The sequence below is a fragment of the Paucidesulfovibrio gracilis DSM 16080 genome, from assembly GCF_900167125.1.
In the GTDB taxonomy this organism is placed as follows: domain Bacteria; phylum Desulfobacterota; class Desulfovibrionia; order Desulfovibrionales; family Desulfovibrionaceae; genus Paucidesulfovibrio; species Paucidesulfovibrio gracilis.
This window is the reverse complement of the sequence record NZ_FUYC01000001.1, coordinates 286142-343812: the sequence shown is the minus strand read 5'-3', so window position 1 is coordinate 343812 and position 57671 is coordinate 286142. Positions and strand designations below refer to the sequence as shown.

The window sequence follows — 57671 nt, the reverse complement described above, 5'->3', positions numbered from 1 at the left end:
AGCGCCTTTACGGCCTTGGATTCCTGAAAAAAGCCCACCAGCGCGTTGACGATGACCACGCCCAGGATCACTCCCGCGTCCACCCATTCCTGGAGGAACGCGGTGATGATGCCGGCGGCCAGCAGAATGTAGATCAGCGGTTGATGGAATTGCAGCAGAAAGCGTTCCAAAGGCGTTTTGGAGCGCTTGCCGGAAATCTCGTTTCGGCCGAAGTGTTCCAGCCGTTTTTCGACTTCAAAGCGATCCAGCCCTTTTTCCTCATTCACGCTGAACAATTCCGCGGTCTGATCGGATGAAAGGTGGTGCCAATGTTTTTCAAGAAGGGTTTCCATGCTTCCTCCTGTTGGTTCGAGGGGGGCGGATGGTGCCCACGGTACTCCGATGGGAACAGGGGGTATCTAACGGTACGGCACTATAACAAATGTACGAAAAAGATCGACAGGTCAAGATGGGAACGCGGTTAATCAGATAGGAATGTCGGTATGATATAAATTGACATCGGCAAAGAAAAAGGGAAAATAATAGCTGTAATCCCCAGCTGACGGTTTGGCCGAGACCGAAACCGTCGGCGCGCACGGCAAGCCCGCTGCACCCGCAGCGGTCAAATCAGGGAGCTGCATGCCCAACCCTCATACCGATCCACTCATTCGCCGCCTGTGGGACGTGGTCCGCATTTCCGTAAAAATGCTGGCCGTGCTCATGACCCTGGTGATCATCTGGGGCATTTTTGACGTTGTTTGGGTGCTCTACCAACGCATGACCACGCCGCCTTTTTTTCTCCTGAATATCAATGATATCCTGGCAACATTCGGGGCGTTCATGGCCGTGCTCATCGCCATTGAAATATTCGCGAATATTGTCATCTATCTGGAATCGGAAATGATCCATTTAAAGCTGGTCATTTCCACGGCGCTCATGGCGGCGGCGCGAAAGGTCATTGTGCTGGATTTTTCGGTCAACGATTATCAGGAGGTCTTGGCCCTGGGCGCGGTGATCCTGGCCTTGAGCCTGGGGTATGGGCTGGTCTGCCGGACCAGCAAGTCGTCCTTTTCCCCATGGCAGGAAGGCAAACACACCGCGTCGCAGGACAACGACCAGTGCGGTCCGCCTTCCTGACGGGCGGGGTCAGTCTTTATTCAACTTCAGGTTTCCGTATCCGCCCCAGGCCTGTTGCACAACGCCGACAATGACCAGGGCGTCGGGATCAATCTGGGAAACCATGAAACGCAGGTCATTGACTCGCGAACGGCTCACCGTGCAGTACAGCATGGTGCGCGTTTCCCGCGAGTAGCCGCCGGTCACGTCCCACATGGACACGCCGCGCCGCATCTCGTTGACCAGGGCGAACCGGATCTGGTCCGCTTTCTTGGTGATGATCACGGCCGTGCGCAACTGGCTGACGCCTTCCATAATGAAGTCCGAAAAAATGCCGGACAGTACCAGGGTGAACAGGGCGAGCATGGCCATTTCCCAGTTGAAGACCACTCCGCCCACAAAGACCACTGCCAGATCCGTGAACAGATACACCTGGCTCATGGGGTAGCCGGTATAATTGTGGATGATGCGCGCCGGTATGGACGTACCCCCGATGGTGGAGCCGAAGCGGTAGATCAGGCCATTGCCCAGGCCAAAGGTGACGCCCGCATACAGGCTGGCCAGAAACTTGTCATGGGTGATGGGGTACGGCTCCAGCATTCCCGGAAGAATGCCAAGAAACAGTTCCACGAACAGGGAAAAAGCAGCAACGCAGACTACCGTGGCCGCCAGAAAACGCCACCGTCCCAGCTTGAAAAATCCCAATACCAAAAGCGGAACATTGAACAGCCAGATCAACAGACCCTCGGAAATGCCGCTGAATTTATTGACGATGATGGCCAGGCCGCTGACCCCGCCTGCCGTGATGTTGTAGGGTACCTGGAAGAGCACGAATCCCAAGGCGGCCATGGCCGCGCCGAAAAGGATCATGAAGTGCCGCGTGATGAACCGACGCAGTCGCGTTGCCGGGGGCATGTGAAGTTTTTTCTGTACCTTGGCGGCAAGACGGCGACGACGGCTTTCTCTGCTGATCTGCATTCGATATAAATTCCGAGGTTTGCCGCGAGGGGAGGCTCGGGCCGCAGCCCACCCATACGGACGTTCAAAACCCCTTGGCTATCACAGCCCCGGGGTGCTGACAAACATTCCGGATTTGCGGCAAGGTTTCCTGTGCTGCATACATAAAAATGCATCAAAAAAAACCCCGGGACGATCCGTACCGGGGTCAATGACGGAGGGGAAAATCGTCTACCGACCGGCCGATTCCGCCTGTAGCGCTTCGAGGGCCGCAATGCCGATGGCCAGGGCCGCATCCGTATTCTCACTGTGAAACAGGTCACTTTCCTTAGAGAACATGGCCTTCCACAACGTGCTGTGCGGATCCTTGGGCCGGGCGTCCAGCAAACGAAATTCAAAGCCGCGTTGTTCCAGAATGCCTGCCAGCCGCAAGGCTTCATTCACATGCCGGGTGGCCTGGTCGGGCAATTCCTGTCCCAGAACAGCGAACAACGCCGCGTGCAATTCCTCATGGGTGATCATTCGTCGGAGCCTCCGGCAGCACAGGAACACGCCTCGGAAAGACGGGATTCCACATAGCCGAGGTGGCCGTCGTCCCAGGATTCCACGTCGAAACAAAGCGCGTCCTGGCCGAGCAGTCCCTCGGGAACATAATCACCCGCTTCGTCGGGATCGCTGACCATGTCGTTGTAAAAACAAACCGACAGCCAACGGTCGCTGGGGTCGTCGTCGATGATATCGATCATGGCGAAAAGATTCCGGTCCGAGTCGGCCTGCTGCGAATGGGTCGCACGCAAAGAATACGTGATCCCCGGGCGGGCGATCCACTCCAGGCGGATGCCGTCCATGCCTTCGCAATGTTGCTTCAACCGCAGAAAGCAGTCTTTGCAGCGATTGCCGTTGTCGTTCCACTGTGTCACAAATTCGTTGATTTCATTGAATGTTGATTCGGTCATGATGATTCCTTGCCATGCCTGAAGCGTGTTGACGGAAACAGTACGGAAAAACCCTACCGGAATTGTAGAAAAATATATAATAATTTTAAAGAATTAAAAAGTCAAACCAGGGTCGAGCAAGAGGGCATGGCGTTGAAGAAATGAAAGGCATGCCTTCGGCGACCAGGAGGCCCGCGGCCCCCTGGACCCCCGTTTACCGGTCTCGCGCTGCGCGCGGCCGGGGGCGTGGGGTGAAAGGGCGTCGGAGGAGTGGCAAGGCGGAGCAATGCGGCGGCGTGATCTCATGTTGCCGCGATTTCCGGGATGGCTTCGCCCTCCCGAAACTCGCGGCAACGGTGCGCCCCCAAAAGCAAAGGAACGGCTTCGGCCGTTCCTTTGCTTTTGGGGAGGGGGAGGAAATAAAAATCAGGTAAACAAACGATACCCGCGACAGGCCGCAGGCCTGGAGCTAATGAAAGTCTTTGGAAGGGGGGTCCAGGGGGGAGAACCTTTCTCCAGAAAGGTTTCCCCTCTGGTCGCCGAAGGCTATGCCCTTCTATGCTATTTCCCGCAGCATTTTTTGTACTTTTTGCCGGACCCGCAGGGGCAGGGTTCATTTCGGCCCACTTTGGGGGTGGCCCGGCGCTGGGGTTCGCCGCGTACTTCACCGTCCACGTAGAGCCACTGTCCCTCCTGTTTGCGGAAGGAGCCGAGTTCCCGGTGTGCCTGGCGCACGCCGGACTGGGAGTACCGAGCGACAAAATCCACTATGCCGGTCTCGTCGTCGGGTCCGCCGTCTTCGGTATGCAGGATATCCAGGCCGTCCCACTGGGCGGTTTCGGACCACTTGCGTGCGGCTTCGATGTCGAATTCGTCTCGTTCTTCAGGCAGAAGTGTATCGCGCAGATATTCCAGGTTTTTGATTGCATAGGCCGTGTAGCGCGAGCGCATCAGGGCTTCGGCGGTGGGCGCGTGTTCCCGGCCCTGGATGTAGGGTTCACAGCATTGGTCGATGGTCTTGCCGGACCCGCAGGGGCAGTTATTCATGGTCGGTTTCCTCCGTAGCCTTGCGGCAGGTGTTATTCTGAGCGGTTTGTAGCCGATAATGGTGGGAAAGAAAAGTGTGTGCGTGGGGCCGTGGGTGGGGCTTATCTTTCGGTGAGGGATTTGGTAGGCTTTTGGAATGTTATACATCGCAGAAGACGTATCCATTCCGCTAAAGGAAATTCGGATTCGGGCGGTACGTTCGTCCGGTCCGGGCGGGCAGCATGTGAACACGGCGTCCACCAAGGCGGTGTTGCGCTTCAATCTCGGTCGTTCACGGCGGCTAACCCAATTGCAAAAGATGCTTTTGCGCGGCAAGTTGCGCCGCAGGATCGGCAAGGACGGCGTGTTGACGCTGGCGTGCCAGACGCATCGGAGTTTTGAGCGCAACCGGGAGGAGGTTTTGCGACGTTTTGCGGACCTGCTGGCCGAGGCGCTGGCTCCGGTGATGGAGCGTGTGCGCTCCGGGGTTCCGGCCGGGGAGCGGCGTCGCCGTTTGGAATCGAAAAAGCGCCGGGCTTCGGTGAAGCGCTGCCGCGGGCCGGTGCGCCGGGAGGATTGGTAACGTGCTCCGGGTGAACATCGACAAGATCGCGAAAAAATATTCGGAGCTTGGGGATGAGGAGCTGTTGGAGCTGGGGCGCGGCGGTCAATTGACGCCTGAAGCTCGGCTGGCGCTCAAAACAGAGCTGCTCAAGCGCGGGCATAAGGAGCTGGGCTGGATCGACGAAGCCCGGGCTGCTGCGACGAGTGCGGGCCGATACGCGCTGGGCGGCTGGCTTTGGGGACTTTTTGCCTTTGTGGGCGGCGTGTATCCCGCCTTGTCCGCCTGGATAGCCCTGGGAGCGTGGAATGCGCTAGAGCCGTCCCTGACCGGGGCGGGCGTGGGGCATCCCCCGTTGGTCACCATTCTGCTCTGGCTCACCTTGTTTACGGGGGCGGCCGTGTTTGTTCTGGGTCCGCTGTCCGTCGTGTTGTTTCGGCGGGAGGATCCGCGCGCTCCGGCCTTGACCCGCGGAGTGTTGTATCTGGTGCTATTGAGCGCGTTGACCCAATTGTTGACGTTGGGTCCAACTCTTGGTGTGGCGCATGCCCGGCGTTTTCTGGAGGCGGCGGGCTGGTTTTATTCCGTGCATGCGGTTTTGGCGGGATTTTGGTTGTTGTACCTCAACCATTCGCGGCGCGTTCGCCGTGCATTGTATAGGGATGAAGCATGAGCAAGCAATTTGATTTGTCCGTCATGGACGGCATGGACCGGCGCGAGGTGCGTGAATACGTATCATCCTTGCTCTGGCAGTTGCGGCTTTGCGACGGCTTTTGGTTCCTGAATGTGGAAAAGCGCCATGGCCGGGCCGAGGCCGAGGCGGTCAACGGTCTGGTTTGGGATAAGATGGGCGACTTGGCGGCCCGGGACGTGCTGGAGCGGTTCGGGCCATTTGCGGACACGCCGTGCGGGTTTTGGAAGGCGTATGAATATTTGCCCTGGATACCCACTGTGGAGTGCGCGGTGGAGCATGACGCGCCCGACGCCGAGGGCGTGATCCGGGGCATCACAGTGACGGTCCGCCGCTGCCCGGCCCAGGCCGGACGGGAAAAGCATGGCCTGGAGCCGTATGAATGCCGGGAGATGCACGAGACCGAATTCCGCCGGTTTGCCGCGCGCGTGTCCCCGTCCGTGCAGGTGGAATGCGTCCAGGCACCGCCGGATCCCACCCCACCGGAGTATGATTGTCGGTGGCGGTTTGTCCTGCCCGTTGGAGCGGGCGGCGATCGATAGCCTTCCGTCAGCCCCAGGGCCAGACAGGAGCCAGGGCGCGCAAGCTCGGTTCCACGCCGGTTTGGTAGGGGACTTCGAGCGTGACCACGGGCGGGGTGTGCACCGGCCCGGTCTCGGCGAGAGTGCCGAGTACCTGATGAAATTCGATGCTTCCCTGCCCCACGGCCAGATGTTCGTCAGCACCGCCGTGATTGTCGTGCAAGTGCAGTTGCTCCAACCGGGAACCGAGAATTTTTGCCCAGCGGGAGATAGGCTCCCGGCCGAAAACGTGCCAGTGTCCCACATCCAGGCACCAGCCCGCCAGTCCGTCCAGTTTTTCCAATAGGGGAGCGAGCTGTTCCGGCCTAGTGTGGCAGATGTTTTCCAGCACCACACGTGTTCCCTGGTCCTGGGCCTGCTGTGCCGTGGTTTGCAGCAGGGGCAGGGCGCGTTCGTTCCACCGTTCATATTCCGCGCTGGACTGAAACCGTGGCTGACCGCCATGCACCACCACGGTGACCGGGGCAAGTTCGCGGCAAAGCAGCAAGGTTCTGTCCAGGCTCTGGCGGGTCCAGGCCATTCGGTCCGCGTCCAGCGCGCCGAAGTCCAGTCCGTTGAAGGGCGCGTGCACCGTGCAACGCAGGTTCGCGTTGCGTAGTGTCTGGGCCAGGGGGACCATTTGCTCCGTTCCCATCCGGTTGACCTGGTCCGCCTCAAAGCAAATCTCGGGTTGCAGCCCGTGCTCCACGAAATATTCCAGCCCACCGGCCAGCAAACTGGCAAAAGGCAGCTTTACAAAGAGCCGATCCTCTTGGGGACCGGTCAGGATCTTTTGTGATGTTTGGTCCGTCATATCGGTACGGTAGACCAGCCGGCGGTTCGGGGCAAGGTCGCGTGGGGCATGATTGTCTTCCGTCTACATGGGAAATTATAATTTATAGAGCATAAATATATGCTATCCGAAAAGAGCGAATGTGCAACGTTCAACACGGAGGCGGTATGCGCAAGGTTTGTATCGGGGTCGCCATGGCGGCCGTGACGCTGCTTTTGGCGGTGTCCAGCGGGCTGGCCTACAAGGTGCCGGACGAGATCGTGATCAAACGGCCCAAGGGAAACACACCGCTGTCGGCGTGGGTCACGGAAGTGAAGTTTCCGCACGGCATGCATGCGGTGAAGAATGCGTGTGAGAGCTGTCACCATAAGGAATCCGACAAAACACTGGGGGAGTTCGTGCCGTGCAGTCAGTGTCATAAGAGTGATGATCCGGATGACCCGACCGGATTTTTCCGCGCCTGGCACACCGAGGCCGCGCCCAGTTGCCTGGGGTGCCACACCACGCGCCGCACCCAGGGGAAGGATAACCCGGTGGGCTGCACCACGGCCTGCCACAAGCCGTGATAACCGCCAAAGGAGAAAGCTATGCAGGACATTTCGCGTTTTGAACAGATGCGGCTCCTTGGCGAAGGCAGAGGAACGAGTCGCAGAGAATTCATGCAATATTGCAGTGCGCTTGCCGTGCTCATGGGTATGGGACCGGCTTTTGCGCCCCAGGTGGCCCATGCCCTGACCAAGAAGAAACGCCCCTCCGTGATATATCTGCATTGCGCGGAATGCACAGGCTGCACCGAGGCGCTGCTGCGCAACGTGGGACCGTTCTTCGATGAATTGATCATGGAGACCATTTCCCTGGACTATTGCGAAACCGTCATGGCCGCGGCAGGCGATGCCTCCCATGATGCCCTGCTCAAGGCCATGAATAATCCCGAAGGATACATCTGCGTCATTGAGGGAGGCATTCCCACCAAACACGGTGGCGAGTTCGGCAAGGTGGGCGGGCAGACCATGCTCCAACTTTGCTCGGAAGTGGCGTCCAAGGCCATGGCAACCATTGCCATGGGTTCGTGCGCGTCGTTCGGCGGCGTGCAGGCGGCAGCGCCCAATCCGTCGGGTGCCAAGGGTACCAACGAAGCCCTGGCCCATGTGGGCGTCAAGGCCATCAATATTGCAGGATGCCCGCCCAACCCGGCCAACTTCGTGGGAACTGTGGTCCACCTGCTCACCAAGGGCATGCCCAAGCTGGACCAGTGGAGCCGTCCGCTGATGTTCTTTGCCCAGACCGTGCACGACAAGTGTCCACGGCAAAAGCATTTCAACAAAGGCGAGTTCGCCCCCAGCTTTACGAGCAAGGAGGCCAAGCAGGGTTGGTGCCTCTATAAACTGGGCTGCAAGGGACCGTATACATATAATAACTGCCCTACGCAGCTGTTCAATCAGGTCACGTGGCCTGTGCAATCCGGTTCACCCTGCATCGGGTGCAGCGAGCCGGGCTTCTGGGACCAGTATTCGCCATTCTTCTCGGCCATTGAAGACGGGCCGGACGAAAAATAACGCGCGCCAACCGGAACAAGGAGAGGCCAGAACATGCAGAAGCACGCGAAAGCCAACGGCAACCGGCTGATCATCGACCCGGTGACGCGCCTTGAGGGACATCTCAAGGTGGAGGTGGAGATAGAGAACGACCGGGTGAAAAACGCCTGGTCCAGTACCCAGCTCTTCCGGGGTATCGAAATGATCCTCAAAGGACGTCCCCCCGAGGATGCGCCTTTATTCACCCAGCGGGCCTGCGGGGTCTGTACCAACACCCACGCCCTGACAAGTATTCGAGCCATTGAGGACGCCCTGGGCGTGACGCCGCCCCCGGCCGCGCAATTGATGCGTAATCTGATCCTCTCGGCCCTGCTGGTCCACGACCACCTTGTGCATTATTACCATTTGCACGGGCTGGACTGGATCGACATGGCTTCAGCCATTGAGGCGGATGCAGCCGCTGCCGCCAAAATCGTCGGGGAAACCAGCGGCCGCGAGGCCGATCCCGGCGAATTGTACATCGTGCAAAAGCGGCTTAAGGACTTCGTGGCCTCGGGCCAGCTCGGATTCCTGGAAAACGCCTACTTCTTGGGCGGCAATCCCGCCTACCGGTGTTCGCCCGAGGAAAATTTGATCCTTTCGGCCCACTACATCGAAGGGCTTCGTATTCAGCTCAAATTGGCCCGGGCCATGGCCATCTTTGCGGGCAAGAATCCCCATGCCCAGACCATGATCGTAGGCGGCATGACCTGCTACAACGCCATGAACACCGACGCCGTGGCGCACTTCCGCACGTTGTGGGAAGAAACGCTGGAATTTGTGGAAAATGCCATGATGCCGGACATCACTCTCATGGCTAGACGTTTCCCCGAAGCATCCAATTATGGGCGAACTTCCAACTTCTTCGATTTTTCGGATTTTTACGACACGGACGGGAACAATCCCTATTTCCGTTCCGGTGTGCTCTGGCAAAACGATTTCGGCAAGACCGAGAAGTTGGAGGTGGACAAGATCGAAGAACACGTGGCCCGGAGTTGGTACGTGGGCGACGATGCCCGCAAGCCCTATGACGGCGTCACTGACCCGAAATACACCAGCTATACGGATGAGGACAAATACTCCTGGTCCAAGGCGCCCCGGTACAAGGGCGAACCCATGGAAACCGGACCCCTGGCGCGACGGGCCATTGCCTATGCGCGAGGCGAGGAAGAAACCAAAAAGCTGTTGGATCAGGTCTTTGCAGCAGCCGGACTGAAACCAAAACAGCTTTTCTCCACCATGGGGCGGACCATCAGCCGTGTGGTGGAAACCACCATGCTGACCCGGCGCATGAAGGGCTGGATCGACGAACTGGACGAGCGAGCCAAAGCGGGCGACGACGAGCTTTGCGTGGACTGGAAGATGAAGGATTCCGCCAAAGGGGTGGGATACTGCTGTGTGACGCGTGGCGGGCTTTCGCATTGGATCCGCATAGAGGACAAGAAGATCGGCAACTTTCAGATGGTGGTGCCGTCCACCTGGAACTTCGGTCCCCGCTGCAAGGAAGGCAAGATCGGTCCGTGCGAGGAATCCCTGATCGGCTGTCCGGTCCCTGACCCGGAACGGCCCGTGGAGATTCTGCGGACCGTGCATTCCTTTGATCCGTGTATTGCCTGCTCTGTGCATCTCGTGGATGCGCGAGGCAAAAAGATTCAATCTGTTCGCGCACTTTAGCGCGAGAGTCCTTTGTCCCGGCGGCCCGTCAGCTCCCTCCTCGGGCGGGCCGCCTCACTTTCTTCTTTTCCCCGAGCTATTTCGCCACATCCAACCGGCGTTTGGTGGCGTATAAAAAGCGGAGGAATTCATATTCAAAGGGTGTCCCGGCCGTGTGGTAGCGAAAAGGGATGCGGGCGCGTTTGTCCACGCCGCGAATCAAAGTATTGGCCTGCCGCACGGGATTGCGGTGCTCCACATCCAGCATGTCGTACACGGCTTCCATCTCATAGTATGTGATGACCATGTCCACGCCCGATCCCAGAGTGTCGCGCAGATTGGACGGACCCAGCACGGGCAGGACCAGGTATGGACCCTGGTCGACACCCCAGACGCCCAGGGTCTGGCCGAAATCTTCTTCCTGGCGATCCAGCCCCGCGCCCGTGGCCGTATCCACCAACCCGGCCATGCCCAGGGTGGAGTTGAGCACGAACCGCAGCAGGGTGGTGCCGCTTTTGCCTAGGTCGCCTTGCAGCAGGCAGTTGGCCAGGGTGGGAATCTCATTGAGATTGTCGATGATGTTGCTCACGCCCGTGCGTAGGGGCGCGGGCAGCACTTTTTGATAGACGTCCACCGCAGGGAGCAGCACGTAGCGGTCGATCTCCGCGTTCAGGGCGTACATGGTCCTGTTGAACCCTTCCATGGGGTCGGACACGTACAAAGGGGAGTCGGTGGAAAGCGGGGCATCCGAAGCCGGGGCATGAGAGACCGGAGTGCGAAATGCCCCGGGTTGCAGTCCGTTGTTTGGCTTTGGAACGTTTGTCGTGGCGCAGCCCGACAGACCGAAAACAAGAACGGCCAGGATCAGCATGGTGTGCAGGAGCGGGGTGCATCGGCGGGCAATGCTGGTCATGCGTCACCCCCTGCATCAGGTTTTCTCTGGAACGTTGCGGCCTGGTCGGACAGGTCAAGCTGCTCCAGAATGCGTGCGGCAAAGGGTGGATGCTGAAAACTGCCGCAGTGTCCTCCATGCGGAAAAAGATGGATGCGCGGTCCAAAGGTCTGAAGCAGGAAGTCGCGTTCAGCAGTGTTCAGAATGGGGTCGTCCATGGTGCCGAGTACGGCCACGTTGTCGGCCTGGCCCAGGTAGCGGGCAATGCTCTTGAGGCTGCATTCGTGCAGAACACTGGTCCGGGTGGCCGAGGGATCGCGGTATTGGATGTACGGCAAGAGGAATTCCTCGAAATATTGCTCAAAAGTGATCCTGCTGGTCACGTCGAAATACGGCAGCAAGGGCGTGGTGCGCGTCAGTTGCGTTTCCGGGCGAACCACATATCCGGCCCGCAGGCAGACATCCGAGCTGAAGACCATGGAGGCGCAGGTCATGCGAAAGCTTGTGGCAATGAGCGTGCGCAGGTCCGTGTCTGAAAGATCCAGGCTCTGGAAAAACGCGATGATTTGCTCGCCGCTGAGACTGCCCAGGTCGTTGGCTTTATAGAACCGGGTGAACTCGCGGATAAAGGTTCCCAGAATTTTTTCCGCCTTTTCCATCCCTTCCTCTCCGCCGCCGAGCCAGGAGTCGAAAGTCAGGGCTGAATTGAACAGGTCCACCGGCGGATTGAGCACCAATACCCTGTGGAATTGAAATTCTTTGGCCCTGGCGTCGCGTTCCGCGAGAAAGGCGCTGTGCAGTCCGCCAAGGCTGTACCCGGCCAGACGAATGTCCGTGACCTCGCGTTCATCTTGGATCTGGTCGCGGATCACGCGCATGACCCGCCAGAGGTCGTCCACGTCCCAGGGAACATAGCCGGTGATGGCGTGCTGGGCCATGCTCACGATGAATTGAAATTGGGTGGGGGAGCTGAGGCAAACCGTGTGGCAGCCCGCTCCATGCAGGAGCTGCTGCAAAAATTGCATTTTGGATTCGTCGTACCGTCCCCCGGTCCCGGCGATGAGAAAAACCAGGGGCGCGGGACCGTCCTGCAGGGTGACGGAATACTGCATGGCAGCGTTGTAATGGAACACGTCCGGCACGAGGCGGTCCTGGATTTCCAGGGAGCGGATTCGAGGCTCGACACGGCTGGGAAGCGCGACCCGGTGTTCTGGCGGGGTGCCGAGTATGGTCGCTTCGTAGGGATTGGTGAAAGGAAACGGGTCATCTCTGTCGGCCCCCTGGCGCAAGGGGGCGGAAAACGCCGGGATGGTCCCCCATGCAGCTAGCAGCGTGAGCAGGAAAAACAGGCTGAAAAAAAAGACGATTCTTCGCATCGCATTCCTTTGCGGTTCAAGTCGTTGGCAGTCTCCCACTTGCGCCGCTGCTACCTGATTTCCAGGTGGAGCACAAGATGCTGCCGCCCTTGAACGAATGGCATCGCATACAGGCGGAAAGCCTTTTACGTATATTTCGTTCGGCAAAGACAGTTTTTAGTATACGGTTTCTTGGGGTTACCGTTATTCTTGAAAAGTATAAACTCCGTTCTCACCATCGGTTGCACCAATTAAAATTCCGTGTCCTGGTTGACGCAAAAAAGTGACGGCGCTAATTATCTCATGATTTTGAAATTCATTTTCAAGAGAGGCCGCCATGGAGTATGCTGTTGAAGTGGAGCACCTGCGCCACAGGTATGGAAAACATCGCGTGTACGAGGACTTGAACTTTCGGATCCCCGTTGGAAAAGTGTTTGGTTTGTTGGGCAAAAATGGGGTGGGGAAAACCACGCTCATCAAAATTCTGATGGGGTTTTTGCGGCCCACCGGCGGCTGTTGCCGTATCTTGGGCGATCCATCCTATGCCTTGTCCCCGGAAACCCGTCGGAGGGTGGGGCTGCTGTTTGAAGGCCACATGGCCTACGAGTTCATGACCATTGCAAGCGTGGAGCGTTTTTTTGCACCGTTTTATCCCCAGTGGAAGCGGGAATATTATTACAGCCTGACCGACAAATTGAGGCTGCCCCATTCGCACCGAATCGCCAATATGTCCGAGGGGCAACGCTCCCAGGTTGTGCTTGGCCTGATCATGGCCCAGCAGCCGGATCTGATGATTCTGGACGATTACACCATGGGATTGGACGCCGGGTATCGCCGCCTGTTTTTGGAGCATCTGGCCGAGTACCTGCGGGAAACGCAATGCACGGTGCTGGTGACCTCCCACATCGTGCAGGATCTGGAGATGTTCATGGACGAGGTCATTTTTCTGGAGCGGGGCGGAATGGCCACGCAAATTTCAAAAAAGCGTTTTTTGGAAGGATTTCGGCTCTATCGTATGCCATGCCCGGAAAATGGACCCCGCCTTTGCCGCAATGACGTGATCAAGAACGTGGAACAGAGCGGTGACATGTTGGAATTGTACTCATTCGCGGATGTCGGGGAAGTGGCTGGCCGGTTGCGGAGCGAGGGGATTCCCTGCTCGGCTCTGGAACAGATTCCCATGACCTTTGAGGAAGCGTTCATCGGATTCACCGGAAAATACTAATGTGTATGGCGAACCGGCTGAATCTGCCGGGGCTGTCGTCATGAGGACCATATCGTGTTTCGTTCACTCCTTTTGAAGGAATATTCGAAGTTGCGGGCCATGGGCTGCCTGGCGTTGGCGGTTCATCTTGCCGTGCTCGGATACATTTACCTGAGTATGCGGCGGTTGTTTCTGTTGGATCATGCGGAAGTGGTCTGGTATCGCGTCATTCATTTGGGGACCATATATTATGAGCCATTGCAATTGTTGCCGCTGTTGACGGGCGTGTTGCTGGCCGTGGCCCAGTTCCTGCCGGAAATGCGCGGGCAGCGGTTCCGCATTTCCCTGCACCTGCCCGTGCCGCCGCATGTGGTGGTGCTTGGGCATCTGGCCGTGGGCTTGGGAATTGTACTGACCCTGTTGCTGCTTGACGTGGGCGTACTGGCGGTCATGACCCTGGAGCGTTTTCCCGTGGAAGTGGCTTGGCGCGCAGTCTGGACTGTGCTGCCTTGGGCCTTGGCAGGTTTGGCCGGATATCTCGGCACGGCGTTGGTTCTCCTGGAACCGGTCTGGCGGCTGCGGGCGGTGAACCTGCTTGTGGGGTTCGGTGTGGTGGGGCTGCTGCTGCATCGGGCCGCACCCGGGGCGTATGCGCCTTCCCTGGCTTGGAGTGCATTGCTCGTGGCGTTGCTCGTTCCGTCCATCCTGTACCCCGCGTATCGTTTTCGTTTAAGGAGAGCCTAGCATGGTGCGCTTGTCCCGATATTCACTGATTGCGGCAGCTGTGGTGTTGTTGGCCGTTTATGTACCCAAGGTCGTGACCATGGCCTTTGGCGAAAGGGAACCCAAGACGCATCTGTTCTACAGCCCGGTGAGCGAAAAATTTGTGTGGCGGGAAAAATTGCGCCATCCCGAGGGCAACGGCAAGGAAGCGTTGCACCATGCCCAATTCGTGCGCATGGATCAGGATGGAAAACGATTCACCCGCGAGGAATTTGAGCAACTCTTGCCCTTTATCTACTATAAGAACATGGACATTTGGGGATTGCTTCCGCTGCATCTCAAGGGGCAGGTGTTTGGCAAGCAGACTATCCGCCGGGAACGGCAGGTCATGGAACTCACGCCGCGCCAGGTACCTGGCAACGCGCCGGGCGAAATGATCTGGCCGCTGCTGGAATCCGTTCCAGGTCGCGCCCGATTGGTTTTTCCCGAGGACCGATTTCGGATCAATGCGCGGATGGAATTCATCAATGCGGATGATAACCGCGTGGACGAGGCGTTGAGCAGGAGATTCACCACGGCGTTGTCCGAGGCTGGGTTCACTTTTCCTGCGAAGCTGGTGGCGGGCAGACCCACTATACTCAAGCCGTTCGATGCGGGCGTGTTTCTTGTGGACGCCGAGGATGCGGTGTTTCATCTGCGCCGTGTGGAAGGCGTTCCGCATGTGGTACGCACGCCCATTGCCCCGGAACTGGGGGTCCGGGCCATCAAGGTTTCGGAAAATGCCCGGCGCGAGTATCTTGGGTTGGTGTTGACCCGTGATGATCGGCTCTGGCTGCTTGGGTACGACGATTATGCCATGATTCCCCTTCCTCTGGAGGGCTACGATCCGGAACGGATGGATTTCAAACTGCTGGTCAATCCTTTGTACCGCACGGCCGTGTATTCCGACGAAACAACCATTCAAGCCGTGGTGATGGATCGGGAGCACCAGGTGCTGGCCCGGTATCAGCATACCATGTCGCGGGCCGAACCCACGCTGGCGAATACGCTGCTCCAGAGCGCCACGCCTTTTGGTATTGCTTTTGATACGCTTGAAGATGGATTCCTCCGGTTTTCTCCTGATTGGCACTGGCAAGCCGGACTGTCGGGTACGGGCGTGGCTTTGGCTCTTTTCATGCTCAGCCTGCTGGTGCGACGCCGCCCGTTTTGTTCTGCGATTTGGGACGCTGCGGTGATCCTTGGTACCGGGATCTATGGCCTGTTGGCGGTGTTGCTGATCCCGGACGAATCCTGCTGAATCCGCGTCAGCGGATGCCGCGTGCATCCGTATTCTATTGCATCCTGGTGTCGTGAACTTTTCCAGCGCCGTTTCGCATCATGCGGGGCGGCGCTTTCCTGTTGGGCATGAAGAGCGTCCCTATGGCCCGGTTTTTCTACAAGATCAGCCGCGAAGGAGCAAAATCCGTGGTTTTACACGCGGCCAAGTCGTGATATGCAGACGGACACGCTGCATGGCAGGCTGTGGGCAGTGCTCGTCCCGCGTTGTCGGGCCGGAGCTGAACAGGCTTCCTGCAGGCGTTGGCCTGGGCGACGTTTCCGGACGCTGCTGGCCACTAAAGCGGCGGACGTTTTGATCGGCCGTTGGGAAGTCCTTTTGTCAGAATTTACGTAACCCGGTGATTCACGCCCACGAGCTGCGACATGCCCACGATACTCACCGTTGCCGAACTGACCAGAGCGGTCAAGGACGTACTGGAAACCGAGTTCCCGTTTGTCTGGGTCCGGGGGCAGGTGGGCAATGTGTCTCGTCCGGCCAGCGGCCATATCTATTTTACCCTTACCGACGGTGAAAGCGCCCTGAGCGTGGTTTGGTTCAAATCCGCGCAATGGCGGCGCGAGGAAGGCGGAGCCGTGGTCAATCCCGCCACAGGGGAGATCCTGGAACCGGACGACACGTCCGGGGAATCCGCGTCCGGGCATGTGCCGGACATCGAAGAGGGGCGGGAATTGCTCTGTGCCGGACGGTTGAACGTCTATGAACGCCGTGGCGTGTACCAGCTTGTGGCGGAACTGGTGCAACAGGAGGGCGTGGGCGACCTGCATCTGGCCTTTGAAGCGCTCAAACGCGATTTGGCCCAGCGGGGCTGGTTTGATGCGGAGCGGAAAAAACCATTGCCCTCCCATCCCTGGCGCGTGGCGCTGGTGACCTCTCCCCGGGGGGCGGCGGTACGGGATTTTTTGCGGCTGGCCGAGGAGCGGGGATGGGGGATGCAGATCCGGCTGTATCCCGCTTTGGTACAGGGGGATCGCGCTCCCAAGGCCATTGCCGAGGCTCTGGCCCGGGCGGATGACGATGCATGGGCCGAAGTCGTGGCTCTGGTGCGCGGCGGCGGCTCCCTGGAGGATTTGTGGGCGTTTAATTCCGAGGAAGTGGCCCGGGCCATGGTGCAATCGCGTATCCCCGTGGTCACGGGTGTGGGACATGAGCCTGATGTGACCATTGCGGACTATGTGGCGGACCGCCGTGCCGCCACGCCGAGTCATGCCGCGCAGTTGCTTTGGCCCCGGCGTACGAGTCTGATGCAGCAGGTGGATGACCTGCAATTGCGGCTGGAAAACGCCTTTGCCCGCAGCATGCACGTTCAGTCGGATCGGTTGCATACGTTGCGTCGCTCGTTGCACCGCGCTTCGCCCGGGGAGCGGCTGGATCGGCTTTCCCAGGGGTTTACGCAGGGGGAGCGGCGGCTGGAGCGGAATCGGGAACAATTTTTTCAGCGGCATGGCGAGCGGCTAAGTCGATTGGGTCAGCGGCTGGGGCGTGGGTTCGGAGTGGAGCGCATACGCACAGAGCACACGGAACTGCGACACGCCGTGGACCGGCTGCACCGGGCCGCCGCAGCGCATCTGGACCGGGCGGCTCACGTGCTGGAGTTGCGCCGTTCCCGTTTGAGCGGCCTGGATCCGGCCTTGCCGCTGGAGCGAGGCTATAGTCTGGTACGCCGGGTGGACACGAATACTTTTCTGCGTTCCATTGAGGACGCGGTCCCGGGCCTGGAGTTGGCGATCCAGGTTCGGGACGGCATTGTTCCTGCCAGGGTGAGCGGTCGGGCGGAGTCCTTTGTTCCGTCGTCGCCTGCCAAAGGCGGGGATCACGAAGCGTAGGCCGTTGCTGCGCGTGCGCCCTTTGCTTCGGCAGGGGCGAACTATTGCAAAGGAACCATGTGGCCGGAATCAAGCACGGATGTTTCGTGTTGCTCCGCGGCCGAGGCGGGAACACGACGCCGTTTCCCTCGGCCCTGTCTCATGAGGTGGCGGAATCCCGAGCCGTCGAATACGATAGCGTGTCGCCGTATGGTGACCACAAGGAGAAATACACAGTGCGCTTTTGGAACCTGACTTTGTTGGCCGTCATGTTGTTTTCCTCTCTGTTGCTCACTCCCGGCGCCAGCCTGGGCCAAGAGGCGGCTCCCGCATCTTCCGCGCAGGAGGCGGTTGCGGACCAATCCGAGAACCAGCAGGTTTCGGAAGGGGAAGAGATTTTTGTCTTGGCCCATCCCGCGGCTGTTTCTCTGGGCCAGCCTTTTGTGGCTCGTCTGACGTCCAGCCGTCCTCTTGAGGACGTGCGTGTATCCTGGATGGATAAGGATGTGCGTCCCTCCGTGGGGGACTGGAACGGAAAATATGTGGCCCTGGCGCTGCTGGGAACGGACGTGCTCTACAACAAACCCGGCGTTCACTATCTTCGTGTTTCGGCCCTGGTGGACGGCGAACTGCGCACCTTTAACCATCCTGTGGCCGTGCAGAAAAAACAGTATCCGGAACAGCGCCTGACCCTGGAGCAAAAAATGGTCACGGCCCCGCCCAAGCAGAGCGAGCGCGTCGCCCGGGACCGCAAGGCCGTGCGCGCGGCACTCTCCACTATTTCTCCGGAACGCAAATGGACCTTGCCCCTGCTTCGCCCGGTTTCCGGTAAGGTCACGAGTTTGTACGGCTATCGTCGCATCCTCAACGGACAGCCCAAGAATCCGCATCGCGGGCTGGATATGCGCGCCGCCGTGGGAACGCCGGTCAAAGCTTGTGAAAAAGGCGTGGTCATCCTGTCGGACGATCACTACTATGCCGGGAACAGCGTGTATGTGGACCACGGCAACGGAGTGATCTCCATGTATTTCCATCTTTCCGAACGCAAGGTCGAGGCGGGGCAGTCCGTGGAGCGCGGGGATGTCATCGGTCTTGCCGGGGCCACGGGCCGGGCCACGGGACCGCACCTGCATTTTGGCGTGGCCGTGCAGGGACGCATGGTGGATCCCCAGACCCTGGTGACGTCGGACGTGGATGACCTGCTCCGGCCGGACGTGGAGTAACCCGAGAAGCCGTCCCTGGGGGCCAAGATTTTCCGATTATCCAAAGGAATGACCTATGGGCAACCCGACATACGAAGATAAATTAGCCAGGCTCACCGCTGTGGTGGAAGAGCTGGAGTCCGGGGATGTTCCCCTGGAACGCGGCGTGGAATTGTATAAGGAAGGACTGACCCTGGCCCGGGATTGCTCCCGGCGCCTGCAGGAGGCCCAAAACGAAGTGACCCGGATGGGCCGGGATCTGGCGGCATTTGATCCCGACGAACTGGGCGGAGAGGACGAATGAGCATCAAGACGAAACTCAAGGAACGTTCTGCCAGGGTTGAAGACTACCTGCGCGATTGTCTGGAAGGCAAAGGATTTCCCAAACGGCTGCGTCAGGCCATGGAATACAGCCTGCTGGCCGGAGGAAAACGCCTGCGCCCCGTGCTGCTGCTTTCATTCAATAAACTCCTGGATGGGGATACCGACGCGGCGTTGCCTTTTGCCGCCAGTCTGGAAATGATCCATACCTATTCCTTGATTCATGACGACCTGCCGGCCATGGATGATGATGATTTGCGGCGCGGTCGGCCCTCCAATCACAAACAGTTTGACGAGGCCACAGCCATTCTCGCCGGGGATGGACTGCTCACCGAGGCGTTCGGGTTTATGCTCGATTCCGCCTTGGAGCGCGGACTGCCTGCCGGGGTGGTTATCCAGGCCATGCGCATGATGGTTCGGTCCGCGGGCTGCGCCGGCATGGTGGGGGGGCAGATGGCGGATATGGAAATGACCGGGCGCGAAGATGTGAACCTGGATCAATTGCGCGCCATGCATGCCATGAAAACCGGAGCATTGCTTACGGCGTCCTGTTCCTGCGGGGCCATCCTGGCCGGAGCAGACCTGGACGACCTTCGCCGGGCCACGGCATACGGCAAGGAAGTGGGGGTGGCCTTCCAGATCGTGGACGATATCCTCGACGTTACGGGCGATGAAGCCAGCCTGGGCAAGCCCGTGGGCAGCGATGAGGCTCAGGGAAAGGTCACGTACCCCAGTCTTGTAGGATTGGAGCAAAGCCGGACCATGGCCGAAGAGCACATCGCCGAAGCCGTTCGCCAGCTGGATGTCTATTCCGGGCCGGAGCGTGAATTTTTGGAAGGACTGGCCCGTTATATCGTGGACCGTGTGCAGTAGCCGTTATTGCTCCGGCCCGTCGGGATGACGCGGCTCTTTCCGCCGAAGTCAGTACAAATCAGGATATCGAAGGCAGCGCACAAGCCGCCGTGGGAGTTGTATGAATATACCGCAAGAACTGGAACTTCTGCCGAAGATCAAAGGACCGGCAGATGTCCGGGCCTGTTCCGTCAAGGAACTGGAAACCATGGCCGCGGAGATCCGGCAGGTGATTATTTCCCAGGTTTCCCAAACCGGGGGGCATCTGGCGCCCAACCTGGGAACCGTGGAATTGACTCTGGCGTTGTTTCGGGCCTTTGATCTGGATCAGGATAAGCTGATTTGGGATGTCGGTCACCAAGCCTACACGCACAAATTGCTCACCGGGCGTCTGAACCGGTTCGACACGTTGCGTCAATTCGGCGGGGTGAGCGGATTTCCACGCATGGCGGAAAGTCCTTATGATCATTTCGGAGTGGGCCACTCGTCCACCTCCATCTCCGCAGGGTTGGGAATTGCCACGGCGCGAGATTTGAAGGAAGAGGATTTCAACGTGGTTTCGGTCATCGGGGATGGCTCGCTTACCGGAGGGCTGGCCTTTGAGGGGTTGAACCAGGCCGGGGATCTGGAGCGCCCGTTCATTGTGGTGCTCAATGACAACGAAATGTCCATCTCCACCAACGTGGGGGCATTGTCCCGCTTCCTTTCCCGGACGGTCTCCGCGCCGATGTTCGTGCGCTGGAAGGATTTCGTGGAGCGCCGCATCAAGGATATTCCCGGCATCGGCGACGAGCTGCACCATTGGGCCAAGCGCGGCAAGGATTCATTCAAGAGTTTCTTTACGCCGGGCATGCTCTTTGAGGCCTTCCGGTTCAACTACGTCGGCCCGTTGGACGGACACGACATCGGCGCGTTGGCCGATACCTTCGAACAGGTCAAGCGCATTGATACGCCCGTGCTGGTGCATGTCATGACCAAAAAAGGCAAGGGCTATAAGCCGGCAGAGACCAATCCGACGTATTTTCACGGTGTTGGACGATTTGAGCCGGAAACGGGCCTGGCGCCCAAGCCCACGCCCGGCGGCTGGGCCTCCTATACCGAGGTCTTCGGCGCCACGCTCTGCACTTTGGCCCAGCGCGATGAAAAGATTGTGGCCATTACTGCGGCCATGCCCGAAGGAACCGGGACAGACTGTTTCCGCACACGTTTTCCCGAGCGGTTCCACGACGTGGGCATCTGTGAACAGCACGCCGTGACCTTTGCCGCGGGCCTGGCCACGCAGGGGTACAAACCCGCTGTTTCCATCTATTCCACCTTCTTGCAGCGCTCCTATGATCAGATCATTCACGATGTCTGCCTGCAAAATTTGAACGTGAACTTCTTTCTGGATCGCGGCGGGCTGGTCGGTGAGGACGGAGCCACCCACCATGGTGCCTTTGACCTGTCGTTTTTGCGGTTGATTCCCAATATGACCCTCATGGCACCCAAGGATGAAGATGAACTGGCCCGGATGATGGCCACGGCCTTTGCCGTGGACGGTCCCACGGCGGTTCGGTATCCCCGGGGAATGGGGGTGGGCGTGGCCGTGGATCCGAGGCTGCAACCCTTGCAGGTGGGAACCGGTGAACTGGAGCGTTCCGGGAGCGATGGAGCCATCATAGCCATTGGATCACGGGTGCTTCCCGCTATGGAGGCGGCTGAGGAGTTGTCCCGCGAACAAGGGCTGGAATTGGCCGTGTTTAACGCCCGTTTCGTTAAACCCTTGCCGAAAGAGCAATTGCTTGCACTGGCTGCCGAGCACAAGTGTCTCATCATCGTGGAGGAAAACGCCATCATGGGCGGTTTTTCCTCGGCAGTGCTGGAACTGTTGGCCGACAATGGTGCCATGGATGGACTGCGGGTTCATCGTATGGGGCTGCCGGATGCATTTGTGGAGCATGGAACGCAAAAAGAATTGCGAACCCTCCTGGGGATCGACAAACAGGGCATCAAGCAACGGGTGCTGGACGTCATGCGATGAAGCGGGGCTGGGGGTTCCCGGCAGTGCTGTGCTGTCTCTTATGGACGCTGGGCGGTTGCGCTCCGCTTGTTGGGGATCCTTCCGGCCCGGATCAGGCGTGTGTTTTCCAAACGTGGGAAGGGACGGCGGAAATTTTGCGCGTCACCCAAGGCGTTGAGGATAGTGCGGTCGTGCTCGGCGGGAACGCGCATGGTCCCAGATATTTGGTGGAATTTCGGATTTTGCCCGAGACTTCTCCGTCGGGAAGTGTGGTGCGCCGCCGCACCACGCCGTTTTTTCTTTCCATGGGCGCGGGCGGCCTGCCGGACCAGTCCTTTCTGGACCGCAAGGGCATTGTCCTGGGTGCCCGGCTCCCGGTGCATGTGACCGAAGGTTTTTCCGACCAACCCAAGGCCCGCTGCGGCGGAATCCGCATCCAGTTTCCAGATCGTTCCGCACAACGTCCCACATTTTGATGGCCAGCGACCCAAAGAAAATGGCTTGCAGCATTTTTGCCGCAAGCCATTTTCTTTTCTGGAGCCAGGAAGGCGACTTGAACGCCCGACCTACTGATTACGAATAAGATGCCACTTGCTTTTCTGGGTGGCGCTAATCCTCGTTTTACGCCGGAATAGCTGGGCTTCTGCGATGAAGACATTCCAAAAAGCTTGATAGAATGCCTGAGAAGTGAGAGAATCAGGCTAGAAAAAAGCTAGAAGGAATTCGATCCATGGCAAACAAGGTCAAGGTCAACAAGTACACCGGAGTCTACTACCACCCCTCCACAACCCGCAAGCACAAGGGTAGGGCCGACCGCTGTTTCTACTTCACGTACACGGAGTTCATCGGCGACGACAAAAAACTGCGTTGGAAGAAGGTCGGATGGGCGTCGGAGGGCTACACAGCCCAGTTCGCTTCCGAGGAGCGGGGGCGCTACATCCAGCGGATGCGCCACGGTGAACTATCTCCCGATGGGAGGAGGTCGGAGGTGACCTTCGGGGAAGCCTTCGAGGTTTTCTACAGGGACCATGCAATCACCAACAAGAAGACGCATGCCGACGATCTCTCCTGCTACCGGACACACCTTGAAGCCCGATTCGGACATCGCAAGCTGTCCAGTATCACCAAGTACGACCTTGAGCAGATCAAGACGGAGTTGCTGCCTCCCATGGATTCGAAGGAGCGTGAGAGGATCGTCAAAGCCAACGACGGCAAAGAGCCATGGCTCAAGGAGGCCTCTGTCAGGCGCATCCTGATGCTGGTGAGCGTGGTCTTCAACAAGATGATCAAGTGGCCTGAGAAGTCCGGCTACAAGGGGACAAATCCCGTGACTCGGGTGGACATGCCCAAGCCGAGTAGGAAGCGTGAGCGGTTCTTGACCCATGTTGAAGCCGAGACCTTGCTGCTGGCCCTCAAGGAGGCCAGCCTCCAGACCTACCGGATCGCCCTGCTGTCGTTGGAGACAGGCATGAGGATGGGAGAGGTCTTCAACATGCGATGGCGGGATGTGGACCTCGACAACAGCGTCATCAACATCCCAGATGCCAAAGGTGGGACGGATCAGAAGGTGTTCCTGCCGGAGCGGGCAAGGAAAGAGCTACGGCGTATAGGGGTGGGGAAGCCGCAATCCTTCGTGTTCCTCAATGAGAAGGGGGAGAAGGTCAAGGAGGTGTCGAACACCTTCCAGCGGACTGTGGATAGCCAAGGCCTCAATGAAGGAGCCGCGGACACTGTCGAGCGCGTGACGCCGCATACCTTGCGGCACACATACGCAAGTTGGTTGGCACAGTCAGGTAAGGTGGATATTTACGCGCTTCAGAGCATCATGCGGCACAAGAGTTTCACCACCACTCAACGCTATATCCATCTGATCCCGACTCACAGCGGACATGTCGCTGCAACCGTCATCAGTGAGCTTTTTCCTGACAAGCAGATTGAGAGCTTGGAAGATGTGATGAAGCTGACGCCAGCAGAAATGAATCAGATGCTGGACGAGCAGGAGGAATACTACGGGAGAATCTACGCAGATGACCCTGAGGATTCATAATTGGGTTCTAGATTTTTTCTTGACTGCTTGAGGTTGTTGGGTGCTACATGCATAATATCGATATTGAGAGGACGAAATGACTAGTTGCCATGAGACTGTAGATTCCAATGAGAAAAAACTGCAAGCCGTAGATTTGTTCTGTGGGTGCGGTGGGATGTCTCTTGGTCTGCGTCAGGCTGGGTTTCAAGTGATGGCCGGAATTGACATTGAACCGTTGGCGATTGAGGCCTATCGAGCAAACCATCCAGATACAAAAGCTATTCAGGCTGACATATGCGAAGTTGATCCTCATTTGTTGATGGCCGATCTGGGGATGATGAAGGGGGATTTGCCCCTACTCGTAGGATGTCCGCCGTGTCAGGGATTCTCGACAATGCGAACCCTCAATGGAGCAAGGACTGTTGAGGATTATGGCAACGATTTACTCTTCGAGTTTTTGCGTTTCGCAGAAGTGATGCAGCCTCAGGCTATCATGCTAGAAAACGTCCCCGGTCTTGCTGAAGATGCCCGATTCAAATTGTTTTATGAGAAGCTGGGTAAGCTTGGGTACATGGGGAAATATGATGTGCTCAACACCGTTGACTACAGAGTGCCTCAACGCCGCAGACGTTTGATATATCTTGGCGCACTCGGCAAAGAAATCCCGTTTGCAGCGAGGAATGAAGAAGAAATTACAGTCCGACAAGCAATCGGCCATCTGCCTCCTGCAGGGGCTAGCGGAGATGCTATTCACGATATCCCAGAGAGGCGGACTCAGAGAATACGAGAACTTATCAGATTGATCCCCAGAGATGGAGGCAGCCGGACCGACCTTCCAGAGGAGTACGTTCTTGAATGCCACAAAAAATGTTCAGGATTCAAAGACGTATACGGGAGAATGGCATGGGACTCCCCCTCGCCTACCATTACGAGCGGTTGCTTCAATCCTTCAAAGGGACGTTTTTTACATCCTGTAGAGGACCGAGCAATCACCTTGCGCGAAGCCGCGCTTTTGCAAGGATTCCCAGAGGACTACTGCTTTCCGAATACCAATAGTAAGTCCGACATCGCTCTGATGATCGGTAATGCCCTTCCTCCGCCATTTATTGCTGCACATGCGCGTTCAATTAGGAATATCTTATAGCCATGACCAGCTGAGGTGACCATGAACATTGATGAAGTGCTGGATGAAAAACTAACACCGGATCAAAAAGCAGCTGCAATCGACACTGCGAATGAAATCCTCTGTCTCGCTTGTGCTGGCTCAGGGAAGTCGCGGACAACAGCATACAGGATCGCATGGCTTGTCGCCAACGGGGAAGCTCCCGACAGCATTGTTGCCTTCACGTTCACGGAGAAAGCCGCAGATTCAATCAAGCGGAGAGTGGCGGAAGCGTTGCAGTCTGTTGGGATCAGCACCGATATCATGGGGGCGATGTATATCGGCACGATTCATGGTTACTGCCAGCACCTGTTGGGGCAGATCGATGCCATTTATCGTCAATTTGATGTTCTGGATGAGAATCGGCTGGTGCTGTACCTTGTCTCCCGGTATCCAAGTCTTGGAGTAGCCGGGTTGCGGGCGCGGGCAAGGGGAAACAGTTATTTTGCCGCGATCAAGGAGACTGCCGGGGCATGGAAGACGATCAACGATGAAATGCTCGAGGTTGAGGATGTCCAGCAATATGATCCTGAACTCTACAACGTGATAGCAGCCCTTCGTGATGGGCTTGTAATGTCGCAATATATAGATTTTTCTCTTATGATACGCCTTGTGGCAGATGCTATGATCGCTCAGCATCCGGGGGCAGAAGAAGCAACCGCAAATCTCAGGCATCTGCTTGTTGATGAATATCAGGACGTATCGCCAGCTCAAGAGGCTCTTATACAGGAATTGCACAGCCGTTCCGAGTCGTTGTTTGTCGTTGGTGACGATGACCAAGCTATCTATGCGTGGCGAGGAGCGGATGTAAGCAATATCCTCAATTTCACATCACGATTCCCTCAAGCTTCTCAGCACGAGCTTGCTATCAATTTCAGGAGTACAGACGCAATCGTTGACACGGCCAACAGGTTCGCCGCAGATGAGCTTGGTGCAAGCCGCATTGAAAAAACGCCAGCGGCATACCAGAATATCACCCCACGCGATTTTGGAATCCACTGGTTTGATCGGCGAGAAGATGAGGGGAAATGGGTTGCTCAGCGGATAGCAGAACTTATAGGGACGGCATATGTCGAATCCGACGGAGAGGTGCGGGGGCTGACTCCCGGGGATTTTGCAATCCTGATGAGGTCAACCCGAGTAGCAGAAATGGATGGTTCCCCGAGGCATGCCGCTTTTACAAACGCACTGGTACAGCGAGACATCAAATACAGTCTGGAATCTGGCGGTGGACCATTTGAGAGACCTCAAGTCTCAGCTTTGAGGGATTCGTTTAACTTGCTCCGCCAGCGCTCGCCAAGTCGAGGAGAAGTACAAGCCCTGTTCAATGATGTTGTCATTCCTGCTTACCCTCAGGCAGATTTCAACGCCCTCGCACGACTTATGACCCATTGGGGAAGGTTGATCCACACGCCCAGAGCTGGAGCGAGGCGGAGGGTTTATCCACAGCAGCTAGTTCATGACCTTCTTGAGGCATTCAATTTGGCGGCATCTGATTTTTCGGATGAAGTCATGAGGGATATCGGCTTGTTCAGTCGGATGCTGCAAGATGTCGAATCCGTCTATATGAGTGTCGATTCAGTTGGTAGGTTCAGGGAGATATTGAACTTTCTCGAGAATGTCGCTGATTCTGGCTATGACGTTTCGACAGACGATGTCGTCCAAAGGCCAGACGCCGTTTTCGTGTCGACAGTGCATAAGGCGAAAGGACTAGAGTTCCCTGTGGTCTTTGTCGTCGATGCAGTAAACGCTCGGTTCCCTAAAAACAAATCGAAGTATAGCGGGTTTCTCCCTGATGAGATGATACGCCCTGCAATTGATCGTGGAGCATATCATTCGACGCGAGATGAGGAGGCAAGGCTTTACTATACTGCCATTACGAGAGCTGAGAGATTCCTGTACATTTCCGGTGCTGGACTTCAACCCGGTGGGAAAAGACCGAAGAAGACCTCAGCATTTACCCTCAGGCTTCAACACGACGAGATTAGGGATGATTCTGCCACTCTCCCTGCTGGTCTCACCCAAGCTCCGCAACGGCAGCGGGTGGATGAGGTTGTGTTGCCGACGAGTTTTTCAGATATCAAGTACTATCTGCGGTGTCCGATGGACTATCGATTCCGCAAGGGATTCGGATTCAGCCCCCCAATTCCTGAAATGTTCGGGTTCGGGCAAACCGTACATACGGCTGTTGGTAAATTGCATGAAGAATTCAGTGCAGCCCAACCGACACAAGACGAAGCTGCAGCAGTCGCAGAGCAGGTTTTTCACCTCAAACATGTTCCACCTTCGAACGATCCTCAGGGGAATCCTGGCCCCTACGAAAGAGCCAAAGAGAAAGCTGTTGATATCGTCAAGATATATGCGGAGACGTATGGAGATGAGTTTGTTCGCAACAGGCAGATAGAAGCACGTTTCGAGATACCAGCGCAAGATTCAGTTATTTCTGGCGCGATCGACCTCCTTCTGAAGCAGGGGGCTGACGGGGAGATTGTTGAGGCCGAGGTTGTGGATTTCAAGGCCATTGAGGGTGGAGTCCCACCTGAAGAGAATCCGAAGCTCAACTGGGACGACTTGTCCCTACAGGTTCAGTTGTATGCCAAGGCAGCACGAGAGGTTCTCGGAGAGAATGCCCAGACTGGCTCAGTACATCTCCTGAAAGACAATCAACGAGTGAATGTCCCCGTGGATCAGCCTGCACTTGATGCAGCCGTGGCGAATGTCGAGTGGGCTGTGCAAGGGATTTTGAGTAATGATTTTCCCAGCCGGCCAGCAGGTGAGAAATGCCGTGATTGTGACTGGGGGCGTCTGTGTCCGAAGGAGCAACAGCGGTTCTCCTTTACAGGGCAATACCCGCCGGAACTGTCAACTCCGCAGGGGATGAATAGGGTGGCAGCTTGTTGCGATCCCGATGATGAAGATTAGCTGCTGTGCGCTTAATGTGGCTGAGAAGCGTTGGGAGAGGTTCAGAGGTCGTCTGAGAATTGTCGTTTGGGTACAACCTCAGGCGTAACTGTAACAGAATTGAGGGGCATGCTATGAGTGACCATTTTCAATTCCTTCGAGGCAGTTGGCTCGAAGATGCAGAACAGGTTGTTTCGAGCGACGATGGTGTAGAGCATTCAGGTGAGTACACATTTACTGTAAGAGTCACAGTGACTCCTGAGACATCATCAGCAGGGAAAATATATTTCTCTCAAGGAGAGCGGAATACACGCCATTATTATTCGGCAGAGAATTTGATTGACCAGTTGATAGACGGCCTAAATGAAGCTGGACTCGATGAGGGCGAAATCGAGGAATTCATAGACGAATTGTTATAAAAACTATTCTTGTACCTATGCCCTGACGCACTGGCCTCAGGGCATTTTTTTGAATTGGACATTCAAGTATACCCACTGGTCTAGTGGACAAGGTGTGGACTACAGGGTTGACAAAGTAGATTTTGTCCACATATGATGGGCGCATCTAAGAGTTCAATGTCCACACAAGGAGTCCGCATGTCACAGGTTCACGCATACTGCCGAGTCAGCACTACAGACCAAGATGCCACCATGCAGGTCGAGGACATCCGCAAGAAGTTCCCCAACGCCGTCATTCACGAGGAGAAGGCCAGTGCGTCCAGCAGGGACGGTAGACCCAAGCTCGAACTGCTGCTTTCTGTATTGCGCGAAGGCGACAAGCTAGTGGTCTGGAAGCTGGATCGCCTTGCCCGGAACACACTCGAACTACTCCAGATCAAGGACGAGATCGCAGAGAAAGGTGCGGGGCTCGTGGTCCTCGACATGGACATCGACACCAGCACGGCAAGCGGAAAGTGCTTCCTGCAGATGCTGGCGGTTTTCGCGGAATTTGAGACCAACCTCCGCAAGGAGCGACAGATGGCAGGCATCCAACAGGCCAAGGCCGAGGGCAAGTACAAAGGGCGTCCTGTCTCTCTCGATAAAGATGCCATCGGTGAGATGCTGGCGGACGGGGCAACCCATTCGGCCATCGCCAAAAAGCTCGGTATCAGCACCAAGAGCGTTCAGCGTGTACGCCGCGAGATCGAGGATCGTACCAAGATCGACGGACGCGGTACCAGCACTGCCGAGGCCCGACAGCTTGAACGGAAGCCGTTGGATCACTGATCAGGCGACTCCCCCTCTTCATAGTCCCGCATATTGACCTTGTTCCCGACCTGCATAAAAAAATTCGAGGTTACACTTTTGCCGTGACTGCCGTTTGACGTGGACAATACGTAGATGGTATCCCCTCCCGGCAGTTGTTGAAATTATTGAATATTTCTGAGAGGAAGAAATGGCTGATCTCGACATCAGAATCCCGGACCCGGACGACTCCTACACGATCAGAATCGCACCGGGATACATATCCATCACGGACCACAACAAGCCCAAGGTGGACACCCCCAAAAAGGTAGCTCCCAAAACCAAGAAGATTCCAGCCCCACCATCCCGGAGCACGTTCACCGAGAAAAGCAGACGCTCATTCAAGAAGGCATTGAATGAGATTAAGCTTACCAAGTTGCCCACGCATTATATTGTCCTGACTGTGCCGAATGCTTCACAGGCTCCCAAGGACTGGAAGCGTGGGGTTGGCAATCTTCGTAGGCGAATGATTGAGAACTTCCCTCGATGTTGGTTCTTCTGGCGGCTCATGCCCGAAAAGCAGCGAGGGCTACCGATCCTCCACCTTCTTGGAAGCCTGAATGATCCGGTGGGATGCGACGAGCTACAGGAATTGCTCACGAAGTGGTGGAGTAAGATCAACGACATTCATTGGACTGTTCAACCTCGTGTCGTACGAGTGCAAGAAGTGACCGGCCCCCACGACAGGCTCTTCAAAAAGATGAGTTGTGCGGAAATGACGACCCAGCACAATGAGTTCTATGAGGCATGGGGGAAGCTCGGCAAGCGGTGGGACAGATGGAACGGGAAGAATATCCCGTATGACGTGGTAGAGAAGTTCACCGTCAAGCATGCCTGCCACCACGAGATAAAGCGTGTGCTGATGGATTCCGTGGAGCAAGACATCAATGAGATTGAGGGACGGCTTCGCGATGATACGGATTATGACAAACGCCAAATGCTCGCCAACAGTCTCAATGGAAAGCGACAATTCCTGAACAAACTTGCGGCGATGGATGACGACATCACCTTTCTGGACAGGGAGCACATGGACTTGGTCTGGGAAACCATTCGGGAATTCAGCGAGTAGTCGAATTCTGACTCATCAAATTGGCCGAAATCGCACTCTCATGCAATCTACACCACAAAAGTTGCGGAGAATTCTGAGGAATCCGCACATGGCGACGGGCCTTGAGATGCGTATGCAGGGGTATGGCCTACGAAGTTGAGACTTTTTCCGTGCGTTTTCCGGCCATCAGCATTTTTCTCAGATATGCGCTTGAGCCGTGGCTTTCCTCGGTATCGGCAACGATGTTGTTGAGCCTGATGATAGAGACACATCAGCGACCAGCGTTTTTCTGGGATGAATGCACGGGCCGTGGGTTCCGCAGTGACACGGAGAGGCCGTATCTGGGGGGTGGCTAGTCTGCACTGAGTCTGCATTGGGGTTAGCTATAGGCTAGAAAAAAGGAAGGGTTTGCAAGATGGATACCTCGCAAACCCTTGATTTCGTTGGAGCCAGGAATCGGAGTTGAACCGACGACCTACTGATTACGAATCAGTTGCTCTACCAACTGAGCTATCCTGGCGATTGGTGGAAAGCCTTGTATACCAAGGGGAGTGGGCAGGTCAAGACCAAAATGGGAGTCCTTGGCAGGAAAGAGGTTATGGAGCGAGTGGGGCCGGGCGCAGTTGGTGCAATGCTTCGGCCTCGGCTTCCAGTTGCCGGATCAGAAGTTCAGCACGGGATTCATCACCGGCTGCCGCGGCGGTTTCCAGTTCTCTGGCCCAGTTTTGAAACTGCTCGGCACCGATGCTCCCGGCGCTGCTTTTCATGGTGTGGGCATGACGCCGCAAGGCATCCATGTCACCGGTGGACAGAGCCTGTCTGGTCCCTTGCAGGCGTTTTTCCGCCTCTTTTAGCGCGGAATCAAAGATCGAGATATACGTGTTTTGATCAATGCCCAGGTGAACCATGGCCGTGGCGCTGTCCAGCCGGGCTGGAGTGACCGGGGTTGACGAGGCCTCGGCATCCGGTTTCCCCGACGTTGGAACGTGGTCTGCGGAGGGCAAGGGGGGCGTGGCTTCCGGGATCATGGTCGCAGACAGAGAACCGGCTGTGCGCGTGGGGCGGAAGCGTTTCATGATTTCGGTCAGGTCCGTAAGACGCACTGGTTTAGGTAAAAAATCGTCCATGCCTGCCTGGAAACAGGCGCGTTTGATCTCGTCCGTGGTATGCGCGGTCAGGGCAATGATGGGAACATCCCGGGGCGTCTCACCGGGGACGCCTTGCCTGATTCGTCGTGTAGCCTCCAGGCCGTCCATACCCGGCATCTCCACATCCATGAGAACGATATCAAAGGATTGCCGTGCAAGCGTGTCCAGGGCAGCCTGCCCGTTGTCCACGACAACAGGGCTGCATCCCATTTTTTCCAACAACAAGGAAACGACCTTGACGTTCACAGGGTTGTCCTCCGCCACCAGCACGGCAAATCCGTCCTTGCTTTTGTCTGATTGGGGCAAGAGGGGTGATGTCGGGTGTTGTGGGACCATTGTGCGGGCCGGATCTCCCCGCTCAAGTTTGACTGTGAAGTAAAATTCACTTCCCTGCCCCGGGGTGCTACTGACCCAGATGCTCCCCTGCATAAGCTCCACAAGTCGCCGGGAGATGGAAAGCCCTAATCCGGTGCCGCGTCTGGCGGGATCCCCCGTGTGTGCTCCGCGCTGAAAGCTATCAAAGATGATCTGTTGCGCATCGGGCGGGATGCCTGGGCCAGTATCCTGAACAGAGAAGAGGACGGTTTGCGTCTCTGGTTCCGTTGCTTCCTGGATGTGTGTAGGGCCGGGACCGGCCTGAACCCGTACCACACCTTGGCCGGTGAACTTTAGGGCGTTCCCGGCGAGATTGAAGAGCACCTGCCGGAGGCGGCCCGGGTCGCCGCGTACAAACTGCGGGGTGTCCGGGTCGATTTCCAGTTCAAGGCGCAGCTGTTTTGTTTCGGCCTGGAGGCGCAGCGTGCTGATTACGGAACGCAGCAGGCCGTGTAAGTTAAAATCGGAAATGTCGAGCTGTAGTCGGTTGGCTTCCACAAGGGAAAAGTCCAGAATATCGTCGATGACGTTGAGCAGGTGCTCCGAGGAATCCAATACTGTGCCGAGAGCGTCGCGCTGTCCATGGCTGAGCTGGCCCTGAAGGACGATTTCGGTTAGCCCGGTGATGGCGTTGAGCGGCGTACGGATTTCATGGCTCATGGAGGCCAGGAATTCATCTTTGGCTCGGTTGGCTTGTTCCGCTTCGTTTTTGGCGTGTTCCAGATCCGCCGTGCGGTCGCGTACCTGTTGCTCCAGACCTTGCTGGTAGTGCCGCAGTTGTTGATCGGTTTTTTGTAGTTCCAATGCTGTACGGTTGACAGCGTTGCCCAGCTCCGCAATCTCGTCCCTGCCACGCACTGGAATGCGGGCCTTGAAATCCCCATTGCCCAGGCGTTGGAGCACTTCCGTGAATATCTCCAGCCAGCGTTGGAGCAAGCGGCTGAAAAAGAAGCTCAGGACGCCCACCGCGATCAGCGACAAGGCTCCGGCAAGCAGCAGACTGCGTTGCATGCCGAACAACCCTGCATAGGCCCGTTCTCGTGGCTGCAAGAGCAGAACGCGCCAGCCCGTGGGGATGTCGTCGCGCTGGTTGCTGTCCACAATGGCGAATGCGCCCACCTGCGGTACGCCCATGAACTCCGAGTGGACCATGCCGCGCGGCGCGGAGTGCAGCTGCTCCCGGAGCGATCGGTTTTGCATGCTAAGCAGGTTTTGCGATGGATCGCTTGAAGCCACGACAATACCTTGGTCGTTGACGATCATGGCGCGACCCCCCGGACCGAGATCCACCCCTGTGACCACGTCCCAGACAGCCTCCATGTCCAGATGCGCTACGACCACGCCGGAAACAAAATGTTGGTCCGGATCAATAAGCGGAGCCGAAGCCGTCATGACCACGTCGAAAGGATAGAGCTGGGCATGGGCGCCGTAAAAGCCGCTTCGGCCCTTAAGGGCACGTTGGAACCAGATGGTTTCGGCCCAGTCTCCGCGAAAGGTATGTGCCAGGGTGACACGCATCCGACCACGCGTATCAAGCACTGTGATGTTTTTTATGTGCGGATGGTAGTGCAGGGCGTTGTAAAGTTCCCGTTGCAGGATTTTGGGATCCGTTGAGGGGCGGCCGAGTTCTTCTTGCCTGGCAAGCAATTGCAGGCTGCGCATGCCTTCGTTCACGACCCGCTGAATATCCTTGCTTACCTGGAGGCTTAGGGCCGACAGAGAACGGTTCGCGCTTTCCCGTACGGCATCGTCCAGGTGCAGCAACACATGCACCCACATGGTCAAGAGGGGGACAAGTCCCATCATGAGCAAAATAAGACCGGCTTTGAGGTGCAGGCGCATGGTCAGTCCGAGGAACGAAGTTGCGCCCAGATGCTCAGCCGTTGGTGCATGGCCTCGGCCTTGATGGGCTGAAAGGATTCACAACGCTGCATAACGCTGCGGGGGGGGAACAAAATCGGGGAGTTCTGCAATTCCAGAGGCATGAGTTCAATAGCTGCGGTGTTCACGGGCTGGTATCCGAGGTACGCGGCGTTTCGGGCCATGACTTCCGGCTCGTGCAAAAAATTGATGAAGCGCATGGCGGCTTCGGCATGAGCCGCCCGCAGGGGCACCACAAGACAGTCCACCCAAACCGAAGTCCCTTCGCGGGGAATGAAGAAACGAAGGTCAGGGTTATCCTGCATGGCGACAACGGCGTCGCCATTATACATCTGTGCGGCGTAAAGTCGCCCTTCGACCATTTGGTCCATGAGGGTCACCGTGTCGAAATATCCTGTGAGCAGGGACCGCTGGGCCATGAGTTTCTCACGTACATGCTCAAGCTCGCGTGGAGATTCTGTGTTGATGCTATACCCCAGCACGTTGCAGCCCGCGTCAAGTACGTCCAGGCTGTTGTCGAGCATGGCCATCCGTCCACTGTATTGATGGTCCCAGAGCACCTGCCAGCTGTCGGCGCTGTCCGGCACGTGGTTGCGATTGACCAGCACGCCCACGGTTCCCATCAGGTAGGGAACCGTGACGAGCACATCACCGGGCAAGCGGTAGTAAAAGGGGTGCGGCGCCACAAAACGAAGATTGGGAATGCGTTCCCGATTGAGCGGATGCAGCAGGCGGCCGCGGTATAATTCCTCAACGATATTGTCGCTGACCACCACGAGGTCCGCGTTCGTGAGGCCGGATTGCAGGGCAGCGAGGATGTCATCTTCATCAAGGTACGAATGCAGGATGACCTTGATTCCTTCGCGCTCTTCAAATTCCTGGAGTAATTCGGGAAGAACGTACTCTTCCCAGTTGTAGAAATGCAGGACGTTGCTTTCTTCCTGGGGGAGTTTTTCAGAGTTGGACTCCCCCTCCGAACAGCCCGCAAGGGTCAGGAGCAGCAATACAAGCATCCGAAAAAGAAGTCGGAAACTAGGCACGTATCCCCCTTTTCCCCATTGTAAGCGTGAACGTAGTTTCAATAATTGAGACGACTTCTCAATGTAAGCGCGATACTAGCGCAACTCCGGAGGGACTTCAACGCGTAGCACGTTTGAGATACCAATCCTCAAAGTTCCTCCATGCCCTGGGACGTCCTCGGCCACCGGGCCATTGGGTTGTGGCGTTTCGCTAATGGATGTTTGACTGACGGCTCCCGAATCGTGAACGGGAGCCGCGTTAAACAAGTCAGGCCTTGTCGCGCAGGGTTGTGATGTGTTGCTTGAGGCGGTCGTCATCACCGAACAAGAACTGTTTGCTCATGTCCGGGGTATAGGAGGAGGCCGGTGTGTTCCGGCCCAGGGCATGCGCCATTTCACGGATATGAACGGCCGAGCAGCCGCAGCAGACGCCGAGATAGCGGATTCCCATATCGTAAGCGTTTTGGGCGAACCGGGCCATTTCGTAGCGGTTGCAGGCCATGGGATCCAGAGCCGTGGGAAAGGTGGTCAAAAATGGTTGATCCGCGGAGCTGTTGGGGTCAGGCAGGTTAAAGAACGTGGGATGCCGTTTGGTCGTACGGAACGGCACGGGCAATGCCGCCATGTGGCCGTTGATTTCACTACGGATGCGGCGGAGATGCGGGAGCATGGTCTCCGGGCCACGAAAGCAGTTCATTCCCACCACGTCGGCGCCCTTGTCCTCCAGTCGGCGGCAGGATTCCTCCACAGTCAAGCCGTCCCGAAGCACGCCTTCTGCGAACAGGCCGAGGGTCACCACGCAGGGCAGGCCCGACTTGCGGACTTCCTCCAGCGCAATGACCGCTTCCTCATGATAGTAGAAGGTTTCGCAGACCATGTAGTCCACTTCCGCATCCACGGCCCAACCCACCATTTCTTCAAACATGGTGCGCACATCATCACGGCTTGCGGGGTCGTCGGGGTTGAAGACGTTGGTGTTGGAGATGTTTCCCGCAACAAGTGGCGTTTCCGGCCATTCTTCGGCGGCCACATCCTTGGCAATGCGCAGAGCCGCCGTGTTCAGCGGTTCCAAAAGGTGTTCCTTTTCCATGATGCGCATCTTTTCCCGGTGTGCGTTGTAGGTGAAGGCCACGATGACGTCGGATCCGGCATGGACGAATTCCCGGTGCAGATTGGCCAGTACATCGGGATGATCCAATGCGACTTCAGGGACGAAGGATCCTGCCTGCAAATATCCACGCCGTTCCATCTCAAAAAGATATCCTTCCGCGCAGAGAACGCCGCCTTGGGCAAGCCGCTCATGCAAGGACCGCTTCATCGTTCACCTCCTGTTACGGGACCATGGCCGGTCCCGAAATATTCGTTGTACGCGGTTGGTGCAGGCCGCGTGATCAAGTGTCCCTCCGAACCGTTTCCGGTACGTTGTTCGATTCGACACTGAAATTACACTATTCGATACTACCCATACGAATGAGGAGGTCAACGAAGAAGCGAAGGCGGCCGGGACAATATAACAGAGCGGAGCGGAGAGGGGACCGTGGGAAGAACAGGGATGCAAAGAGGCCGTCCTCTCGTTTGGTACGAAAGGACGGCCTTGTAGAGCGGTATTGCTGGGACCGGAGCCTTGCCCGAACCGGGTTCGGCGCTACTCCTGGCCTTCGCTTTGGTTGTCGGTATTGCCCAGGGGGACGCCATAGAAGTCGGTCTGGATGTGGCATTCGCCGCAAGTGATGGGACCGGCCTTGGCTTCCTCGTGACATTCGATGCACTGCTTGTGGTAGGCATTCAGCAAGGACATATCACCCGTTGCGGACTCGTCGTGGCAGTCCTTGCAGGGGATCATGTCGCCCTCGGTGAAGTTGCCGTCCTCGTCCACGCCGTCATGGTGGCAAGGCAGGCAGGAGCCGTCGATCATCTCCAGATCCATATGCTGGGTATGCGTGAAGGTCACGGCCGGGCGTTGGGGGTTGACGAACCCGTAGTAGGCGTCTTCCCCGCCGATGGTCATGACGTCTTCCTGAGAGATGGCGGGCAGGAAGCAGAGCAGCGTGGCCATGGCCGCACAGGCGATGCAGATATACAATTTATTCATGGTGCTTCCTCCTTACTCCACGGCCTTGGTCTTTTCCATGTGCTCATAGATGATGTCGCCCAGGAATTTCAGGTCCATGCCCAGCTCGTAGCCATGGATGATGTCTTCCAGGCCGCCGTGACAGTTATGGCACGGCGAGATGACGGTGGCCACGCCCTTGTCCTTGACGCCTTGGAGCTGGTCGGCCTTGGCCTTGTTGCCCTTGACGCGCACGTTCTTGAACGGCGGGCCGCAGTTGATGACACCGCCGCCGGCGCAACAGCAGTAGTTGTACTCGCGGTTGGGGGTCATCTCAATGACTTCCTCGGCGATCTCATGGGCCACATAGCGCAGTTCGTTCATCAGTCCGCGGCCACGGATGATGTTGCACGGATCGTGGATAGTGACCGGTCCGGGGAATTTGGTCTTCATTTTGATCATGCCGGTGCGCAGCAGGTAGGCGAAGAACTCGATGGAGTGGACCACCTCGATGGGATAGTTGTCCCAGCCGCACCAGCGGTTGCCCATGTCGTACACGGAGCGGAACGCGTGACCGCATTCGCCCATGACGATTTTTTTGACCTTGAGATCCTGGGCGCATTCGAAGTGAGCGCGTTTGAGCCGGCCCATCATTTCGAAGTCACCGGTGTACATGGCCATATCGGAGTTGTCCCAACCCGGCAGGCTGGGCATGGTCCAGTTCACTCCGGCCTCGTGCAAGATGGCGGCAGCCTGGTAGATGAGCTGGGTGCGGAACTTGGGTTCCGGTCCGATGACCGAGTACATGATGTCCGCGCCTTCCACATCCAGCGGGATGCGCAGGTTCGGGAACTCGTCACGGGCTTCTTCTTCCTGCCAGAGCAGCGCGTCGGGCCACTCGTCGTCCTTGACCCACATCTGGTTGAATGTGGCGGAGTGAGAATGCGCGGTGTCCTGGATGTACTGCGGTGTTACGCCCAAAAGGTGGCAGAACCGGCGGACCATGGACATGATGTACCCGGTGTCGATACCCAGCGGGCAGTAATGCATGCAGCGTCGGCAGAGGTTGCACTCGGTGTAGGCGATTTGCGCACACTTGTAGATGAATTCAGGATCCACCCGTCCTTTTTTCTTGATCAGGACGTTCATGGTCTGCGTGACCTTGCCCACGGGCGAGTAGCTGGGGTCGCCGTCGTGGGAAACGAAGTAGTGGCAGGCTTCGGAGCACATGCCGCAACGTACGCAGGTTTCCTGGTAGACACGGAGCTTGGCTCCGGCCTCGGTGTCCATGAATTTCAGGAATGTTTCCTGTATCTTTTCCGGGGTGAGCTTGGCGATGCCGTCCTTCAACCCGATATCGTCGATTTTTCTATCAAACTTGGCTTCTTTCACTGGGAAAACCCTCCTTCGGCCGGTTTACCAGTCCTTGACCTTGCGCACGCCGCCGAACTCGGAACCGATGTAGGCCCGGGTAAAGAGGGCGAAAAGCATGTGCGAAAGGCGGGAGAACGGGATGAGCGCCAGCCAGGCCAGGCCGGTGATCACATGGAGCACGATCATGAACTGGTAGTCAAAGATCTGATGGTAGGCCAGATACCCGGTGATGAACGGGCTGACCACCAGCAGAAGCACCCACCAGTCTTTGGCCTCGGTAATGAACTTGACCCTGGGGTAGGCCAGGCGGCGCACCGCGAAGAACACGCAGGCGGCGATGACGAGCAGGGTCATGATGTCGGCCACGTTGTCCGGCAGGGTCCAGAAGAACTCGATGCCGAAGTACTGCTGCCAAAGAATGGCGTGGGCGCTCAGGAAGATGGGCACCAGCACGAGGCAGATGTGGAACACGAAGGTCACGGCGGTGACCAGCGGGTTGTTCTTCCAGCCCGTGGTGAAGAAGGGAATCAGCCAGGCGCCGATGGAGCGCAGGCCGAATTTCCAGCTCATGTAATGGGCCGAGGTGGCGTCTTTGGTGATGAATTTGTTGTAGGCGTAAACAAGCTTGTAGATCGCGCCGAGGATGAATACGCCCCAGCCGAACCAAGCCAGGGGGCCGACGACGAAATTATAGATATCGTGCATGGTTTCCCCCGCGGGTTAAAAGCCGGTGGCGTCAAGCACGCTACGGCTGTACTCTGTTCCGGAAACACCCTTGACCAACACCTTGGTCGAATCCGGGCTGAACGCGGGCGTGAAGGCCCGGTCAAAGGATTCGCCACAGGGCTTGCCGTTCACCAGGATGTTGAACTTGCCGTCCTTCTCGGCCACGCAACCCACCTTGGAACCGTCGGGGCTGAACACGGCCGGGAAGATCATGTCGTAATCGCCGGCCCAGGCCGTTCCGTCCACGACCATGGTGTACTGGTCGTTGGGCTTTTTGGCGATGGCAGCGGCCTTTTCGCCGTCAGGGCTGACGACCAGGTTGGTGACCACGGGGAAGGTCACGCTCCAGGGGGCGTTGTTCTTGACCACGGTGAACTTGCCGAAGCCGCTGGCACCAATGGCGAAGAGGTTTTTGCCGTCCTGGGCGAACTGGGGATGCCAGAGCTGGGTCCATTTGTTGTCCCAGACAAGCTCGCCGTTGGCGGCCATGCCCCACTTGCCGGCGATGCGCACCGGAGCGAACACGTCTTTGCCGCCGGGCTTGAAGACCGGCTCCCACACACAGTTGTAATTCTTGTTCCAGACCTTGCCGTCTACGGCGATGGTGTAGTCGTAGAGGCTGCGGCGCACCTGGCAGGCCACGCTGGCGCAGTCGTCGCTGAACACCGGGGTGTAGACGTTGACGAAATTTTCCTTCCAGGCCACGCCGTTTACGGCCACGGAAAAAATGCCGGATTGGAATTTGAAGATTTCAGCCTGTCCCATAGGCTCGGTCTGCACGGCGCAGGCCACGCTTTTGCCGTCCGCCCCCATGGTGAAGTTGTTGGCGTTGTCGAACAGGTCTTCCCAGGCGGTCCCGTTCACGCACATCCCGTACTTCATGTCCTGCTGTACGGCCACGGCGACACCGCCGCCCTTGGTCATGATGTTCCAAAGAAAGCCGTACCCCTCGGGCCAGACTTCGCCGTCCACGGAAACGTACCATTCCATGTCCTGCGAAACCAGGGTCACGTACTTGCCGTCGGGAGTGAACTTCGGACAGATCGCCTTTTCGAACCGGTCCTCACCGAATTCGCCGTTCACGCAAAGCCCGAATTCGGCTTCGTCCGTGCAGCAGATTGCCGCAGCGGTTTCGCCGTCGGGACTGACGTGCAGTTCCTCCATCCATTGGACCCCTTCGGAACACTTGGCCGTGTCAAGTACGACCCGTTTCCCAGGATCCCAATCCCAGTTGCTTCTGTCCTGCATGTGATGCCTCCAGATACATGTGCCGTTGATCCGACGCGGGCGACCCGGACTGCCGCCCTTCTCTCTCTCAGCATAATCCCGGGGAGTAGCACCCGGGAATATTGTGCTAAAATTCACACGAGACTTACACGAAAAAGCCCGATGAGGAAACCAGTTTTTCCGAGGAAATTTCCCGATGCCTACCTAAAATGTCCAGATTAGTAAACAGGTAGGCATTGTTTGCTCTATTGCCCGGTCTTCCCCGACCATACGGCCTCACGCCGTTTTACTGGGTTCCCGGCATACGGCAAATCGCGGACAAAGACAAAACTTTTCCCCATGCCGCATGGCCGGATGCTGTGAAAACAGCCCCGGGCAGAAAATTGCTGCCGTGCTAGCTCTCCAGAATCCTGCCCAGTTTGTCGAAATCCACGGACGTGGTCACCAGCCGTGCCCCATGCGTGACCTTGATGGTGTCGCGGAGTTTGTGGCTGGAAAGAATGGTCTCCATTTTCTTCGCCACGGTGTAGGTATCGTCGCGCACCATCAGGATCGGGGTCTCCAGCACCTCGGATCGGGTCAGGATAATGTCGTTGGGATAGAGGTTGCCGGTGAGGATGAGGCAGGGGCATGCGCCCTCCAGGGCCACCAGCTGCACGTCCGAACGGTCGCCTCCCACGATGATGGCGGAATTTTTGTGCCGCCGGAAATGGGTCATGAAATTTTCCACCTGCATGGTGCCGATGAGGAAATTTTCCACCACGCGGTCGGCCCGCTGGTGCGCGGAAACGATTTTTCCGGACAACCGTTCGGCCAGATCGCCCACGCGGATGGCCCCCATGACCGGATCCGAGGGGATCACGCCCAGGATGTCCAGCCCGTTGCGTTCTAGAAACGGGCAGAGCAGTTCGTCCACTTCCCGGCGGTGGTCCTCGGGAACATCGTTGAGGATCACGCCTGCGAGGTCGTCGCCCAGCTCGCGCCGGGCGCGCAGCAGCGTGTCATAGCGCAGTTCTCCGAAATGGCGGTCAATGAGCAGGGTTTTGCAGCCCAGCTCGCGGGCCACGCGCGCGCCTTCAACGCCGCAATAGGCACCGGAATCAAGATAGGCTCCGGATCCGGCCACGATCATCACGTCCACGTCGCGGGACAGTTCCGCATACGCGTCCCTGATGCCCTGCATGAGGTCGCCCACACCGTCGGTAAAGGCCTGCACCTTGAAGTCGCGGGTAACGAGCACGGGCGTGACCAGGGCCGGGTCCGCGTCCAGTCCCAGTACTTCAAGCATGAAAAACGCGTCCTCATCGCCCACGGCCTCACCTTCCCGGCGGGGCATGGCGCCTACGGGCTTCATGTAGCCGACCTTGACGCCCTGCTTTTGCAGATGCAGGCCGAGCGCCGCGGCAATCAGATTTTTCCCGGAATATCCGGCAGTGGATCCTATATATATACCGACCATCAGTTCCTCCTTTTGGGGTCGCTCAAGGTATCCTCGGGATGCGGCGAGCGCAAGGTCATGCGGACATCCCCCACCAGAGCGCGTTCGCGGTCCACTAGTACGGGGTTGAACTCGGCCTCTACGATTTCAGGAATGTCCAGGGCGAGTTGTCCCAGGGTTAGGATGACCTGTTCCAGGGCTTCAAAATGAATGGGCTGTTCCCCGCGGACGCCCTTGAGTACCATGTAGGATCGGATTTCGCGCACGATTTCCGAGGCGTCCCGTTTGGTGAGGGGAGCCAGCCGAAAGGCCACATCCCCCATGATTTCCACATACACGCCCCCCAGACCGAACATGATCAACGGGCCGAACTGTTCGTCCCGCTGAAAACCGACAATGACCTCCTTGCACCCGGGCGGGGCCATACGCTGCACCACACAGCCCACCACGTAGGCATCGGGCCGCAGGTGTGTGGCCCGGGCCGTGATGTCCCAGAATTGACGGCGTACCTCTTCGGCATTGTGGATGTTGACGCGCACTCCGTCCACGTCGGATTTGTGGGAAATGTCGGGCGATGCGATTTTGAGCACCACGGGATAGCCAATGGCTTCGGCCTGCTCCACAGCCTGCTCGGAACTGCGCGCCAACCGGGTTTCCGGTCGGTCCAGGCCGTAGGCTTCCAACATTTCCTGGGCCTGAAATTCCACGATTTCCGTGTCGCCCCGCTGTGTTGCCTGGAGAATCAGGCCGCGGGCGCGATCCAGATCCCGTTGCACACGGGCAGCGGGTTCGTGCGGGCGTTGGCGGCGCAGATAGTGATCAAACATGGCCCGCACGCCCTGCACTGCCGGTTCAGGAAAAGCAAAACAGGGAACCCCGGCCTTGTCCAAAATTTCTTTTCCGGCCCGCACGCCCTCCATCCCCATAAAGCAGGCGAAGATTGGCTTTTCCGGCATGCGTCGTGCGAGGTCCGCCACTTCCCGGGCCGTGCTTTCGGCCTGGGCCTGGGCCGTGGGCGTGAGCATGACCAATAGGGCGTGAGTCATGGGGTCGCCCAGCACGATTTCCATGGTTTTTCGGTAGCGGCGCGGATCCGCGTCTCCCAGGATGTCGAACGGATTGTAAAAATCCGAATGCGGGGGCAAAAACGCCTGGAGTCGTTCCACGGTGCGTTGTCCGGGCCGGGCCACTGTCAGGCCGAAGCGTCCGCACGCGTCCGCCGCGAGGATGCCCGGTCCACCGGAATTGGTGACCACGGCCAGATTCGGCCCACGCGGCAGGGGCTGTTCGGAAAACGCCCGGGCCAGTTGGAACAGGCTTTCCACATCCGCTACACGTATAATGCCGGACTGACGGAACGCGGCTTCATAAGCCTGATCCGACCCGGCGATGGCTCCGGTGTGGGAGCTGGCGGCCTTGGCGCCGGTGGGTGTGGTGCCGGATTTGATCATCAACACGGGCTTATGGGCGCATACGGCCTTGGCACTGCGCAAAAAGCGCTCTCCGCGTTCCACGTTTTCCACGTAGCCGAGGATCACGTCGGTTTCCGGGTCTTCGCCCAGGTAGTCGAGCATGTCAGCTTCGTCGAGCATGGCCTTGTTGCCCAGGCTCACGAACTTGGAAAAGCCCATGCGTTCGCCCACGGCCCAATCGAGAATGGCCACGCAGAGCGCTCCGGACTGGGAGAAAAATCCGATACGCCCCGGGCGGGGAAGGTCCGCGGCAAAGGAGGCGTTCACCCCGGCTGCGGCGTTGATCAACCCCAGACAGTTGGGACCAAGGAGCTGCATCCCGGCATCCCGGCAGATTTCCGTAATTTCGCGTTCCAGAAACCAGCCGTCGCCGCCCACTTCCTTGAACCCGGCGGTGATCACGATGACGGCGCGGGCCTTTCGGCGGCCCAGTTCGCGCAAAGTATCCGGCACCCGGCGGCGGGGCAGGGCTACCACGGCCAAATCCACCCCCTGCGGCAATTCCTCCACGGACGGAACCACCGGCAGGCCCAGGATTTCTCCGCCTTTGGGGTTCACTGGCAGGAGTTGGCCGGTAAACCCGGCATCCAGCATATTGCGGAGCACGGTGTGGCCCACTTTGCCCGGCGTGGCCGAGGCTCCCACCACGGCTACGGAGTGGGGGTGAAAAAAGTGACGCAGATCCATGTGCGGTCCGGTTTGGTTTTCAGCCACAGTGTCTCCCGGCAATGCCGTACCTTGATGCCTCGTCAAGCGGGGCGGTGAGAACAATGAACCCGGTCATCCGGCGGGGCGGCGGCCGGAAACGGGGTCTTATAGGTTGTTGTTCATTGTTGGTTAATTGTTGTTTGTTTGTCCCCAGGTTCCCCCTGCAACGCGTGATCGCCAATTTGCATGCGCCGTTGCAGCTCCAAGGCGTCGCGCAGCCGTTGTTCAATGCGCTGCCGGGCCGTGAGAAAAAGATCTGTTGGAGCGAGGTCCGCGGCCCGCGTATAATACGTTTTGGCCTGTTCCAAATCCAGCAGACGACCCCGCCGTTCCAGGGCGACGCCAAGGTTATACAGCGAGGCCGCATCTGAGGGATTGCCAGCCAGCACGGCTTTCCACAGTTGCATGGCCGCGCCCCACTGATCCTGATCCGCCAGCTCGGCTCCCCGTTTTACCCGTGGGTCGCTGCCCTCGGCCAGGGCCACGGTCATTTCATAGGCCGCTGGAATCAGTCGATGCGCCAAGTCCCGGGCTGCCTCGCATGCCAGATCGTCCATGGCCCTGTCCAGTGGGGGCATGTCCTGTAACGGTTCATGCCCTTCCTCGCAATCCGAATCCGCCCGGGGGCAGGCCCGGCCGCCATACCTGCATGCAAAGCGCTGTTGGACATGGTCCTCGGCCAGCGTCCGGCTCCCGGAGCAAACGCGCATGTCCAATTGCATGTCCAGACGCCGATCCACATAGGGGTAGCGCTTGAGTCGCTTTACCGGCACTTCCTCCGTGTAGGAACGGACCACGTTGTCGTCCCCGTCGCGAACGGTAACCGTTCGGGTCCGGGTGTCTTTGATGGTGCGCAGGTCCACGCCGCGGTCATTGAAGGCGGAGCCGTGAACGGTCACCAGGACAACGGCCTGGGCCTGATCCATTGGAACCAAAGTAAAACGGTCCGACTCGTTGAGCGTGCGCAAAAAGCAATCTCTGGCCCGGTACGCGGGAGCGCCACGGAATGCAGGGACCGCCAGTTTTCGGATGCCGGGCAGAGCCACCTCGGCGGGCCGGAGGGCGTGCATGCGTGTGGAGGGTCCGCAGCCCGAAAAAAGAAAAAGGATCAACAACAAAAAACAGGGGATGTGCAGCCGGGAAGTGGATTTCATGGATGCTTCATACCCTCCGCGCAATAAGGAAATCAAGCCGAAGGCTGTCCGGCTGTGTGATCGGGAGGCAACCTTACCGGAATACAGGGAAAAAAGCCAAGAGGCGGACTGTGGGCAAAAAGATGCGTGACGTGGGCGCTTTGGTCAGATCAAGCGGGCCAGGAAAAGGGAACGTAGGGCAGGGGCATTTTCCCGGTCCGGCCATCCGGTCCTGGCGAGGTAGCATGCGGCAGATGTCGGAGACGCGGGGCGGCCAAGGAAAGGCAAACGGCATGGCCCTCAAAGAAAGCCATGCCGCGTCGCCGTCTTCATGCGGTGCATGCGGACGGATAAACATCACTCCATGTCCTGGTCCTCTTCCTCCCGACCAAGACATTTGGCCTGATCGTGTACCAGGTCGGCAAAACTGATGGAGTCCAGCTTTTCAAACATGGCTTCGCTGGCAATGCGCCAAAGGTGCCGTGTGAGGCATTCGGCGCTGCGTTCGCATTGATCCTTGCCGCGAACGCAAAATACGAGGTGCCGGTGCCCTTCCAGCACGCGCACGACCTCGCCCACGGAAATATCCTCGGCGGGCTTGCCGAGCATATGGCCGCCCTTGGGACCGCGGCGGCTGTTGATCAAACCGGCATCACGCAGTTCCCGGATGAGTTTTTCCAGGTACTTGACGGAAACCTTTTGCCGTTTGGCAATGTCGCCGATGCGCACCGGCCCGTCGCCCGCGTGTTGGGCGATGTCCAAAACCATGCGCGTTCCGTAGCGGCTTCTCGTGGTCAGCTTCATTCCTCTCCTCCTGCTTCGCGGGCCGCCATGCCGCGTATCCCAATCAATCCCCCGTGGTCGCATAGCAAAATCAGATCACAAAGGAAAGACTTTGAACGCTGATATCCTCCCAAAAAGGGGGTAAAAAAACACTTTTGTATCGGCAACGGCTTTGCTAAACTATGTTTCAGCGCAATGAACCTGCCGGAATCGAAGCCTGTCGCGTCTTGAGCCGGGACACCTTTTCAGAAAAGCGGAAGCAATCATCATCCACGTCGTTCCGCCTTGCTCCCCTGCTGTCCACTGGACGGATCGGTCCGGTTGCGTCATTGTCGCCGTCCCGTTTGGATACGATCTCCGCGCCGCTCAGCCCGGAGCATCGATTTCCCCGCAACGAAAGGGATCACGGCAAATGCGTCGTCGGTCCTCAGCCCACACCGTATTTGGAGTCATTGCATGAGCAAGCAAGTCATGGTCGTTGATGACGACCTCAACCAAGTGGTTGCCCTGGCCAGGGAGTTTGAAGACCACGGATACGTCACCTGCACGGCGCGGGATGGCGTGGAAGCCCTGGCCGTCATGAAGGACACGCTGCCGGATCTGGTGGTGCTGAATCTGGAAATGCCCGATGAATGGGGACCGCGGTTTTACCGCAAGTTCAACCAGGATCCTGAGCTGGCGGATACGCCCGTCATCGTCATGAGCCGGTTGCCCGGCATTCATCTGGCCATTCGAAACGCGCTCGCCACTGTGAGCAAGCCCCTTGATCATGATCAGATCATCACCCTTGTTCAGGAAACCATTGGTGCCTGAGCAACGCCTTTGCTTCCGGTTCGGCGTCGTTATCGGCCTTGGAACCGGTTCTGCACATCGCCCTTGAAAAAAGTCCGGGGGAGGAGCCTCGTGAAAAAGGCTCTTCCCCCGGCGGAAACAGCGCCGCGGCGCTGCCGATTGTTCAAAACGATTCCAACTAGAGAATGTAGCGGGACATGTCCCGGTCTTCCACTACCTCGGCCAGCTGTCCGCGCACATACTCGCGGTCCACCACCACGGTGGAGCCGGACTTGTCCGGCGCTTCAAAGGAAAGCTCGGCCAGAAGTTTTTCCATGATCGTATAAAGCCGCCGCGCTCCGATGTTCTCGGTATCCTCGTTGATTTTTTCCGCAGTAGCGGCCATTTCCTCCAGGGCTTCCCGGGTGAAGTCCAGGGTGATGCCTTCGGTTTCCAGCAGGGCTTTGTACTGGACCGTAAGGGCGTTCTGCGGTTCCGTGAGGATGCGGTAGAATTCGTCCTTGCCCAGAGCCTGCAACTCCTCGCGCAGGGGGAAGCGGCCCTGGAGTTCGGGGATCAGGTCCGAAGGCTTGGCATAATGGAAGGCACCCGCCGCAATGAAAAGAATGTGGTCGGTTTTGATCATGCCGTACTTGGTGTTCACCACGCACCCTTCCACCACGGGGAGCAGATCCCGCTGTACGCCTTCGCGGGATACGTCGGTCCCGCTGCCCTGGTCCTGGCGGGCGGCCACTTTGTCCAACTCGTCGATGAACAGAATACCGGTCTGCTCCACGCGTTCGCGGGCCAGCTCCATGACCTTGTCCATGTCGATGAGTTTGTCGGACTCTTCCTGAATGAGCACCTCGTACGCGTCCTTGACCTTCATTTTCCGGCGCTTTTTCTTGTTCGGGAAGAAGCGGCCCAGGGCGTCCTGCATCTGCATGCCCATGTCCTCCATGCCGGGAATGGCCATAATGCTCACGGACGGATCCGCCTGGCTGGACACTTCCAGCTCCACTTCCTTCTCGTCGAGCTGCCCCTTGCGCCACATGGCGCGGAATTTTTCGCGGGTGCCGTCATCGGGTTTCGCAGGGGTGGGTTCTTTGGATTCCTCCCCGCCGGACATGAAAAAGCCCGGGCTTTTGGACTGCTTTTCGCGGGATCCGGGCAACAGCAGATCCAGGAGCCGGTCCTCCGCGGATTTCTCCGCTTTGATGCGCACACGCTCGATTTCCTCGTTGCGCACCATGCCCACGCCGATTTCCATCAGGTCGCGGATCATGGATTCCACGTCGCGGCCCACGTAGCCCACTTCCGTGAATTTGGTGGCCTCCACCTTGAAGAAGGGGCAGCCCGCGAGATTGGCCAGGCGTCGGGCGACTTCGGTTTTTCCCACGCCCGTCGGTCCCATGAGGATGATGTTTTTGGGCGCGATCTCGTCGCGCAGTTCCGGGTCGATCTGCTGGCGGCGCCAACGGTTGCGCATGGCAATGGCCACGATGCGTTTGGCGGCTTCCTGGCCGATGATGTAGCGGTCCAGTTCCGAGACGATTTCACGGGGCGTCAGATTGCTCATGATGTTTTCTCTTGGGTCTGGATGAGGATGTGGTCGTTGGTGTAGACGCAGATGTCCGAGGCGATGCGCATGGCCTTTTCCGCGATTTCCCGTGCGGGGAGGTCGGTCTCGCTTTTCATGGCCCGGGCCGCGGCCAGGGCGAAGGAGCCGCCCGATCCGATGGCGGCCACATCGTCATCCGGTTCGATCACGTCGCCGTTGCCGGTGATGATCAGGATGTTTTCCGCATCCGCAGCCAGAAGCATGGCCTCGAGTTTGCGGAGGTACTTGTCGGTGCGCCAGTCCTTGGCCAGTTCCACGGCGGCGCGGATAAGGTTGCCGGAAAAGGATTCCAGCTTTTTTTCAAAGCGTTCAAACAGCGTAAAGGCGTCGGCCGTGGCACCGGCGAACCCGACGGTGACCTTGTCCTTATAGATGGTCCGCACTTTACGGGCGCCGTGCTTCATGACCATGGCCTGCCCGAAGGTGACCTGGCCGTCTCCGGCCACGGCGGTGCCGTTTTCGTCCTTGACCGCCAGGATGGTGGTTCCTCTCAGTTCCATGGGCGCTCCTTTGGGGGCGGTGGTTTGCGTTCCGGTCGGGCACTGATTGCCGACCGAAGCGGGATGCATCGTTTACAAAAGTTTTCTGGCCTGTTCCTGCCAGTGGTGACAGGCGTCCGCCCCGTGAAGAATCAGTTGGACGGACTGGACGAGTCCCTCTTCCAGCCCTTCGGCCAGGGTGCGCAGGGCAATGGGCGCGGCCTGTTCCACGGGATAGCCGTACGCCCCGCAGGAAATGGCGGGGAAGGCCAGCGATGGAATGTTATGGGCGCGTGCCAGGAGCAGACTCACGGTGTAGGCGGATTCCAGAAGCCGCGCTTCGTTGTTCTCTCCGCCGTTCCAAATGGGACCGACGGCATGGATGACGTAGTCGTGCGGCAGGTCAAAGGCGGGGGTGATGACCGCATCGCCCGGGCTGACCATGCCGTGAACCCGCACAAGATCTTGTCCTGTAAGCAGAAGCTTTGGTCCGGCCGCACGCTGGATGGCGCCGTCCACGCCGCCGCCTCCGGCCAGGCGAGGATTGGCCGCATTCACGATGGCCCGGGTGTCGGCGCGGGTGATGTCGCCTTCCAGAATGTGCAGGGAGTTGCCGGAAAATGTCCAGGTTTGCATGGGCAATGAGTGTAATGCCGAATCACGGCTTGGCAAGGGGGCGCGGATGAGAAACCCGGCAAACGGGGGCGGATATGCTCGGTGCCGGGACTTGCGCGGAGGTCAGAATGTGATGTTCACTCCAAAGCGTGTGGTCAGGCCGCTGTCCGGCCGGGAGGGATCCTGATGAAAGGGGGAAAGGTCGGCATCGGAGCCGTTCAGTCCGTAGCTGAACCCCATGTAGGCGTTCCAGGGGCTGGGTTGCTCGGTCTCAGGGTCCAGGTGCAGGAGGCGTAGGCCGAGAAACACGTTGGCAACGCTGGAAGTGGCGTTGAGCAGGGAAGCGGGCGATTGGAGCGCTGCTTCGGATTGATCGGAAAGGATGTAGATCATCTGGCTTTGCACACTAAAATCGCCGATCATGTCTTCCAAGGAGGTGTCCAGAAACGAGTCGGAACCCGGGGCGGCGGACATTGTTTCGGAACCTTCCAGGGCCGGGTGGTCCGGGGAAGTGGCCGGGGATCCAGGTGGCAGGGTGCCGGGAATGGGTTCTCCGTCAAAGGCATCCCGCAACCCAAGTCCGTTGCCCGTGTCCAGGCGGAGTTGCTGCTCGGCGTGGCTGGCCTGCGGGCTAAGCGTGGTCAGGAGAAAAAGGGACAGTCCCAAGTAAAGCAGGATGCGCGTCATGGACATGGCTCCTGGTTGGCATCAAATTCCGAATACTTCTGATTACCCCCCGAAACCGGGAAATGCAAGAGCGCGAAAAAAGCGGGATCAGGCTTCCATGCCGCGCACTTCGCGGATGGCGTCAGCATAGGCCTTGAAGACGGATTCGCGGTCGATCAGCCCGAGGATGGTGTTGGTGTCGTTCTCGGCAACCACGGGAATCTGGTCGTAATCCGTGTCCACGAATTTGAGCAGGGCGGTATAGAGGTCGTAGTCCGGTCGCAGATACGCGGGCTTGCCGGCCAGATCCCGCACCACGAGCAGGTCGAACAGGGTGCGTTCGAAGATGACCTTGCGCGCGCTGGACAGGGAGAGCATGGAGGTGAATTCCCCCTCCACGTTGCGCACCGGGAAGACGAGCTGGTTCGAGTTGGCGATGACGTCCGTAAGCGCCTTGAGGGTGGTGCATTCTTCCAGGGTGATGACCAGACGCGGGCGGTAGTGGTCCTGGACTTTGAGTTCCTCAAGGATATTGATGGTGGCGTCCACCACATGGGCCGGGGAGTCGAATTTGTTGTCCACCTGGTTTTCGTAGAGGGAAAACCGGTGGCCCAGCACGATGCAGAGGGCCGAGGCCAGCATGAGCGGTGCCAGCAGGCCATACCCCTGAGTCAGTTCCGTGACCATGACCAGCGGACCAATGGGTGCATTGGCCACGCCCGCAAAAAACGCGGCCATGCCCACGAGCACGTATCCGCCGGGTTCCTGGGCGATGCCGGGATAAAAGCGGTGGGCCACTTGTCCCACGAGACCGCCGGTCATGCCGCCGACGAACAAGGCCGGGGCAAACATGCCGCCGCTCATGCCCGAGCCGATGGTCATGGAGGTAGCCAGGGTTTTGCCCAGAATAATGGCCAACATCATGCCGATGGTCATTTGGCCCATGATGGCGCCTTCGAGCCAGCCGTAGCCGCCCGACAGCAGCTCGGGAAACTGCATGCCCATGAGACCCATGAGCAGCCCGCCCACGGCCGTGGCCCACATGAGACCTACTTTTTCCTGCAATCGGCCGAAGATGGAATATTTGACGAAATAAAAGGTACGAACGTAAAACCAGCCCGAAGCGGCGCAGGCAACGGCAAGCAGGGCGTAAAAAATGAGTTCCCGAGCATCATGGAAGGAAAAATGCGGAATGCCGAAAATGGGTTCCGTGCCGTAAAACAGCGTGAACAGGCTGTAGGACACCACCGAGGAGAGCACGGCCGGGAGCACGGCTTCGGCCTCGAAATCTTCGCGGTAGATGACCTCAATGGCAGTGAGCGCGCCGCCCAGAGGGGCGCGGAAAATGGCCCCCAGACCGCCCGCTGCTCCGGAAAGCAGTAAAATACGCCGTTCTTTGACCGTGAGTTTGAGGCGTTGGGAAAGCCAGCAGCCCACGCCAGCACCGATCTGGGAGATCGGACCCTCGCGGCCCGCGCTGCCTCCCGTGGCAATGGTTCCCACTGCCGTCAGACCTTTGATCAGCCAGGCCCGGGCGCGGAGTACGCCGCCCTGGTTGTGAAAGGCCTTGATCATGGCGTCGGTGCCGTCGGTGCCGCTGTTGACGCTGTCTGGGATGAAACGGGTCACCAGCCAGCCCGTGATCAGGCCGACAAGGGTGGTGCCGATGGGGATGACCCAGGGCCGAAGTTCTCCGGCCGGGCCGTGAAAGATTTCCTCACCTGCCGGGGCAGGAAGGGATAGTCCCGCGAGTTTGTGCAGGATGAGAAATTTACCCAGTTCCACGGCACCAAAGAAAAGAACGGCGGCAAAACCGGACAAAATGCCCACCACCACACCGAGCAAAAGCCAGCGAACCGAGCTGACGTGCCGATAGGTGCGCAGAAACTCCCGCCAGGGGTGCAGCAGTTGAAGCAGCAGGTTCACGCCCGTACCTCCGGACCGTCGGGCGAAGCGGCCGTGGCCGGACCGGGGCAGGTGCAGGGACGCTCGGGCTGGGCCTCGGGGGAGCGAAGAATGGTTCGCCCCAGGCGGACATCCTCGGCAATGCGTGCCTTGAGTTCGTCCAGCCCGGAAAATTTCTTTTCGTCACGCAGACGCTGCACAAAGTGGACACGGATTCTGCGGCCGTAGAGGTCGCCGGAATAGTCGAGGATGTGCGGCTCCACGGACACGGCATCGTTGCCGAAGGTGGGGTTGGTGCCGATGTTGGCCACCCCGGGCAGGCAATGCCCGTCCAGCTCCACCCAGACTGCGTATACGCCCCGCTTGGGCACGAGCTCGTCCACCAGCTTGAGGTTGGCGGTGGGAAAGCCCAGCAGATCGCCGCCCCGTTTCATACCGTGCACCACCTCGCCGGAAACCTGGTAAAAGCGGGAGAGAAGCGGTCTGGCCTCCCATACGCGTCCGGCCTGGACCATGTCGCGAATGCGGGTGGAACTGACCACGGCGCCGTCATGGGTGACCGGATCCAGCCGAAAGACCTGAAAATCAAATTTTTCGCCCAGGCCTTGCAGCGTTTTGTAGTCCCCGGTGCGCCCCTTGCCCATGTGGTAGTCGTAACCGATGACCAGTTCACGCACATGGAGTGCGTCCACAAGGTAGGTCTTGACGAATTCCTCGGGGCTGAGTGCAGCCAGTTCGCGGGTGAAGGGAATCACCAACGCGGCTTCGGCGCCATGCTGTCGGATGAGTTCCAACTTTTGATCCGTGAGCGTGATGAAGGGGGGCGTTTGCGGCCCGACCAACACACGCAGGGGGTGCGGGTCAAAGGTGACCACGACGCTGGATGCACCACGGGTTTTGGCCTTGGCGCAGGTCATGCCGATGAGTTTTTGGTGGCCGAGATGGACGCCGTCAAAGTTGCCGATGGTCACCACGGATTCGGCAATCGCGTCCCGGAGTTCATGGATGGATGTTGCGACGATCATCGCCTTGTTCCGTGATTCGGGGATGTTTTTTCAAAGCCGGAATGAGTACACCAAAATAGTGGGACTCGCAAGTGCCGGGCCAAAAGGCTCAGGCGTCGGCATAGAGCTTCATCTCTTCCTTCAGCTCTTCCATACGTTCTTTTTGGTCGGGCGTGCGTGCCAGGCCTTCGGCTCGTTTGCCGTGAAATTTTGCCTGCCCAATGTCGTGGCCGTACAGGGCGGAATAGGCCAGATGCAGATGTGCGGCAAAGAGGTCGCCCGATTCACCGAGCAGCCGACCGAGGTGATAGTGTACCTCGGCATCGCGTGGGACTTCCTTGAGCACAAGGCGCATGGTCTTGATGGCCTGGGGAAATTGTTTCTTTTCACCCAGCAGGCGGGCGTTGTAGAACAGGGTCAGGGCGTCCGTGGGGTCGCGCACAAGCGCTTTTTTCAGCAATGGCTCGGCCTTGTCGAACTGGCCGGAGCGGAAAAAGAACCCGCCGGCCTCCCGCAGTACGAGCGGATCGTTGCCGCCGCACTCCAGGGCGCGTTCAAAGGCGTGTGTTGCCTCGGCCTGTTTGTTTACGCGGGCCAGGACCATGCCGTGGGACATGTAATCCAGGCAGGTGAAATCCCCCGGCGCCATGCTGTTGAAATGGGCGAGACTGGCCGTGGGGTCCGAGAGATTGCCGCGGATTACGGCCTGCACCCGCAAAAAACGCGAGTTGTCCGCACGCTGGGCCAAGGCCTTGGGGGGCAGTTCCTTGGTGCGCAACCGCAGATACGCCATGCGTTCGGACATGGCCGGGTGAGTGGAGAGATACGAAGGCAGGGATTTGTTTCCGGTCATGCCCCATCGTTTGTCCAGCATGATTTGAAATGTTTCGGCCAAAGCCTGTGGCCGGTAGCCCGCGTCTACCAGGTAGGTCAGGCCCACGTGGTCGGCCTCCACCTCGTTGGCCTTGGTATAGACCAGAAACGCTGTGGCCGCGCCTGCCTGGGAGGTCATCATCAGCGCCTGACCCAGGTTGCGGTTGTTCTCCCCGCCCGTGGCACCGAGGAACGCCCCGGCAATAAGCCCGACATAGGATCCGATGCTGGCAAGTTCCATGTCTTCCATGCGCTTGGCCACGTGCCGCTGCGAAACATGGCCCATTTCGTGGCAGATAACCGCAGCGAGCTGGTCCTCGGTCTTGAGGTTCAGCATCAGGCCCGTGAGCACATAGACATAGCCACCCGGAACGGCAAAGGCGTTCATGGAGCCGTTGCGGATCACGGTGGAGGTCACGCGGTAGGGCTGGGGCGGCATGGCATCCACGACCCGTTGCACCACGTCTTCCACATAGCCTGTGATCATGGGATCTTCGACCAAAGGCATGGATTTGACGATTTGTTGGTGAAACTCCCGGCCCATTTCCGCTTCGTCCGCAACGGTCACCTCCGTGAAAAGAGCCATGGCCGGAGTGGCCAGGCCGAGTACGAGTGCCAGGAAGGCTGCGGTCAGGGTCAGGTGTCTGGTCATGGGACTGTGCATCCGATAGCTCTCCTTGCTTAGGAAGGTAGTGCTTGAACGGGCCGAGGTCAATGCAGGGAACGAAACATGGTGAAGACCAAAAAAAAGGGAACGCACGCGGCGTTCCCGGATAAAAGTCGTGGAGCGTGGAACGTCCGCGCTTATTTGTTCATCATGTCCAAAAATTCCCGGTTGTCCTTGGTGCCTTTCATGCGGTCCACGATGAATTCCATGGAGTCAATGGAGTTCATGGGCGCCAGAAGCTTACGCAGGATCCAGACACGGTTGAGCACGTCGTCAGCCAGGAGCAACTCTTCCTTGCGCGTGCCGGAGCGGTTCAGGTCAATGGCCGGGAACACGCGTTTTTCCGCCAGGTGGCGATCCAGATACAGGTCCAGGTTGCCGGTTCCCTTGAATTCTTCGAAAATGACCTCGTCCATGCGGGAGCCGGTGTCGATGAGGGCGGTGGCGATGATGGTCAGGCTACCGCCTTCCTCCACGTTGCGCGCCGCGCCGAAGAAGCGTTTGGGCCGCTGCATGGCGTTGGCGTCCAGGCCGCCCGAAAGCACGCGCCCGGAGGAGGGCGTCACAGCATTATAGGCCCGGCCCAGGCGAGTGATGGAATCCAGCAAAATGACCACGTCCCGCTTGCGCTCCACCAGACGTTTGGCTTTTTCGATCACCATTTCGGCAACCTGCACATGGCGCTGGGGCGGCTCGTCAAAGGTGGAGCTGACCACCTCGGCGTTTACCGTACGCTCCATGTCCGTGACTTCCTCGGGCCGCTCGTCGATAAGCAGTACAATGAGGTAGACGTCGGGGTTGTTGGCGTTGATGGAGTTGGCAATGGACTGGAGCATCATGGTTTTGCCCGTGCGGGGCGGGGCCACGATCAGGCCGCGTTGCCCCTTGCCGATGGGCGAGAGCAGATCAATGATGCGCGAGGTGAAGTTTTTGTTCCCGTTTTCCATGCGCAGCATTTCCTGCGGATAGAGCGGGGTAAGGTTGTCGAAGAGCACGAGGTTCTTCGATTTCTCCGGCGGATGCATGCCGATTTCGCTGACGCGGAGCAGAGCGAAATAGCGCTCACCTTCTTTTGGTGGCCGGATTTGCCCTGAGACCACGTCACCTTTACGAAGGCCGAAGCGACGGATCTGGGAGGGGGAAATGTAGATGTCGTCCGGACCCGGCATGTAGCTGTACATGGGGGAACGCAGAAAGCCGAAGCCGTCCGGCAGAACCTCAAGAACGCCTTCGCCGAAGATCTGCCCGTTGCGCGCGGCGCATTGTTGCAGAATACCGAAGATCAGCTCTTGCTTGCGCATGCCGGAGGGATTTTCCACCTGGAAGCTGATGGCGATATCCATCAGTTCCTTCATGCTTTTCTGCTTGAGGTCCGTTAGATTGATTTTTTCGGGTTGGTGATTTTTTTCTCGGCCCATAGGTTTGGTGGGGTTAGGGTTTGCCTGAGCGGAGTTGCCGGGGGTTCAGCCCTGGTAAAGGGACGAACGGATCGGGCAACGCCCTGGGGCGCGTTTATGTAGTATCCCCGCCAAGGGGAGACATGCGTTGACGGGCTGCGTCTGCATAGGGGCAATTTCGAACGGTACGCGTCGCAGGCACGGCGACGATGTCGTTCGGCATCATTTACATCGGATGGATGGCTAGGTTACTGGTTTTCCCCGCATGGGGTCGGAATGTCGATTGAAGCGTTCCAAACGAACTACCCGAAAGGCTGTCCGTTGACAAGACCCACTACTCGCTTTTCTCGACATTTTCCGTATCAGCGATGACGTCCGCGAACATTTCTTCGATTTCCTCGCGGATTTCCTCCTGGTCGCGGCTGAGGGCAAAGGCCAGCTCCATGGATACGAGGCTCATGGCTTGCTCCAGCAGCCGCCGTTCACCAAAGGAAAGTTCCTTGTCATTGCCGATGAGGAAAAGTTCTTTGAGAACATAGGCCACATCACCCAGGTCGCCGGATTTGAGCTTTTCGGAATACTCGCGATATCGTCGGTTCCAGTTCTGACCGGTATAGCCGGTGAAGTCGGAACGATCCTTGAGGGATTCGAAAATTTCCATGCCGGTTTTCATGTTGCAGACCGATCGCAGTCCGACATTGGTGGCGTTGGTGACCGGGACCATGAGCGTGACGTTGTTGCTGAGGATACGGACAATGTAGAATTCAGCGGTGGCACCGCCGATTTCCTGACTTTCAATCCGCTCCACCCTGCCCACGCCCTGGGAAGGGTAGACAACCAGTTCGTTAATGTGGAACACGAGATTCGACTCCTTGGAACCGTGCAGAAACGTAGCGACAGCGTTTAATATACGCTAAAATGGACGTGGAGTCCATGCCTCTGACCGGACCTGAAATATGTGTTGTGCCGTAATCGGCCCTGCCGTGGTGGCGCGTTTGCCGTATCCCGGATGCATATTGGTTGGTTCATCCGTGGGAACGCGGCAATGCGGTTTCTTCCTTCTCCGGAGAGCTGTCCGCGTCGGTGGCATTGTCCGAAACCGCGGGGTTCGGCGCTGCCGTGGCGAGGGAATGCAGGTATTGCACGGCAAATCGAGAACCTTTGCGTGAAAAAAGATCCAACCCCTTGGCCACATGGCCCACCACGGTGTCCACGACTTCCATGTCCGCCGTGGAGAAGTCCTCCAGAACCCAGTCGCGGACCTGCCAGGATTCCGCGGGACGGCCGATACCCAGGCGCACGCGCCAATAGCCCGCTCCCCCCAGGTGTTCGACAATGGATTCCAGCCCCCGATGCCCGTTGGTGCTCCCCCCCTGGCGCAATTTGATCCGGCCCAGGGGCAGATCCAGCTCGTCATGCAGCACGATGATCTGGTCCTGGGTCAGAGCGTGGCGACCGGCCACCTTGCTCACGGCGCGGCCGCTTCGGTTCATGTAGGCCAGCGGCTTGAGCAACAGATGGGGAGCGCCCGCCAGGTGCAGGGACCAAAGCTGCATTTCCGGGGTGTTTTCGAGCTGTTGCAAACGCATGCTTTTGCGCTCATTGCCCAGTTGCAGCAGGTGATCCGCCACCATGAAGCCGAAGTTGTGGCGGTTGGCCGCATATTCCGGCCCGGGGTTGCCCAGGCAGGCGATAAGGGCTTTGTAGTCCATTCCGGCTGTTTCCTTCTTCTCGATGGTTGGTTGGCGGTGCTTTGACTGGAGCGTGGGCCGTTCTGTGCTCTGTGCATGGAGGCCGGGCCGTTGCCGCAGGCGGACGGGAGGGAATTCCCCAATCCTGTTCTGGGCATGATACCTATTTTTTCGGCTGACGGCAAAGTGTGGGACCACGGCCCGCGTCGGCGAGGGACAATACGGCAAAAGACCCCGGACGGAGATTCCGTCCGGGGCCGGAAAACGCGATGCAGTGGACGCTACTCGGCAGCCTCTTCTTCGCCGGCTTCCTCGATGTCCTCTTCTTCTTCGTCGTCCAGGGACGTTTCAGTGATCGGGGTCACACCCACCACTGCGAAGTTTTCTTCGTACAGGGCGGTCACGCCGTCGGGCAGGGTGATGTCCTCGATGTGGACGTTGTCGTTCACATCCAGTTCGCTGACTTCGATCTCGATGTGTTCGGGGATGTCCAGGGGTTTGCAGATGATCTCCAGCTGGTCGCGGAAGATGTCGAGCTTGCCGCCCTGCTTGAGACCCTTGGGGGTACCGGTGGTAACCACGTTGACGAAGACCTTGAGATCCTTATCCAGGTCAACGCCGAAAAAGTCCACATGGGTGAGCACCGGGCGGACCGGGTCGTGCTTCAGGCGCCAGACCAGGGAGGGGAAGGTCTCTTTATTGCCGTTGCGGTCGATTTCCAGGTGGAAGACC

Annotated in this window: 54 protein-coding genes and 1 tRNA gene (2 of these 55 running past the window's edge); 23 read left to right on the top strand and 32 right to left on the bottom strand. The window is 58.2% G+C overall.

Annotated features, from left to right (window positions below):
* Window positions 1-332, bottom strand: the beginning of a protein-coding gene (locus tag B5D49_RS01580) for a cation-transporting P-type ATPase (RefSeq protein WP_078715888.1). 2362 nt of this gene lie to the left of the window's left edge; 332 of the gene's 2694 nt are visible here — the first part of the coding sequence; the start codon lies at window positions 330-332; the stop codon falls past the left edge of the window.
* A gap of 132 nt (window positions 333-464) precedes the next feature.
* Window positions 465-620 carry a hypothetical protein gene (locus B5D49_RS14820; protein ID WP_159447098.1) on the bottom strand — a complete coding sequence of 52 codons (156 nt, stop codon included), beginning with the start codon at window positions 618-620 and terminating at the stop codon, window positions 465-467.
* Here B5D49_RS14820 and B5D49_RS01575 point away from each other — a divergent pair.
* A complete protein-coding gene (locus tag B5D49_RS01575; RefSeq protein ID WP_078715887.1) occupies window positions 619-1116 on the top strand; it encodes a phosphate-starvation-inducible PsiE family protein in 498 nt (165 codons plus the stop codon). The genes B5D49_RS14820 and B5D49_RS01575 overlap by 2 nt on opposite strands.
* 9 nt (window positions 1117-1125) lie before the next feature.
* Here B5D49_RS01575 and B5D49_RS01570 read toward each other — a convergent pair whose 3' ends face one another.
* From B5D49_RS01570 to B5D49_RS01550, 4 genes are all read right to left on the bottom strand, one after another.
* Window positions 1126-2073 carry a YitT family protein gene (locus B5D49_RS01570; protein ID WP_078715886.1) on the bottom strand — a complete coding sequence of 316 codons (948 nt, stop codon included), beginning with the start codon at window positions 2071-2073 and terminating at the stop codon, window positions 1126-1128.
* Window positions 2074-2283: 210 nt separating this feature from the next.
* Window positions 2284-2574 (bottom strand): hypothetical protein, encoded by a 291-nt coding sequence (locus B5D49_RS01565; RefSeq protein WP_078715885.1) that lies wholly within the window; start codon window positions 2572-2574, stop codon window positions 2284-2286.
* The gene (locus B5D49_RS01560) at window positions 2571-3008 is read right to left on the bottom strand and encodes a hypothetical protein (RefSeq protein ID WP_078715884.1); all 438 of its coding nucleotides are present in this window, start codon (window positions 3006-3008) and stop codon (window positions 2571-2573) included. Before B5D49_RS01560 ends, B5D49_RS01565 begins: the two co-directional genes overlap by 4 nt.
* Before the next feature lie 540 nt (window positions 3009-3548).
* On the bottom strand, window positions 3549-4034 hold the full coding sequence (locus tag B5D49_RS01550; protein WP_078715882.1) for a YchJ family protein: 486 nt from the start codon (window positions 4032-4034) through the stop codon (window positions 3549-3551).
* 136 nt (window positions 4035-4170) lie between these two features.
* Here B5D49_RS01550 and arfB point away from each other — a divergent pair, with 136 nt between their 5' ends.
* The 3 genes from arfB to B5D49_RS01535 are packed head-to-tail and all read left to right on the top strand — an operon-like array spanning window position 4171 to window position 5808.
* Entirely contained in the window at window positions 4171-4596 is a 426-nt protein-coding gene (gene arfB / locus B5D49_RS01545; protein WP_078715881.1) for an alternative ribosome rescue aminoacyl-tRNA hydrolase ArfB, read from the top strand.
* 1 nt (window position 4597) lies between these two features.
* Window positions 4598-5248 carry a hypothetical protein gene (locus tag B5D49_RS01540; protein ID WP_078715880.1) on the top strand — a complete coding sequence of 217 codons (651 nt, stop codon included), beginning with the start codon at window positions 4598-4600 and terminating at the stop codon, window positions 5246-5248.
* The gene (locus B5D49_RS01535) at window positions 5245-5808 is read left to right on the top strand and encodes a DUF6125 family protein (protein WP_078715879.1); all 564 of its coding nucleotides are present in this window, start codon (window positions 5245-5247) and stop codon (window positions 5806-5808) included. The genes B5D49_RS01540 and B5D49_RS01535 overlap by 4 nt, the downstream gene beginning before the upstream one ends.
* A gap of 7 nt (window positions 5809-5815) precedes the next feature.
* Here the strand turns inward: B5D49_RS01535 and B5D49_RS01530 are convergent, their stop codons facing one another.
* The gene (locus tag B5D49_RS01530; RefSeq protein ID WP_078715878.1) at window positions 5816-6640 is read right to left on the bottom strand and encodes a sugar phosphate isomerase/epimerase family protein; all 825 of its coding nucleotides are present in this window, start codon (window positions 6638-6640) and stop codon (window positions 5816-5818) included.
* A 146-nt stretch (window positions 6641-6786) separates the two neighbouring features.
* On the opposite strand from B5D49_RS01530, the gene B5D49_RS01525 reads away from it, so the two are divergent.
* From B5D49_RS01525 to B5D49_RS01515, 3 genes are read left to right on the top strand one after another with little or no spacing between them, the layout of a single operon-like run.
* Window positions 6787-7185 (top strand): cytochrome c3 family protein, encoded by a 399-nt coding sequence (locus tag B5D49_RS01525; RefSeq protein ID WP_078715877.1) that lies wholly within the window; start codon window positions 6787-6789, stop codon window positions 7183-7185.
* A 21-nt stretch (window positions 7186-7206) separates the two neighbouring features.
* Window positions 7207-8175 (top strand): hydrogenase small subunit, encoded by a 969-nt coding sequence (locus B5D49_RS01520; RefSeq protein WP_078715876.1) that lies wholly within the window; start codon window positions 7207-7209, stop codon window positions 8173-8175.
* Window positions 8176-8208: 33 nt separating this feature from the next.
* Complete coding sequence (locus tag B5D49_RS01515; protein WP_078715875.1) at window positions 8209-9867, top strand: nickel-dependent hydrogenase large subunit; 1659 nt, start codon at window positions 8209-8211, stop codon at window positions 9865-9867.
* 76 nt (window positions 9868-9943) lie between these two features.
* On the opposite strand, the gene B5D49_RS01510 is transcribed toward B5D49_RS01515, so the two are convergent.
* Both B5D49_RS01510 and B5D49_RS01505 read right to left on the bottom strand, forming a co-directional pair.
* Window positions 9944-10759: an MlaA family lipoprotein gene (locus B5D49_RS01510; protein ID WP_078715874.1), complete on the bottom strand. Its 816-nt coding sequence runs from the start codon at window positions 10757-10759 to the stop codon at window positions 9944-9946.
* The gene (locus B5D49_RS01505) at window positions 10756-12114 is read right to left on the bottom strand and encodes a hypothetical protein (RefSeq protein ID WP_078715873.1); all 1359 of its coding nucleotides are present in this window, start codon (window positions 12112-12114) and stop codon (window positions 10756-10758) included. The genes B5D49_RS01510 and B5D49_RS01505 overlap by 4 nt, the downstream gene beginning before the upstream one ends.
* A gap of 316 nt (window positions 12115-12430) precedes the next feature.
* On the opposite strand from B5D49_RS01505, the gene B5D49_RS01500 reads away from it, so the two are divergent.
* The 15 genes from B5D49_RS01500 to B5D49_RS01430 all read left to right on the top strand — a co-directional run bounded on the left by B5D49_RS01500 (window position 12431) and on the right by B5D49_RS01430 (window position 29937).
* Window positions 12431-13318, top strand: coding sequence for an ABC transporter ATP-binding protein (locus B5D49_RS01500; protein ID WP_078715872.1), 888 nt, complete (start codon window positions 12431-12433; stop codon window positions 13316-13318).
* Window positions 13319-13372: 54 nt separating this feature from the next.
* Window positions 13373-14041 carry a hypothetical protein gene (locus tag B5D49_RS01495; protein ID WP_144019044.1) on the top strand — a complete coding sequence of 223 codons (669 nt, stop codon included), beginning with the start codon at window positions 13373-13375 and terminating at the stop codon, window positions 14039-14041.
* A gap of 1 nt (window position 14042) precedes the next feature.
* Window positions 14043-15317 (top strand): DUF4857 domain-containing protein, encoded by a 1275-nt coding sequence (locus B5D49_RS01490; RefSeq protein ID WP_078715870.1) that lies wholly within the window; start codon window positions 14043-14045, stop codon window positions 15315-15317.
* 404 nt (window positions 15318-15721) lie between these two features.
* Window positions 15722-17182 (top strand): exodeoxyribonuclease VII large subunit, encoded by a 1461-nt coding sequence (gene xseA / locus B5D49_RS01485; protein WP_078715869.1) that lies wholly within the window; start codon window positions 15722-15724, stop codon window positions 17180-17182.
* A gap of 215 nt (window positions 17183-17397) precedes the next feature.
* Complete coding sequence (locus B5D49_RS01480; RefSeq protein WP_144019043.1) at window positions 17398-18384, top strand: M23 family metallopeptidase; 987 nt, start codon at window positions 17398-17400, stop codon at window positions 18382-18384.
* Between the two features lie 55 nt (window positions 18385-18439).
* Window positions 18440-18667 carry an exodeoxyribonuclease VII small subunit gene (gene xseB / locus B5D49_RS01475; protein WP_078715867.1) on the top strand — a complete coding sequence of 76 codons (228 nt, stop codon included), beginning with the start codon at window positions 18440-18442 and terminating at the stop codon, window positions 18665-18667.
* Window positions 18664-19557, top strand: a complete 894-nt coding sequence (locus tag B5D49_RS01470) for a polyprenyl synthetase family protein (protein WP_078715866.1) — start codon at window positions 18664-18666, stop codon at window positions 19555-19557. Before xseB ends, B5D49_RS01470 begins: the two co-directional genes overlap by 4 nt.
* A gap of 100 nt (window positions 19558-19657) precedes the next feature.
* Window positions 19658-21556, top strand: coding sequence for a 1-deoxy-D-xylulose-5-phosphate synthase (gene dxs, locus B5D49_RS01465; protein WP_078715865.1), 1899 nt, complete (start codon window positions 19658-19660; stop codon window positions 21554-21556).
* A 134-nt stretch (window positions 21557-21690) separates the two neighbouring features.
* A complete protein-coding gene (locus B5D49_RS01460) occupies window positions 21691-22011 on the top strand; it encodes a hypothetical protein (protein WP_144019042.1) in 321 nt (106 codons plus the stop codon).
* Window positions 22012-22265: 254 nt separating this feature from the next.
* Window positions 22266-23582, top strand: coding sequence for a tyrosine-type recombinase/integrase (locus tag B5D49_RS01455; protein WP_078715863.1), 1317 nt, complete (start codon window positions 22266-22268; stop codon window positions 23580-23582).
* A 76-nt stretch (window positions 23583-23658) separates the two neighbouring features.
* Entirely contained in the window at window positions 23659-24705 is a 1047-nt protein-coding gene (locus tag B5D49_RS01450) for a DNA cytosine methyltransferase (protein WP_078715862.1), read from the top strand.
* A 21-nt stretch (window positions 24706-24726) separates the two neighbouring features.
* Window positions 24727-27645, top strand: coding sequence for an ATP-dependent helicase (locus tag B5D49_RS01445; protein WP_078715861.1), 2919 nt, complete (start codon window positions 24727-24729; stop codon window positions 27643-27645).
* 113 nt (window positions 27646-27758) lie between these two features.
* Entirely contained in the window at window positions 27759-28043 is a 285-nt protein-coding gene (locus B5D49_RS01440) for a hypothetical protein (protein ID WP_078715860.1), read from the top strand.
* Between the two features lie 177 nt (window positions 28044-28220).
* A complete protein-coding gene (locus tag B5D49_RS01435) occupies window positions 28221-28850 on the top strand; it encodes a recombinase family protein (protein WP_078715859.1) in 630 nt (209 codons plus the stop codon).
* A gap of 169 nt (window positions 28851-29019) precedes the next feature.
* On the top strand, window positions 29020-29937 hold the full coding sequence (locus tag B5D49_RS01430) for a hypothetical protein (protein WP_078715858.1): 918 nt from the start codon (window positions 29020-29022) through the stop codon (window positions 29935-29937).
* Between the two features lie 423 nt (window positions 29938-30360).
* Here the strand turns inward: B5D49_RS01430 and B5D49_RS01425 are convergent.
* The 12 genes from B5D49_RS01425 to B5D49_RS01365 all read right to left on the bottom strand — a co-directional run bounded on the left by B5D49_RS01425 (window position 30361) and on the right by B5D49_RS01365 (window position 45271).
* Window positions 30361-30436 (bottom strand) — tRNA-Thr (locus B5D49_RS01425).
* Window positions 30437-30512: 76 nt separating this feature from the next.
* A complete protein-coding gene (locus B5D49_RS01420) occupies window positions 30513-33281 on the bottom strand; it encodes a hybrid sensor histidine kinase/response regulator (RefSeq protein ID WP_078715857.1) in 2769 nt (922 codons plus the stop codon).
* Between the two features lie 2 nt (window positions 33282-33283).
* On the bottom strand, window positions 33284-34360 hold the full coding sequence (locus tag B5D49_RS01415; RefSeq protein ID WP_144019041.1) for a polyamine ABC transporter substrate-binding protein: 1077 nt from the start codon (window positions 34358-34360) through the stop codon (window positions 33284-33286).
* A gap of 247 nt (window positions 34361-34607) precedes the next feature.
* Complete coding sequence (locus tag B5D49_RS01410) at window positions 34608-35657, bottom strand: homocysteine S-methyltransferase family protein (RefSeq protein WP_078715855.1); 1050 nt, start codon at window positions 35655-35657, stop codon at window positions 34608-34610.
* A 327-nt stretch (window positions 35658-35984) separates the two neighbouring features.
* Entirely contained in the window at window positions 35985-36431 is a 447-nt protein-coding gene (locus tag B5D49_RS01405; protein WP_078715854.1) for a cytochrome c3 family protein, read from the bottom strand.
* A 12-nt stretch (window positions 36432-36443) separates the two neighbouring features.
* Window positions 36444-37781 (bottom strand): electron transfer complex ferredoxin TmcB, encoded by a 1338-nt coding sequence (gene tmcB, locus B5D49_RS01400; protein ID WP_234990590.1) that lies wholly within the window; start codon window positions 37779-37781, stop codon window positions 36444-36446.
* A gap of 24 nt (window positions 37782-37805) precedes the next feature.
* Complete coding sequence (gene tmcC / locus B5D49_RS01395; protein WP_078715853.1) at window positions 37806-38468, bottom strand: TmcC family electron transfer complex membrane anchor subunit; 663 nt, start codon at window positions 38466-38468, stop codon at window positions 37806-37808.
* Window positions 38469-38483: 15 nt separating this feature from the next.
* Entirely contained in the window at window positions 38484-39737 is a 1254-nt protein-coding gene (gene tmcD, locus B5D49_RS01390) for an electron transfer complex subunit TmcD (RefSeq protein WP_078715852.1), read from the bottom strand.
* Window positions 39738-40110: 373 nt separating this feature from the next.
* Window positions 40111-41175 carry a phosphotransacetylase family protein gene (locus B5D49_RS01385; RefSeq protein ID WP_078715851.1) on the bottom strand — a complete coding sequence of 355 codons (1065 nt, stop codon included), beginning with the start codon at window positions 41173-41175 and terminating at the stop codon, window positions 40111-40113.
* Complete coding sequence (locus tag B5D49_RS01380) at window positions 41175-43313, bottom strand: acetate--CoA ligase family protein (protein ID WP_078716036.1); 2139 nt, start codon at window positions 43311-43313, stop codon at window positions 41175-41177. The genes B5D49_RS01385 and B5D49_RS01380 overlap by 1 nt, the downstream gene beginning before the upstream one ends.
* Before the next feature lie 140 nt (window positions 43314-43453).
* Complete coding sequence (locus tag B5D49_RS01375; RefSeq protein ID WP_078715850.1) at window positions 43454-44488, bottom strand: tetratricopeptide repeat protein; 1035 nt, start codon at window positions 44486-44488, stop codon at window positions 43454-43456.
* Window positions 44489-44824: 336 nt separating this feature from the next.
* Window positions 44825-45271 (bottom strand): RrF2 family transcriptional regulator, encoded by a 447-nt coding sequence (locus tag B5D49_RS01365; RefSeq protein WP_078715848.1) that lies wholly within the window; start codon window positions 45269-45271, stop codon window positions 44825-44827.
* A gap of 435 nt (window positions 45272-45706) precedes the next feature.
* Here B5D49_RS01365 and B5D49_RS01360 point away from each other — a divergent pair, with 435 nt between their 5' ends.
* A complete protein-coding gene (locus tag B5D49_RS01360; RefSeq protein WP_078715847.1) occupies window positions 45707-46063 on the top strand; it encodes a response regulator in 357 nt (118 codons plus the stop codon).
* A gap of 157 nt (window positions 46064-46220) precedes the next feature.
* Here B5D49_RS01360 and hslU read toward each other — a convergent pair whose 3' ends face one another.
* From hslU to B5D49_RS01305, 11 genes are all read right to left on the bottom strand, one after another.
* The gene (gene hslU, locus B5D49_RS01355; RefSeq protein WP_327083001.1) at window positions 46221-47600 is read right to left on the bottom strand and encodes an ATP-dependent protease ATPase subunit HslU; all 1380 of its coding nucleotides are present in this window, start codon (window positions 47598-47600) and stop codon (window positions 46221-46223) included.
* Window positions 47597-48142 carry an ATP-dependent protease subunit HslV gene (gene hslV / locus B5D49_RS01350; RefSeq protein ID WP_078715845.1) on the bottom strand — a complete coding sequence of 182 codons (546 nt, stop codon included), beginning with the start codon at window positions 48140-48142 and terminating at the stop codon, window positions 47597-47599. Before hslV ends, hslU begins: the two co-directional genes overlap by 4 nt.
* Window positions 48143-48214: 72 nt before the next feature.
* Entirely contained in the window at window positions 48215-48757 is a 543-nt protein-coding gene (locus B5D49_RS01345) for a macro domain-containing protein (protein WP_078715844.1), read from the bottom strand.
* A 102-nt stretch (window positions 48758-48859) separates the two neighbouring features.
* Window positions 48860-49423, bottom strand: a complete 564-nt coding sequence (locus B5D49_RS01340; RefSeq protein ID WP_078715843.1) for a hypothetical protein — start codon at window positions 49421-49423, stop codon at window positions 48860-48862.
* 87 nt (window positions 49424-49510) lie between these two features.
* Complete coding sequence (locus B5D49_RS01335; protein WP_078715842.1) at window positions 49511-51328, bottom strand: chloride channel protein; 1818 nt, start codon at window positions 51326-51328, stop codon at window positions 49511-49513.
* Entirely contained in the window at window positions 51325-52332 is a 1008-nt protein-coding gene (locus tag B5D49_RS01330; protein WP_078715841.1) for a bifunctional riboflavin kinase/FAD synthetase, read from the bottom strand. Before B5D49_RS01330 ends, B5D49_RS01335 begins: the two co-directional genes overlap by 4 nt.
* 88 nt (window positions 52333-52420) lie before the next feature.
* Window positions 52421-53848, bottom strand: a complete 1428-nt coding sequence (locus B5D49_RS01325; RefSeq protein WP_078715840.1) for a M48 family metallopeptidase — start codon at window positions 53846-53848, stop codon at window positions 52421-52423.
* A gap of 140 nt (window positions 53849-53988) precedes the next feature.
* A complete protein-coding gene (gene rho, locus B5D49_RS01320) occupies window positions 53989-55269 on the bottom strand; it encodes a transcription termination factor Rho (RefSeq protein WP_078715839.1) in 1281 nt (426 codons plus the stop codon).
* 313 nt (window positions 55270-55582) lie between these two features.
* Complete coding sequence (locus B5D49_RS01315; RefSeq protein WP_078715838.1) at window positions 55583-56107, bottom strand: CarD family transcriptional regulator; 525 nt, start codon at window positions 56105-56107, stop codon at window positions 55583-55585.
* Between the two features lie 166 nt (window positions 56108-56273).
* Window positions 56274-56960 carry an aminoacyl-tRNA hydrolase gene (pth, locus tag B5D49_RS01310; protein ID WP_078715837.1) on the bottom strand — a complete coding sequence of 229 codons (687 nt, stop codon included), beginning with the start codon at window positions 56958-56960 and terminating at the stop codon, window positions 56274-56276.
* A gap of 260 nt (window positions 56961-57220) precedes the next feature.
* A protein-coding gene (locus tag B5D49_RS01305; protein ID WP_078715836.1) for a 50S ribosomal protein L25 crosses the window boundary here: on the bottom strand, window positions 57221-57671 show its 3' portion. Its footprint extends 188 nt past the window's final position; only the last 451 of its 639 coding nucleotides appear in the window; its start codon lies beyond the right edge, outside the window; it ends in the stop codon at window positions 57221-57223.

Coding starts and splice junctions, on each gene's coding strand:
- B5D49_RS01575 (WP_078715887.1), top strand. CDS start 619: ATGCCCAACCCTCATACCGATCCACTCATTCGCCGCCTGTGGGACGTG.
- B5D49_RS14820 (WP_159447098.1), bottom strand. CDS start 620: ATGCAGCTCCCTGATTTGACCGCTGCGGGTGCAGCGGGCTTGCCGTGC.
- B5D49_RS01570 (WP_078715886.1), bottom strand. CDS start 2,073: ATGCAGATCAGCAGAGAAAGCCGTCGTCGCCGTCTTGCCGCCAAGGTA.
- B5D49_RS01565 (WP_078715885.1), bottom strand. CDS start 2,574: ATGATCACCCATGAGGAATTGCACGCGGCGTTGTTCGCTGTTCTGGGA.
- B5D49_RS01560 (WP_078715884.1), bottom strand. CDS start 3,008: ATGACCGAATCAACATTCAATGAAATCAACGAATTTGTGACACAGTGG.
- B5D49_RS01550 (WP_078715882.1), bottom strand. CDS start 4,034: ATGAATAACTGCCCCTGCGGGTCCGGCAAGACCATCGACCAATGCTGT.
- arfB (WP_078715881.1), top strand. CDS start 4,171: ATGTTATACATCGCAGAAGACGTATCCATTCCGCTAAAGGAAATTCGG.
- B5D49_RS01535 (WP_078715879.1), top strand. CDS start 5,245: ATGAGCAAGCAATTTGATTTGTCCGTCATGGACGGCATGGACCGGCGC.
- B5D49_RS01530 (WP_078715878.1), bottom strand. CDS start 6,640: ATGACGGACCAAACATCACAAAAGATCCTGACCGGTCCCCAAGAGGAT.
- B5D49_RS01525 (WP_078715877.1), top strand. CDS start 6,787: ATGCGCAAGGTTTGTATCGGGGTCGCCATGGCGGCCGTGACGCTGCTT.
- B5D49_RS01520 (WP_078715876.1), top strand. CDS start 7,207: ATGCAGGACATTTCGCGTTTTGAACAGATGCGGCTCCTTGGCGAAGGC.
- B5D49_RS01515 (WP_078715875.1), top strand. CDS start 8,209: ATGCAGAAGCACGCGAAAGCCAACGGCAACCGGCTGATCATCGACCCG.
- B5D49_RS01510 (WP_078715874.1), bottom strand. CDS start 10,759: ATGACCAGCATTGCCCGCCGATGCACCCCGCTCCTGCACACCATGCTG.
- B5D49_RS01505 (WP_078715873.1), bottom strand. CDS start 12,114: ATGCGAAGAATCGTCTTTTTTTTCAGCCTGTTTTTCCTGCTCACGCTG.
- B5D49_RS01500 (WP_078715872.1), top strand. CDS start 12,431: ATGGAGTATGCTGTTGAAGTGGAGCACCTGCGCCACAGGTATGGAAAA.
- B5D49_RS01490 (WP_078715870.1), top strand. CDS start 14,043: ATGGTGCGCTTGTCCCGATATTCACTGATTGCGGCAGCTGTGGTGTTG.
- xseA (WP_078715869.1), top strand. CDS start 15,722: ATGCCCACGATACTCACCGTTGCCGAACTGACCAGAGCGGTCAAGGAC.
- xseB (WP_078715867.1), top strand. CDS start 18,440: ATGGGCAACCCGACATACGAAGATAAATTAGCCAGGCTCACCGCTGTG.
- B5D49_RS01470 (WP_078715866.1), top strand. CDS start 18,664: ATGAGCATCAAGACGAAACTCAAGGAACGTTCTGCCAGGGTTGAAGAC.
- dxs (WP_078715865.1), top strand. CDS start 19,658: ATGAATATACCGCAAGAACTGGAACTTCTGCCGAAGATCAAAGGACCG.
- B5D49_RS01455 (WP_078715863.1), top strand. CDS start 22,266: ATGGCAAACAAGGTCAAGGTCAACAAGTACACCGGAGTCTACTACCAC.
- B5D49_RS01450 (WP_078715862.1), top strand. CDS start 23,659: ATGACTAGTTGCCATGAGACTGTAGATTCCAATGAGAAAAAACTGCAA.
- B5D49_RS01445 (WP_078715861.1), top strand. CDS start 24,727: ATGAACATTGATGAAGTGCTGGATGAAAAACTAACACCGGATCAAAAA.
- B5D49_RS01440 (WP_078715860.1), top strand. CDS start 27,759: ATGAGTGACCATTTTCAATTCCTTCGAGGCAGTTGGCTCGAAGATGCA.
- B5D49_RS01435 (WP_078715859.1), top strand. CDS start 28,221: ATGTCACAGGTTCACGCATACTGCCGAGTCAGCACTACAGACCAAGAT.
- B5D49_RS01430 (WP_078715858.1), top strand. CDS start 29,020: ATGGCTGATCTCGACATCAGAATCCCGGACCCGGACGACTCCTACACG.
- B5D49_RS01420 (WP_078715857.1), bottom strand. CDS start 33,281: ATGCGCCTGCACCTCAAAGCCGGTCTTATTTTGCTCATGATGGGACTT.
- B5D49_RS01410 (WP_078715855.1), bottom strand. CDS start 35,657: ATGAAGCGGTCCTTGCATGAGCGGCTTGCCCAAGGCGGCGTTCTCTGC.
- B5D49_RS01405 (WP_078715854.1), bottom strand. CDS start 36,431: ATGAATAAATTGTATATCTGCATCGCCTGTGCGGCCATGGCCACGCTG.
- tmcC (WP_078715853.1), bottom strand. CDS start 38,468: ATGCACGATATCTATAATTTCGTCGTCGGCCCCCTGGCTTGGTTCGGC.
- tmcD (WP_078715852.1), bottom strand. CDS start 39,737: ATGCAGGACAGAAGCAACTGGGATTGGGATCCTGGGAAACGGGTCGTA.
- B5D49_RS01385 (WP_078715851.1), bottom strand. CDS start 41,175: ATGGTCGGTATATATATAGGATCCACTGCCGGATATTCCGGGAAAAAT.
- B5D49_RS01380 (WP_078716036.1), bottom strand. CDS start 43,313: ATGGATCTGCGTCACTTTTTTCACCCCCACTCCGTAGCCGTGGTGGGA.
- B5D49_RS01375 (WP_078715850.1), bottom strand. CDS start 44,488: ATGAAATCCACTTCCCGGCTGCACATCCCCTGTTTTTTGTTGTTGATC.
- B5D49_RS01365 (WP_078715848.1), bottom strand. CDS start 45,271: ATGAAGCTGACCACGAGAAGCCGCTACGGAACGCGCATGGTTTTGGAC.
- B5D49_RS01360 (WP_078715847.1), top strand. CDS start 45,707: ATGAGCAAGCAAGTCATGGTCGTTGATGACGACCTCAACCAAGTGGTT.
- hslU (WP_327083001.1), bottom strand. CDS start 47,600: ATGAGCAATCTGACGCCCCGTGAAATCGTCTCGGAACTGGACCGCTAC.
- hslV (WP_078715845.1), bottom strand. CDS start 48,142: ATGGAACTGAGAGGAACCACCATCCTGGCGGTCAAGGACGAAAACGGC.
- B5D49_RS01345 (WP_078715844.1), bottom strand. CDS start 48,757: ATGCAAACCTGGACATTTTCCGGCAACTCCCTGCACATTCTGGAAGGC.
- B5D49_RS01340 (WP_078715843.1), bottom strand. CDS start 49,423: ATGACGCGCATCCTGCTTTACTTGGGACTGTCCCTTTTTCTCCTGACC.
- B5D49_RS01330 (WP_078715841.1), bottom strand. CDS start 52,332: ATGATCGTCGCAACATCCATCCATGAACTCCGGGACGCGATTGCCGAA.
- B5D49_RS01325 (WP_078715840.1), bottom strand. CDS start 53,848: ATGCACAGTCCCATGACCAGACACCTGACCCTGACCGCAGCCTTCCTG.
- rho (WP_078715839.1), bottom strand. CDS start 55,269: ATGGGCCGAGAAAAAAATCACCAACCCGAAAAAATCAATCTAACGGAC.
- pth (WP_078715837.1), bottom strand. CDS start 56,960: ATGGACTACAAAGCCCTTATCGCCTGCCTGGGCAACCCCGGGCCGGAA.